This is a genomic window from Pedobacter sp. ASV12 (assembly GCF_016429155.1).
In the GTDB taxonomy this organism is placed as follows: domain Bacteria; phylum Bacteroidota; class Bacteroidia; order Sphingobacteriales; family Sphingobacteriaceae; genus Pedobacter.
In genome coordinates this window covers 1-57,671 of record NZ_JAELUC010000002.1, presented here as the reverse complement: position 1 = coordinate 57,671, position 57,671 = coordinate 1, and the positions used below count along the sequence as shown (strand labels likewise).

Genomic DNA, 57,671 nt, shown 5'->3' with positions numbered 1-57,671 from the left:
TCGGGGGCTATGCCAAAACCACGCCGCAGCTTTTAAAGTTTATGACAGCTTTTGTCAGCCAAACGGGCTTATTGGTAGATCCGGTTTATACCGCCAAGCTGTTCTTTGCCATTAACGATTTAGCTGGTAAGGACTTCTTCAAAAAAGACGATAAAATATTGGCTATCCACACCGGTGGCTTATTGGGCATTTGGGGCATGCAGGAAAAGCTAACCCAAATGCTGGGCTAGCTTAAGGTTAGCATTGGGGTTTATTTAATTTTGTTGAGGTAGTTAAGCGCCTCTTGCAATTGTACATCCTTGCCGGAAGCGATTTCGGCCATCGTTGGCTTAAACCTGCGGTCGGGAACAATGCCTATTCGCTGCGTTTCTTTTCCGTTGGGATAAAAAATGCCATTGCCTGTAAAAACAAACTGATAGCCACCTGGCAAATTCAATTGCTTTTCGTCTCCATCGGCGCCGGCAGTTTGGCTGCCAATCACCACCGTATTTTGGTTAAACTGCCTCAGCATCATGCTAAACCACTCGCCCATGCTTTGTGTATTTGCATTTGTTAAGATTACGATTTTGCCGGTATATAAATCCCCTATAGGCTTTATGTCTTTGCTCATGAAGGTTTCTATGGCTTCTTGGCTTACAAACGCACCCGGATTTTGCAAAGCCGCGCGGTAGTAGCGACCAAAATTAAATGCTGCTTTACCCAAAGCCCTTGGCAGGTAATAATAAAACAGTCCGGGAGCTTGGGGGTATTCGCGCATATCGAAAATGATGGCTTTTTTGCTTTGCAACTGTTTTGAAAAGGCTATTTCGGCCTCCTCATCCTGTGGCAAACTCTCATCATGAAAACGTCCTGCCCTTACCAAAGCTATTTGCCCATCTAATTCTTCATATCCTTTCCAAGCCTGTTCGGCGTTATATTTCGATCTGAAATAAGCATTGATCAGCGCTACCTGTTTTGCATTACCCCGCTCCAACATTTCTAATTGCAAATTCATTAACCTGTTGCCTCTACGTACTTTTACCGTCAATGTTTTGGCAGGCAGATCGGCAAAAGCAAAAGCCCTTCCCCTATAATCGGTTGATAGGTGGCGCTGTTTGACGGCTTCGTTTGAGGCTGGCAACAAGGCACTGCGTATTTTGAGCCATTGCTCGATGTCGGTACCATTGATGGCCAAAATCTGGTCGCCTTTTTTAAGGTCAGAAGCTTGGGCCAGCGAATCGTTTAACATATTCTTCACCACGATTTTCCATTGGCTTACCTCGTAATCAAATGGTGGATAATAAACCAGCTTAAAGAGTTGAGGCAGGGTTTTCAACTGGCTTAAAATACCGGCTGCGTGGGTATCGTTAATGGCATTTTCGAGCGTCAGCACGGCTTTTTCATAAGTCATTCTCGAATCAACAGCCTTAAACACCGGGATCGATTCGGTTAATACCGTTTGCCAATTTTTGCCGATTACATATTTGTAAGGAAACAAATACTCGATAACGGCCCAGGCTTTGGCCAATGCCAGCAAATTCATGGCTTCATTTTTAAAATCATAGTCGGCATAAGCTACTTCGTTGGGCACCAACCCTACGTTTTTGCCATCGGTAGCAATATAATAGTGCTTGCCGCTTGTATTGCGATAATCGATAAGCAGCTGAAGTGCCGTTTGTAGTTTTTTGGGAAAGGCCTTGATCCAGCCATAATCCAGATTTTGGTTCAGGTACAAGGCTTTGTCGGTTGCCACGCCAGGCTTTTCCACCCCTGCTGTATTCTCGTTTAACAAGCTGAGCAGCTTTTCGTTGCAAGATGCTTCGTCTGCTTGGCTTATCGCAGCCACATTTGCCAGGAAAACCTTGTCGGCATCGAAGCTACCGGCAATGCCTTGGGGCGATTTATACTTGATCAATCCCCATACCTGAATAAATTTCTGAATGTTTTTTGCTTGTTGTAAGCTTGTTTGTGCTTTCGCCATGAGGCTTAAGCCGCTTAAAACCGTAAAGAAAATGAGGAGTTGCTTTTTCATCTGTTTATGTTGTTGTTGGTGTCCCAAAGTTGAAAGGTTTGAAACCTCGCCACAAAAACGATTGACAAGAGGCCAAAACTTGTTGATGAGAAGCTTTTTTTAAACTTAGCCCTAAAGTGTGGATGAATGGGCCTTTTGTCAATAAAATATGGCCTTTGATGTAAACCATTTGATAAAACCATCGTTTTTAGCCTATTTTTAGCACATGAAGAAACAAACCTTTATTTATTTGCATATCGGCTATTGGCTATTGGTGTTTGTACAGGTGTTATTGGTAGCCTTAGGTACCGGCGTGTTGGGCACACAAATCGAATGGGGCTTGTTTCTACGAATTGTTTTGCCGGTTAAGCTGATCCAAACGGCCTGTGCGGCGGCTTTTTTCTATGTGAATTACCTGCTGCTTATTCCGCTGTTCCTTAAAAAAGGCAACATTTTTAAATATATTGTTTCCCTTGTAGGCGCCATATTGGTTTTTGCACCGCTGTACTATTACCTTGAACAACATTTTTACCCTTTAATCGGTTGGAAAAGCTACGAACTCGACCTTACTTTTTCTTTTGCGACCATGGTTGTGCTGAGTTCAAACTTCCTCAACATCTTTTTGGCGCTTTTGCTCAGCTATTTGATGGACTGGCGTACTATGCGCGTGGAGAAGGAGATTGCCGAAAAAGAACAGTTCAAAACCGAATTGGCTTTTCTCAAATCGCAGGTCAATCCGCATTACCTGTTCAATACCATTAACGATATTTATGCGCTGGCCCAGCAACAAAGCGAAGAAGCGCCCGAAGCCCTGCTCAAACTGTCAGAACTTTTGCGCTACATGTTGCGCGAAAGCGACGATGCCTATGTACCCTTGGCGCGCGAAATCGCCTATTTGGAAAACGTAATTGAGCTGCAGCGCATCGGGCAAAAAGGAAAAGCCTTTATTGGGTTTAAGGTTGAGGGCGAGGTGAAAGACCAAAAAATTGCACCACTCATATTAATCAACTTTATCGAAAATGCGTTTAAGCATGGTGTTTTTAAGGATGCGGATGAGCCCATCCAAATCGAATTGAGCATTGCCGGCAAACAATTCGGCATGCTGGTCAAAAACAAGATCAGTACCTCGGGCAAAGACAAAACCGGGGGCATTGGCTTAGCCAACGTCAAAAGGCGCCTGGCACTCATTTACCCGCAAAAGCACCAACTGCGCATTGACCAACAAAATAGTACCTTTACGGTAGACCTTAACATAGCACTATGATCCGCTGCCTTATTGTTGATGATAAACCCCTTGCCATTGATGTATTAAAGCATCATTTGGCCAAAGTGCCCTTTTTGGAACTGGCGCATAGCACCACCGATCCGCTCGACGCGCTCAACCAGGTAATGAAGGGTGGCATAGACCTGATTTTCCTCGACATTCAAATGCCCGAGCTGAGCGGCCTCCAGTTGACAAAGATCATTGGCACCAAATGCCAGGTCATCTTTACTACAGCTTATAGCGAATATGCCTTAGAAGGATTTGAAAACAACGCGATAGATTATTTGCTGAAACCCGTTTCTTTCGAACGTTTTTATAAAGCAGCCGAAAAAGCCCAATTTGTACTGCAGGCACTCGCAGCCGGCAACCAAACTCAAGCACTAAGCCCAACTAGCGACAAAGAAACAGACCATATTTTTGTGAAAACCGAATATAAACTGGTGCGGGTAAACACAGCCGATATTGTTTATGTTGAAGGGATGCAAAACTACATCGTTATTTGTACCCCCACCGAAAAGATTACAAGCTTACAAACCATGAAAAAAACGGAGGAACAATTGCCCAGCTCTCAGTTTTTGAGGGTGCATAAGTCGTTTATTGTGGCACTGAACAAAATCAGCAGCATTGAGCGCAACCGCATTTACATTGCCGATCAGGTTATTGCCTTGGGCGATGTTTACAAAGATGCCTTTTACAAAGCCATTTCTTAGCCTTAAGTTGACAGCTTTTGGTTGATAGTCCATGGTCAATACTCAACTTCACACCCCTTCATTCTTTCATGGTTAAAACCCCAATCTCCGCTTTGCTCAACGGTTCATCGGCGCAAATCCGACCAAAAAGTTTTCCACATCTGTTTAGTCCGGTTTTGCTTTTTGTCTAGAATCATACTTTAAACAGTTTAAACCTAGTTTTTGCTCTTTTTCTCAAAAAAGTGCCCAGATTTGATAATTTGGCACATTTCGTTACTTTTGGACAACACCAAAATATAAATTTTATGTATCAACTTAGTGTAGCGCCAGATCAAGTAACCCAAACTTTGCAGCAACATATCCTAGCCGATGGTTTCGACCTGACCTATGACATGGAGAAAAGCAACGGTGCTTATATTTACGATTCTAAATACAAGCGCCAGCTGCTCGATTTCTTTACCTGCTTTGCATCGGTTCCCTTGGGCTATAATCATCCCAAAATGATTAACGACGAAGCCTTTAAACATAACCTTTTATTGGCGGCCTTGGCCAACCCCTCTAACTCTGATGTTTACACCCAGCAATATGCCGAATTTGTAGCCACCTTTGCCAAAGTTGGCATCCCTGCATACCTGCCACATGCCTTTTTTATTGCAGGTGGCGCCTTGGCTGTTGAAAATGCCATTAAAGTAGCCATGGACTGGAAGGTGCAGAAGAATTTTGCCAAAGGCTATACCACCGAAAAGGGATTTAAGGTGCTGCATTTCGAAAAAGCATTTCATGGGCGCTCGGGCTATACCTTGAGCCTTACCAATACCCTGCCCGACAAAACCAAATGGTTTGCCAAGTTCGATTGGCCAAGGATACCAGTACCGCAGGTAAAGTTCCCCCTAACCGGCGAAAATCTTCAAACGGCTATCTCAACCGAAGAAATATCAATTGCCCAGGTTAAGCAGGCCTTTGCCGATCATAAAGACGATATTTGTGCCATTATCATCGAACCAATCCAATCGGAGGGTGGCGACAACCACCTGCGTGAAGAATTTTTAGCACAACTGCGCCAATTGGCCGATGAAAACGAAGCTTTTCTGATTTATGATGAAGTGCAAACCGGCGTTGGCTTAACCGGAAAATTCTGGTGCCATGAGCATTTTAGCGAAAAGGCAAGACCAGACATTGTAGCTTTTGGCAAAAAAATGCAGGTATGCGGCATTTTGGTGGGCAAAAAGGTAGAAGAAATCGAAACCAACGTATTTAAAGTCCCTTCGCGCATCAATTCTACCTGGGGTGGCAATTTGGTCGACATGGTTCGTTCTACACAGATCCTGAACATTGTTCACGACGATCAGCTGTGCAAAAACGCAAGCGAGGTTGGTGCCTACCTCAAAGACAGATTAGAAGCCTTGGCTGCGAAACACGCTCAGATGAGCAACGTACGTGGCCGTGGCCTACTTTGCGCCTTCGATTTTCCGAGCAAGGAAATGCGCAACAGCTTTATCCAGAAAGGGATGGACAACAACGTGATGTTTTTAGGTTGTGGCAACCAAACCATTCGCTTCCGTCCGGCCTTATGCATTGAGCAAAAACACATAGACGAAGGTATGGAAGTAATGGAAAAAATATTGCCTCAGTTATAAACCGCAACTTATACACCCATAAAAAAGCCCCGTCCAAATGGTCGGGGCTTACTTTTTTACCTAAATTTATTTTTAAACTACTTTAAAAATTCTAATTCAAATTGGTTCAAGAACGGATTGCCATCCAGACCATAATCTGGCAGGATCTTGATCTTCATCCAATACAACATATTGGCACCCACAGTGGTCGGTGTCAGAGCGATCGACTTGCCGGTAGCATTTGGATCGGCAATTACCGAAGATGGTACATCTGTACCCATAGCTTTCCAGGTATAGGCGCCATACAGCAACATGTCATAACCACCCGGTGCCTTGTTGGCAATATAGGCATCGGTACCTTCATTGTTTTGCCAATAACCAATCAGGTTGGCATAATTCGGATGTTGGGTTATATCCTTTAAAGCAATATTTGCTTTAATGGTTGCCGCGTCTAATGCGGTGTTGAAATATAATAATTCAGCACCTTGGAAATTCAAGCCTGTTCCACCAGAAAATTGCTTATAACCCAATGTTAACTTCTCTGTGGTGCTTAAGCTTTTAAGAGAACTAATGTTTAAGGTAGCATCCGGATTGCCGTCGGTATAGGTGCTCACAGTTCTTGTGGTGCTGTTTACATATTTTACCGTCATGGTAAGCGTATGCCAATTGCCATCAAAAACGACACCACCAGCGCATTCTGGTCTGCTTGTTCCACCTCCATTCGCAGCCCCTCCAAAAGACGTTTTCCATTTTTTAGAATCGCTTTGAAACCATAGCCATCCGGTTTGTGGCTGAGAACTACTTGTATTGATCAATGTGCTCTTCGACAAAAAACCTACATAATAGGTATCAATGTTAAATTTAGCCTGCATTTGCACGGTGAAGTCTTTAGTAGCACCTGGGTCGTATAGTCCATTGTCGTTATTCACACTCGCGCCAATGGTGGTGCTATTAAACAAAACCGTATTGAAGCCTCTCTTTTTGATTTCCTCCTGTTTAAGCCTTGGATTCGAAGCAATGATAAAGCCAGCCTGCGGATTGGTGCTGCTGCCACCGTGATTGGTGGTCACCATAATGAGCCAATCTTCCTTGGCGTAATTCTTTCTTGCCTTTAATGCGGCTACGATATTGCCCACATATTCGTCGGCTTTTACAATGGCATTTTTATAATTGGCATTGCTGGCCAAAAATCCGCCATTGGCTCCGGCTGCTTCCACATCCCTAAAGTTGACGAAGATGGCACCTACGTTATCTTGTTTGCTCAAGATGTTAACTGTGCTGTCCTTTACGGCTAGATCTGTGCTCACTACAGGAGCAAAATCGGCATTCCTGAGGTAATAGCGAAGATTTGACCAAGGCGTTACCACTGCGGTTTTGGTGGCTTTAAACTGCGTAATGTAATCTAAAACGTTTCTGTACGAAGTTACCGCCGCGTGGTCGTCGCCGGTTGGATCGGCCAACCTTTCAAAACTTTCGGTACCAATTTGATGCTTGGCGTAGCTTACCCCGGTAGCCATGCTGGCCCACGAAGAGGCATCGGTACCCACACCGCTTTTTTGTACTTCGTACGAATATTTGGAAGTTTGCAGCAAGGTGGCCATGTTGGTAGGCGCAATAGTTTTGATTTCGCTACCTGTAACCCCATCAATACTGATCACAAGCACTTTTCGTTGCACGTCGCTAATGGGCTTCAGCTCTTCGAACACAGGTGGTGGATTATCATATTTTTTGCAACCCGCAATAGCCAATACCGAAAGCGAAATACCGGCTAAGAGTGTATAGTTGAAATATTTTTTCATCATTTCGGTTAAGGTTTAATGATATTGAATTCAGACAATGACGTATAGGTATTGGCAGTAGTGTACTGATTTTTGATAACCAGTTTTACATACCTAGCGGTTTGTACGCCTGTTGGGAAATTATAGTTGAATTTGGCATTGTTGTTAGGCAAGGTAAATGTGCCCATGGTGGTATAGTTGGTACCGTCTGTACTGATAAACACTTCCATGTCTTTTGCATAAGAGTTGCTGTTTTGGCGTTGTGTTAGCGTTACTCCTTGTACCTGGATAGGCAATCTGCCCACTTTTAACACGATGTTGATTGGGAAAGCTGTTGCATTGGTTAATGCAGGGCTGTATTGCGAGTGCCAGTAAGTTGCGGTATTGCCATCTAACAGGTTGGCTGGAGAACCTTCTGACGATTGGTTGTTTGAAATACTCGACACGAAAGGGTAAGTTATTGGTGCAATTGCGCCAGTACCACCTGTTCTGTTCAGCGGATTGTAAGTCCAGATCTGCGTAGCCAATACCGGATATTTGGCGGCAACCTTATCTCTTACCGGATCGCTGATCAAAATACCCCAAGCATCGAAGAACGAGGCCAAATCGGTTTGGGTATAATCAGACAGCTTTTCGTACACGAAATTATGCATGGTGATATCGCTGGTATTCAAACGCTCGGCATGTCTGGCCTGCGAATACAGGTAGGTCATGGCACCATAGCCATATTTCTCGAATATTTGTACAAAAGGTGTCATGCGTTTAAATGGATCGTTCATGGCAGCATCCAAATCAAAGTTTTTGGTACCGGTTCCACTGGCGTAGGCAATGGCTTGCGGGAAGCCGCTCGATACGGACGGGTGCAGGATGTTATAATCGGCCCCAATCCTGTTGGCTACCTTAAAGCTGAACAGGTTGTTGGTAGTTTCGCCCAAAGTGCTCCAGCTCCAAACCTTGCCTTGCTGACAGTTGTGGCCAAATTCGTGGTAGCTGCCCCACATGCCGTTGCTGGTCGAAATTTTCTTCAAGCTCGAGAAAGCACTGAACCATTCGGCATCGTTGGTACCCACAAATGGGAAACCCGAGTGGCCGTAACCGGCCGACAACTGAATATCCAATACGCCTCTCCAAGCGCCTTGCGGGCTCCTGTCCCTGATGTCGGCAGCATTGTCTGAAAGGCCCATCCAGCCATTGTAATCTAATTCAAATACATCATTCCATTTGCTCAATACCGCGGTTGGGTTGGTTAAAGGCTCCGAAGAGCTAAAGGTGGCTATCACCTTATCCCTCGGCATCAGGAAAATTACGCGCTTGCTCCTGAACTCGAGCCAAGGAACCTGTGATGCTTTTACTTTGGCTACCCAATCGGCATCGGTGCTTTGGCCCAGGATAAAGTCTGGAGAAACACAGGCACCAGAAATGGTAAACTCAACCGGGTTTGGATAGGCAAAGCTGGCATTGATATAAATGGTACCGCCATACAGGTTACGGATGTAGTTGGTACCCGGATATAACTGCTGACGCGTAAAAATTACAGGGTCTCTAAGCAAAGGGTATTTGCCTCCCAAGTTATCGGTTTGGCCACCAATTTGAATGCCCAGACCTTGTATGCCAGCCGGAACTATGATTTTCACCAACTCGCCAGGAGCGGCATAGTAGCCCGTACTGTATTGAGGCTGAGGCGCTACGCTGATGCGCAGGTTATCTGAAGTTTGGTCGGTAAAGTTAAGATCCAACGTAAACTTGGCATCTTTTACACGCGGTTCAGACTGGTCTACCAAGCCCGGAAATACACGTGCCTTGGCGTACATCGATTTGTCGATAACCGCCATATTGGTGTCTATTTTGCCGTTGGCTACATTACCCGAGTTATCGGTATATCCATCGGGAATATTATAGCCGTATTTTTTACAGGCTGTTGTGGCCAATAATAAAATCAGCACAGACAATTTAGTTACATGATTAAATTTCATCGTATAGCATTTTATTATTTGGTTGGATAATTAACTGTTGGCGCATAAAGCTTGCCCATCAAATTCCATTGCGATGGCACGGCTATATTCATCCAGTTATAAATCAGCACAGGAATATCCACGCCGTTTGGAACAGATTGATAAGCGGCCTGCGAGATTTCTGGAGAGATGTATGGAGAAATGTCGCTAAACGACTTCCAGTTTGGCGCACCTACGTAATTGAGGTTGACACCTTTGCCAGAAGCTTCCCTGATTACGCTGCCTTGGTTATCGTCGCATGGCCAGTAGCCAATCAAGTTGTTATAATATAAATCGGTTGGCTGTTTTACCGTTTTTCTCATGTAGGGAATAAGATCAGATTCTGGTATGGCAATGTTGTAGATAGCTACATCCTTGATCAGCACATTGATCGTTCCGTTTGATTCGGTTGAGTTGATATGACCAAGGGTAAATGGAACGGTTGGGGCCGACATGTTGGCTGTACCCAGGTTCAGTTCGGCGCTCATCTTATCGTCGGTATAAATTTTGGCCTTACGTGTGCCGTTGTTATAGATACGCATAGCCAAGGTATGCCAAACCCCGTCTCTTACTTTTTCTCCGGCAATCTGGGTTCCGGTACCCGACACCTTCATGGTCCAGGTATCTCCTGCCGAGAAAAACACCCAGCCGGTTGTACCGCTACCGCTTTTAAAATCTGGTGTTTTTCCAATAAATGGCGGATAAGCCGTTGAGGCATGGTCCATCCTCACTTTTACCATTACCGTAAATTCGCCACTGGTTCCAAAATCGCCAATGGTATTGTTACTCGCTACCGCCGCTGTATAGGCACCATTGTTGCCCGAAAAGTTTGGTGCGAACCCCGCATAAGGCAAGCTGTTGATGTTGGGCTGGTCTACGCGTGTTGGACTGAATTTAGGGTTGTAAAAGGCCAAGTAAGTGTTTCTCGAAAGATCGTTAAAGATATTAGAGCCCGGCAAGCCGCCAGAAACGCTTGCACCGCCTTTATTTGAGGCTATTACAACCAGCCAATTCTCGCCGGCATAAGTACTTCTTGCCCTTAATGCCGCCAATACTTCGCCAATGTAGCCATCTAAAGTAGCAATGGCCGAGGTGTAGGCCGGGGTACCTTCGGTATAGCCATTTGCCGCACCTGCAGTTTCAACGCTGTGGAATTGGGCTACCAGCAACGATGGATTATTAGTCGTGAGCTCGGCCACAACGGCATCTTTAACCGATTTATCGTCGGCAAAGTTCTGCTTTAAGCTGGCGTCAGCAGCCAGATTATCATTAAATGCGGCCGTCGAGGCAAAAGAAACCGTCCTGACATTGCCCAGGCTTTGTTTCAATCGCGTGAAAATAGTTGGCGTATTCTGTACGTTAAGGCCAGCAAAACTTTCGCTGGTTACGTTGTGCTTGGTATAATCTACACCAGTAGTCATGGTGGTCCATGCCGCGGCGTTGGTAATCGGGTTGAGCTGGTAATCTGCCAAACCATCGTAAGAATAAATGGCTTTGCTGGTTACCTGCGTGAGGTTAGGTGGCGCTATGGATCTTACTACCGAACCGCGCATGCCATCCACAATAATGTAAAGCACTTTTTTAGCATTATTGCCAATTCCAGCTGTATCGTTCTTAAACTTTTGCGGCAGCACGTTATCGAAGTCTTTGTTACAGGCCGCGTTCAGCAAAATGAAACCCAACAAGGATCCCATGCCCAATGTTTTGAAGTTAAAAACCGATTTTATAATTTTTTTCATAACCGAATAAATTAAGAGGTTAATTTGAAATGATCAATCTAAGTACGTTGTGCGGCAAGATGGTATTGAACCTCAATACATCGCCAACCAAGATTACCTGCGATCCGCTGGCAGTTGGTGTTTCGATCATATCGTAAACACGCCCTTGGAAACCACCTGTATTATTATAGCCTACGGCCAACTGCCCGTTTGCTTCCAAGACCATAAAACCCTGACGCAGGTAATCGCCGTATTTGGTAAACGAACCTGCCACCAATATTTTGCCATTGTTTAGCTGGGCCGCGAAAGTAGCTATACCACCGGTAATGGCCTGCGTAGTAAATGTGGCTACATTACTGCCATCGGCATTGAGCAAAGCCAAGCCAGACAAGGGCTTGTTGTTGAAACTGGCAAACGAACCGCTCAGCATGATTTTGCCAGTGGTGGCATTGTACCTGATTGCATACACATCATTATCTGCTCCTATGCCTGCCAAGAAGGTATTGTCTACGCTGCCATCGAGGTTAAGGCGTACGATGTGGTTAGCCTGTACACCGTTAAATGTGCTGAAGCTGCCTACCAAAATCAGCTTGCCGTCGGCCTGCATCATGGCATCCATAATGGCACCATTGGCTCCTGCCGCACTTTGGCGCGTAGTTTTGTTGTAGTGGAAGGTCGAATCCATCGTACCGTCCGAATTTACCCTGACCAACTGCCTCATTTTGGTTACGTCGTAAACTTTCTCGTCGTAGCTAGAGTTTGGAATGTACATCCGCTTAAAGTTCTGGAAATTGCCGATGATGTAAATCTGTTCGCCAAACACAAATGTTTTTCTAACCGTACCGTCAACTCCGGCATTGAAGGCCGAAACGGTATCGCCATTTTTCCAGGTTTCTGCCGGTTTAGGATTTACAATAGGCACCAACGAATTTCCCGCAGCATCTTTGTCAGCAGTTTTAATGGTATCTAATGTACCATTGGCATTTAGCCTTGCAATGTTATTGAGGGTTTGCCTGTTTGGCCTGGTAGAGTTATAGCTGGTAAAGCTTCCGGCAATGATATACTTGCCGTTTTGCGCACCACTTGTAATCCTGTTGATGGAGTAAATGGTTTTGAAACCTCCGCCAGCACCTTTTCCAAAATTGATATCGGTGGTGATGTAAGTTCCGCCGGCATCAATTTGGGCAATACCGCCGTTCGGCACTTTGTCGGTTCCTTTTAATTCGAAGTTATTGAAGGCACCGCCAAGCCAGAACCTACCTGTAGGCAGCTGCTCGATATCGAAAACGGTGCTTGCACCGCTGCTGTTGGATGCACCATTCACGATTTTAAACTGATCGTCTACGGCTACTTTGCCCCCTACTTTAATAATCGGTCCGAAGAAGCTCTGCCCCTGTGCGGTAATCCACATACTGCCCGTACTTGCAGTTAGCGGCACTTTAAACGAAACGGTGGTGTCGGTATAGTTCACTACTTCGGCTTCGATTTCGTTCACGTAAAGCTTAAAATTGTCTTTGAACTTCATTAACCCGTTTACTTTTAAACTAAGTGTTGCCCCTGCAGTAACGATATCTGGATCCGTAGATTTGGAGATAAAGGTAATGCCCAATGGCTGCTTGCCCCCTGCATAAGGATCTGGCGCCAGCTCTGTTTCTTTTTTACAAGAATAAACCGCCAAAACAAGCATCAGCGCGCTTAAAATGGCTAAGGCAGATTTATATTTGATAGAATTTAACATTTTCTGATGAGTTTACGTAAAATTGATTTATGGACCTGGGGGTAATATTCCGGATGAAACAACCTGTTCGATGAACGTATCGGTGTTGAAGCCAAAATTATGCTTGTTCCTGTTCAGTACATGCAGCACGCCATTGGTAGGCTGGATATCTGAGGTAGCCACCGGAATATTCACCAACGCTACCTGCGGATTAGACAAATCGGGAATATAGGCCAGATACAACTGACGGTAACCTGCGTAGGCTACACCGCCCGCATCGTTAAAAATAACGCCAATGTTCATGATCCTGCCTCCATAAGAAGCATAACCTTGACCCGGATAAGCGATATAAGAAAGCGTATCGCGTTGCGGGTAATCCTTCAATAAATACGACCCTTTAAAAACATATTGCGAAAGCGTGTTTTTCCATACGGCAGGCTTGATCTGTTCCAGTTTTGAAACGGTATCTTTGCCATTGGTGCGCAGGTAAATGTTCAGGCGTTTAATCGATTTGAATATCGATCCGCTGGGTGGCGCAAAGAAAGTTATGTTTTCTTTGTCTATCACATCGTTCATTCCAGCCAAGTTGATTACCCTAACGGTGGTATCGAACAAGGCAGGTTTCGACTTGAGGTATTGCAATATGGTGCCGTTGTATTTGGCCTCGTGCACACCGGTGTCAAAATAATATTTCTTACAGCTGGCCATCAGCAATAACGCCGATACAAGCATCAACAATAGTGTTTTATTTCTGTTTTGCATTTTCATCTCTATATCGCTTTTAATTCCAAAAATTATTTCCAACCAAATATGGGTTTGCCGTACGTTCGGTGGCGCTAATGGTTAAAGGCCAAGTCCAGGCACCCGCATTAAAGCTGCTTACGCTGATTGGGTTTTTAGAGAAATCTGGATTGGTCACTCTTTTGGTACGCACCAAATCGAAGAAGAATTGGCCTTCACCTATCAATTCCCTGCATCTTTCTTTAAAAATATCAGCTTTAAGCTCTTCGCCTGTAGAAGTAATAGACGGCGCAGCCGCAGCCGTACGTACTTGGTTTACATAGCCTTTAGCGGCATCTTCGTTGCCCAATTCGGCAGCGGCTTCTGCGGCCAGCAACAAGGCGTCTGGCAACCTGAAAATAACCGCACTGTCGTTGTTGGTCACCGAAATAGACGAACCGGTACCCGTAGTATAGGTATTGATGAATTTTTTGAACTGAAAACTTCCGTTATCTGCGTTATAGTTTTCAAACCAAGTAGTTAACCTGGCATCGGGCGTCCCTCCTGGAAACAGCTTGGTGATGTAATCTTTATCGTACGATAGGAAACTCGCCGTTTTTGATACCGTTCCTTGGTAAGGATAATGCGAAAAGTAGTACGAATAGTTAGCTGTTAACGCAAAGTTCTCTCCATAATTAGTTTCCTGCAATACCGAAAACAAGCTTTCGGAACTACGGCCCTTGAAAATTTTAAGGGTATTTTCTGTAGTCACCGGCAATAGGCTGTAATTGGTGTAGGTAGCCATTTCATCGGCTAGCAAGAGTACGTTTTTATAGTATTTGCTCTTATCGGCAGTATCCCAAGCAGCGGCCCACATGTTCAGGTGCATCAACAAGGCTACTGCACTGGCCCTAGTTGGCCTGAAACCGCTCAGCGATACGTCTGAATATGCCGTTGGCAAATCATTTTTGGCCGCCGACATATCGGCAATACATTTGTTGAGCACTTCAAGCTGCGGACTGCGTGGCAAAGCGGCGCTATGGTAGGCTTCTGTGTAATAAACCGCATCGCCATACAGCTTAGTAATGAACAAATAAGCCAAATTGCGCATAAAAACAGCTTCGGCTTTATAACGCAACTTATCTGTTTGCGAAAGGCTGGTTGATGGAACCTTGTCTACTTCGGTATACAGGATATTGGCAGCTGCCACAATATCGTAAAAGCCTTTCCAATCCATCAGCTGCTTTAAGGCATTATCGTACCTGGTGGTACCAGAAATTACCGGTTTAAGGTTATTGCTGATCAGGTTGTTGAAGCTGTTGGTACCACTGCTCTCCATGCTGATTACCTTTACAAAATTACACCTGATGTCGAGCGCAGGGAAGAACATACGGTCGCTTCCCGAAGCTACCTTATTTCTCAGCCTGGTATAAAGACCATTGGTAAAACCTTCTACGTCTTGCCTGGTTTGCCAGAAATTATTTCCAGACAAAGCATCTATTGGCGTTACGTTAAGGAATTTTTTACATCCTGGCGCCACAACAAACAAAGCGGCCAGCACCAATACATATTTTATATTTTTCATTTTCATAATTTCCAAGATTAAAACTCAATGTTTAAACCAAATGCAAACTGCTTAGAGAGCGGATAACCGCCAGAGCTGTCTCTACCCAATGCCGTTACGTTTTCAGGATTAGGGCCAGAGTATCGGGTAATGAAGCCCAAGTTAGAGGCCGTAAAGTTTAAGCTTACCCTGTTCATGCCGAATTTCTGCGTGAATTTTTGGTTCAGGCTGTAGTATAGCTTCACCGCATTCAGCTTAAAGTACGATCCATCTTCCTGGAACAAGGTTTGCGAATACCTGAATGGATTGATGATACCAGACCTGATGAAATCCAATGGGTTGCCATATTTGGCTACATCGCCATTGGCCAACCAATAGTTATACTCAGAAAGTGGCACCAAAGCACCTAGGGCCGTTGGGTTGTTAAAGTTTAAAAGCTGACTGGCCAAGGCATTGTTCAAAATGTCGCGTTGGAAGGTAAAAGAGGCATTGATTTCCAAACTCCAGTTTTTGTACTGCAAGAATGATGTGATACCACCGGTAACCTGTGGCTGCGAGTTGCCCGCAATTACCTTGTCGTAATCGTTGAGCACGTAGTTGCCATCCAAATCGGTAAAAATAGGATCGCCAGCCTTGAAGTAGTTCAGTCTTCCGTTGGCACCTACACGGTAAGGCAAACCTGTAATCGGGTCAACCGGTACCTGTTTGTTGGTAGCATACACGCCTTTGGTATTGAACAGGTAATTTGAAAGCGAGTTCAAACCTAAACGATAATAGGTATCTTGATCCAAGCTCGAGGCATCTTCATAAATCTTCTCGCGCAATTTGTCTGGCAAAGCCGCCAATACCTCACGGTTAATGGCCAAACTTGCCGATAAGCTCCATTTAAATGGACTGCTGTTGCTTAACGGACGACCTGTTACCTGGAACTCCCAGCCGTAGTTTACGTTGCTGATTTCGTTGGAGGCAATGGTTTGAAACGAGTTGGTTCCAGACAAGGCTTTCTCTTGATAAATATTGTCGTTTTGCTTGTAATAGGTATCAAAAGCTACCGAGAACCTGTTTTGGAAAAGACCAAGGTCGAAGCCCAAGTTATAGGTAGTGGCCTTGGTTGGCTGCAAACTCAAGTTAGGCAACCTGCCAAGCTCGAGGATTACGGTATTTGAATTGTTGTACCTGTCGCCGGCATTATACCTGCCATAGGCATCGTAAATACTTCCAACCGGCTGGATATTAGAACCATAGCTCAAACGGATATCGCCATAGTCAAGCCATTTTAGTTTCTCCATGAACTTTTCTTTGTTAAAGTTCCACTTCAAAGCAATTGCTGGGCTACGTTTAAATCCGGTATTCGGACCATTGGTAGAAACCCCATCGGCACGGTAGTTAAAATCCAATACGTATTTCTGTTTATAGTTGTAAGAGAACTGACCGGCAAAGGCAATAGACCTAAAATCGTTGTAATCTATTGTTCCGCCCAAAGAAGTCAGGTAATCGGTCATGTTGGTTAATGGGCCACGCAACTGGTCGTTTACGCCTCTCTGGTTCAAAATGGCATCGGCCTTGAAAAACGAAGAGTTAAGCTCGGTGAAGGCAAAAACGGTAAAGTTGTGGGCATCTTCGTCTTTTTCCTTGATCGAATATACATACTGCAACTGGTTCCGGTTATACAACTTGGTAGAGCGGTCGTTGTAAGTATAGTATTGCGATTGGTTGCTGTTTAAGGCACCCGGAGAAAAATTGTCTTTGGTACTCGACTGGTTGGTATAGTTTAAGAAGGTAGCCAACTTTAAATTGGGTATCAGCTCATACTCGGCATTGATAGTCGCAAAAGTGTTTAAAATCTTGTTGTCGTTGTCTGTTTTTAAGGCTCCAAGCACCGAATTTACCGACGAATAGAGCGATGGCGCGGGCAAGAGCGACGACGAGTTACCCCCCGAAGCTACCCCACTGTTAATTAAACCGTTGCCACTACCCGTCTGCTGCTTCTGTATGGAGTTGTTCAATTGGCCAACCAGCTTGAACTTTCGGGTGGGGTTATAGGTCATGTTCATGTTCACGTTGTAACGAGAATAGCCGGTATTTTCTTGGATACCTGTTTCGTCGTATGCGCCCAATGCCACCTTGTAGTTAAAGGCTACATCGCCACCAGAAACGCTAAGGTTATGCGTTTGGTTAAACGTTGGGCGATAGAAATAAGACTGCCAATTGGTAGAGTTGTTGTAATAGGCATTTAAGCTGTCGGCCAAAAACGGCGTACCATTAATCAAGCCTATGGCATGGTTAGCTGTTGTATCGTAACGCATAATTTGGTCTATCCTGAGCAAACGCTCGCCTTTACCGCCAATTACAGAGCGGAGCTGCGGCACGGTAGAAAGGAAGGCCGAACCGCTGTAGCGTACAATCGGCACTTTAGAATTACCCCGTTTGGTGGTAATCAAAATTACCCCGTAGGCACCGCGCGAGCCGTAAAGCGCCGTAGCCGCCGCATCCTTCAATACCTCGATGTCTTCAATATCTTCAGGCGGAATTTGAGAGGCCGGAGAAACGCCCGGACCAGCTTGCTGAAATCCGTAAGAATAATTGGTATTGTCATCAACCGGAACCCCGTCGATTACAAACAATGGCGAAGTTGGTGTTAAGAAAGTGCTATTGCCCGAGCCTGATAGGCTGATATTGGAAATACCACGGATAACCACCGAACCCCTGAAACCAGGTGCTCCGGTATTGTTCTGGATATTCAAACCTGCCACCTTGCCCTGCAAAAGCGAAATCACGTCGCCGGCCGGCTGGCCTTGCAAGTCTTTGCCCGAAATCTTAACGCTCGATCCCGTAGAGAGCGTTTTCGATTTGCTGATGTAACCCGCCGAAGTAATGTTTACCTCTTTTAACGTGGTGTTATCTGCACTAAGGGTTACGGTAATATTGGTTCTGTTGGCTACCTTAACCACTGCGGTTTTATAGCCGATGTATTTAAAAGATAATTCGGCATCGGGCGAAACGGTAACCCTAAACTTGCCATCGGCATCGGTCTGTGCTACAACTTTTCCATCGGCAATAATGCTAACGCCTGGTATGGTTTCTTTTGATTTCATGCTGCCATCAAGAACTACGCCGCTTACTGCGATTTTTTGCTGGGCAAAGGCAACTTGCTGAAAACCAAAAATCAATAAAATAGCTATGCTGTAAAAATACTTCATTGGAAATATGTTTTGTGGTGATCTATTTGTTTTCATTAATCATTATCGAATTTTGGTTTGTCGCGCTTAAACCAGAAGATGATCTCCCAGTCGCCCTTTTGATAAATATTGAAATTGAGCGCGATAAAGCATTGCTGCTGCACGTTGCCAAAAGCCTGTCTGTTAAACCTGAACACCGCCCTGGCCTGATCGCCCGACGAAGTTGTGTACTTGGTAGGATAACTGGTACAAGGAATTGGATAAGCTACATCGTATTTTACGCCAGAAGCATCTTTAACCATGTTAAACCCATGCACCACATTGCTCCAGTCGGTAGCGGCAAACTTGTCGGGACTGATTGGGTTGAACAAGGTATCTACAAATTTGAATTTCACGCTGTTACCGTTGCCAACCTTGTTAAACAACACCTGTACGTCGTTAGAGCTCAATGGCTGTCCGCTTCTGGTACCTGTAATGTTCATCCCGGTAGGGTTAACCGACACCGAAGTGGCCTGGCCAGTAATCGGATCGAGGTTGGAAGGTTCGTACGGACGTTCGCGCAATGGCATTAAACGAAACTTCTGGAAATACTTCCTGCCACCCGAGTTCGACATTTCAACATCGAACACATAGCCTGAGTCTGGCTGGGCCTTGATCATGTTCGAATTGGCTGCTCCCCACATCAAAAACTCGCCAGAATGCGGCCTGATTTCAAACAGCTGGTGGTTTTCTGTTGTACGCTTGGCTTCTATTTCGGCCAACGATTTCTCTGTACCGTCGTAAGCCGTTTTCCAAACCGTTACCGGATAAAAATTGGTCAGCTCAGGAGCCGGTTCGCCGGCAAACGTACGCATGTTCACGATTTTGAAATCCAATGGCCTGCTTGAGTTGCCATACTGGAAGTTATTGGTGAACAAGGTATTCCTGCCCAAAACCGGCTGATAAATGTATTGTGTAAACTGGGTATCGTTAGATAGCGATAATCTTGCATCTGGCAGATTTTTTTTACACGATAAAAAAAGTAGGCTGCCTCCCGCTAAGGTTAGCAACACTTGGAATAGGTATCTCGTATTTTTCATCATCTTAAGCTATTGGTCTAATCTGTCTGTGAATTCGCTAAAACCAAAGTTGTGCATCGGCGAAAGGATGTTGATCGTTGCATTGTTGGTTTTGATATTTACTGCATTGGTGGTGGTGGTGGTCCAGAAATCTTCGAAATTAGAACCGTGCGTATCGCTGAAATTCAATACGGCAGGTCCGCCACCCTGATAGCCCGAAGCGCTCAACCTTACATACCTGATTTGCATCGGGTAGTTGATGATGATCGAATTGAGCAGCAAGCCATCTACGCTGCTGGCAAAGGCATCGGTGGTTCTGTTGCCCCTGATGATGTATTTGCAGGTCATGAAGCCTAATTCGTTAATATCGGCTGTGCTCAGGTAAATCGGCGCCCTGCCCTCTGCTTTGCGCTGCATGTTGAGGTATTTGATGGAGGCTTCGAAGTTTTTGTTTACCGGTGCAAACAAGGTGATCTTGCCACTGGCCACAGAATCTCTCAGCATCGGAATGCGGTTCAAAACCAGCAACAACGAATCGAAGGTATTGGGTTGCGATTTAAGGTAATCGAGTGCCGAACCGTTGAAGGTTTGAACTGTATTTTTATAGTTGTAATATTCCGACTCGCTTTTTTTGCAGGCGCTCATGTACAGGCTGCACAGTCCCAAAAGAACAAATGCACAATTTCTATATAATGTATTTCTCATCTGATATCTCTTTTAATCTGTTAACTATTGCCAATAAGGATTTTGGGTAATAAGCGAATTGGCATTGATTACATCCTGCGATACCGGCCAGTAAATGCCACCGGCGGTTTCAAACTGCTTAAAGGTCATGGGCACGCCGTTCTTGGTTGCAAAAACGCCATTGCTATTTTTGATCCTGTTATACCTCACAATGTCGTACCATCTCCAGCCCTCGCCCATCAATTCTCTTCTGCGCTCTTCGAAAATGGCATCGATGAGGTCTTTAGAAGAAGCCGACAAGTAAACGATAGGGCCTCTTAAATTGGCGGCTTTGTTCAAAGCATTGATGGCTGCTTCGCGTTGCCCCAGTACAGCCAGCGCTTCGGCCCGCAGCAAGGTGATTTCTTCCATGCGGCTAAACACCATCGAAGAGCTGAACAAGGTTACGTTGCCCGAGGTATTGCTTGGATAGATTACCTTGATCTTGCTGAAAATAGGCTGCTCCGATTCGAAATTGGTGAAATAGTTTTTCCTATAAAGTCCGCTGATCGGATCAATGCTGAAACGAAGGTCTTTCGGATCGGTAAATATTTTAAGGATGCTGTCTTTAGTCACAAACATTTCGGGCTGTACTTTCGGAATGTAGGGCGCAGCCAAAGTGAGCTGTTCAATATGACCGTTGGAAGTCGACAATCCGTTACCTGCTTCGAATGGGAAACCTACCATCAGCGTTGCCCTCTTGTAGGCAAACGGACTGTAGTTGTTCTGGTTTTCGGTTAAGGCGGCCATATCGATATAGTCGAGCGGGTTGGCACCGTCAACAAAATACTGGGTCGACTGGTTGTCTAATACAAACTTCGAATAGTTGGCAGCATCGATATAGTTGCCTTGCCATGCGGCAATGTGCGCCAAAATAATGTAGGCCGACAAACGGGTAAACACAATACCATTCCAGCTTGGCCAGTTGGCACCATAATATAAACCCGGCATAATCGGATCGGTACCGCCATACCTGAATGGCACCACCTGGGCGGCAGCCAACAGCTCGTTGGTACAAAAAGCCAATACTTTGTCTTTTGAGGTTCTTCCCACCTTTACAAAATCGCCGTCGTGCGACGAGGTAAGCAAAGGCACATCGCCCCAGATCCTTACCATATAGAAGTACGCAAAGGCCCTGATCATTCGGGCTTGGGCAACATCTACGTCGTTGTTCAGTTGCGTATAACGCGGATCGAGTGCACGGATTTCTTTTGACCGCTCAATGAACAAGCTGGCGGCATTTACCGCTGCGTAAAACCTTCTCCAATTGGTAATTCTGTTAATTACCGGATAGGAAGCATTCAACTGGCCGTTTACAATAGCCTTTAAATCGGCACGGTTGGTGATGGCAAAATCGCCTTGCCTCAAATCGCCCATCAGCCAGTGCGTATTGTCAGATACGGTGGCCGAACGGATCAAACCGTAAACCGACAGCAAGTTGGCCTTGGCATCTTCTAAGGTTTTCCAATTGGTTTCTTCGGTGGCCAGCCGGGTCGACTGTACATCGTCAATCTTCTTACAGGAGAAATTGCCCAAACCAATAAGGAATAACATCATTCCGATAGTGATTTGATAAAAACCGTTCCTTTTATTGATCATATTTTTCATCTGTTTATCATTTTGTTTACAGCGCCGATGAAGCCATCGGCACGCCGTCAATATTTTACAAATCCAATTTAAAGCCCAGTACAAACGTTCTTGGAATAGTTAGATTGGCACCATCGTAGTAACCATTGTAGTTAACCAGCTCAGGGTCAACTCCGCTAAACTTGGTGATGGTGAATAAGTTCATTGCCGTAGCATATAAATAGGCTCTTCTAACGCCTTTGCCGGTAGCTTTGTTAAAGAGCACCGTTTTGCCAAAATCGTAACCCAGCGTTACCGACCTTAGTTTGACGTAAGAAGAATTCTCCAAAAACAAATCCTGATCGGTACGGTAAGCGTCTACATCGCTCCAAGGGTTATAAATCGGGTATGATTTTTCATTGCTGAACGTCTGCCACGACGAAACCTCTTTTACCGAGTTGATGTCGTTGCCAGCTTCGCGGTTTACGAAACCATATTTGGTGGCTTCATATTGATTAATCGATTTTTGGCCCAAGGCAAAGATGAAATTGAAATTCAAGTCGAAGTTTTTATAGCTTAAGGTATTGTTCCATCCGCCAACAAATTTGGGCTGTCTGTTTCCGGTCAGTATTTTATCCTTGCTGTCTATTTTGTTATCGCCGTTGTAGTCAACCCACCTCGGATCACCGGCTTTCATCGGGATGCCGTTAAAAGTCATTCCAGCTGGAACTTCGGCATTGGTATTGTAAATGCCGTTGTTGGCGTATAGCCAATAGCTGCCCACAGGCTTGCCTACTACTAATTTATTGTCGTTGTTATAAATCAGTTCTTTTACACCGTTAGGCAATGCTTTTAGTTCGTTTTGGTTATAGTTGATGTTCAGTCCGGTGCTCCAGCTCAGCGACTTAGGCTGATCGATCACCAAACCATTCAGCAAAAGCTCAACGCCTTTGTTGTTAATGTCCATACCCGATTGGTAATTGGCACTGTAACCGGTTTCAAGCGGCACCGGCATTCCGATAACCTGATTTTTGTCGTTGCGGTTATACAAGGTAAGCGCTGCGTTTAACCTGCCTTTGAGGGTAGTTGCATCAATGGTTAAATTGGTCCGCTCTGCATAAGGAAGGCTGATGTTGTAGCCGATAAAGCCACTGTCGTAAGGTCTGTTAATACCTAAGCGGCCACCGTAGCCAGGAATGGTAGGCTCTTCGAACCAGCCGTTTTCCGAACGGTACTGCGGACCGGCAGCGAAGCGGTCGTCTTGGAAAATGCGAAGCGTACGGCCCCAACCTGCACTTAGGTGCAACTTGTCAAAAATGCCATTGTCTTTCAAAAACTGCTCTTTCAGGTTCCAATCGGCGTTAAAGGCTGGGGTTGTTACCCACCTGCTGTTTGGCTGTCCGTTAGAAGAACCGTCCCTTCTTACCAAGGCACTGAGGGTTAAGAGATCTTTATATTTGTATTTTGCCGAAGCATATAAAGAAAACAGGTTGTTTCTTTCTTTGTCGATGTACCTGAATACATAAAAACCATTGGCGGCCAGGGTATTCAAATAATCATCGCTGCCAGCATTACCATCCACAATGTTCAGTTTTACATAGTCGTTCGGTCCGTTGTAGGCCCTGGCATAATTGTATTTATAAGTATCGCCCTGAAAACTTTGTCCGATTTCGAAATCGATGGCATTCTTCGCATTGATTTCGTATTTATAAGTAGCAAAGTTGTTGAGCAGCAAACGTTGGCTGTAGCCAAAATAGTTAGATACATAACTTACTCCATCCATTAAGGTTGATGGGGTAAAATAATCGCGGATGCCTTCGTTATAATCAAAAGCCAAGCTGGTAGAAATCACAATCTTGTTGATTTTTGCGCTCAGGTTCAGGTTGCCGTTCAAAATATTAGAGCGGTTGTCGTCAACATTGCGCGCACTCTCCTGCAAATAACCCGAATAAATAGACGCATTTGGCGAAAGCGGGCTGCTCAAATCGGGAATGTATCGGGTTTCTGCAAAACGATCTCTTAAGCTTTTGTTCCTGTTTCGGTCTAAACGGGCTGTGTTTACGGTGCTAGATACGGTAAGCCATTTAAACGGAGCCATGTTGATGCCAAAAAACAAGTTGTACCTGTCGATATTGGTATCATCGGCATTGCCCGCATTTTTGGTTCCCGAGCCAAAAAACCTGAAGTTGGCACGGTCGCTGCCGCCGGTAATTCCCAAATCGGCCGAAAAGGTGGGCGTACTTTGATAATAAAGGTCGTTCCAGTTAGAAGGACCATAGTAGGCCGTATTGGTCGAATCCCTCAAATAAGAAGCATAGCTGGCATAATTGCTAGCTGTGGCATATTTTTGGTAAAATGGCTTTCTGAAGTTGTTTTCGTAAACACCATTCACCGTATTTACGCTTGGCGCCGCTACGTAGCCAAAATAAGAATTGAGGCTGATGTCTCTAACTCCAGCCCTGGCATTCTTGGTGGTAATATAGATAGCACCGTTTGCGGCATTCGGACCCAATTTGGCCAATTCATAAGGGTCTTTCACCACAACAATCGATTGAATGTTGTCCATGCTTATTTGCGAAAGCAAGTTGGTAGCCGGTCCAACCCTATTGTAATCATATTTTTGGATATCGAATGCAAAAGGATTGTCTTGCACCAATGGCACACCATTTAAATAGACAGCCGGTTGCAGGGCATAAATATCTTTTTTAGAGAACAAAAGACCAGAGGCTCCCTGAACAATCATGCTTTGTTCGGTTCCCGGCTCGCCGTTTGGCTCTTGTACGTATACGCCAGCAAGATTTCCTTTAATTACTTGTTGCAACGACAAGTTCGGAACTGCTGCCGATGAGCGCACATTGATGGTGTCGCGGTTGGTTTTGAACTTCTGTAAAGTCCTGATCATTTGGCCGATGGTATCGGCTGTTGACGAATAGGTAGCTTTTACCTTTTTGGACGTATCTTGTTGGAAAGCAAGAAATGCCTTGGCAACGCGGTCGTCTGAACGATTGGCACGCACAGACTTTGGTCCAAAAACAGCTACTAAAAAGAAACAGCAAATGCACGTAAAAATTTTAGTCATTTTTATTGTTGGTTAATAAGTGGATCGTAATCAAAAAGAACCAGCGGCTCTTTTAAGGTAGTGCGGCTACAGGAGCTGGAAATTATACAAGGGCCTCAACCGAGGTTGTACAATCAAAAGGCGCACAAGGCAGGGAAGTAGATTTCTCTTCATATTGGTTAGTTTAAGTTGTTTGGTGGTTGGTTGGTTGGTTTGTAGTACTGCGCTCAAGCGGAAGTATATAAACTGTTATTTAATATTTAATCGACAGTTATTTTACTTTCGTTTGATAATGCAATTTGTTTATTAAAAACAATTTTATATCTATCGTACACTACGCAAACGTTTGTTAATATTTATTCGGTTTTGGCTAAAATAGCTTCAGCAATATCCAGCCTGCCCCTGTTATTTTACCACATTGGCACTGAACAACTTAGTAAGGAAAACAGAAAAATATGTTCGATTTTTTGACAATGACTAGTCTTTACATTTTTTGCAGACTGTATTTGGTAGCTGTCGCTTTTTAGCAGCGGCGTGGTTTACATTGAGGAAAATAAAACAGTCCTAATTAGTTAAAAGGAAATATAATTAATCATTCAGTTAACGCAAACGTTTGTTAAATGCCTTTTAAATGTGCATTTGAGGCAAATTTTATGCTGAACATCTATTTTTATGCCCCAAAATATTTGCATAATTGGCCACTAACAACAATTAATATTCTTTTAAATAAAACTATTAAAACGTTTTATGTGACTTTAGAGAAATCAGGAGAGGAAAATGAGCAACAAAAAAATCGCTAAGCGAAATTTATGAAGAAAGAAGCCATGTTAAAAAACGTCAATCAGGTTCCATTTGCAATTTGTGGGCCCCAAAAGGCTTTAAATTTCACAATTTGTTATCAAGGAGCCTACCCTAACCATACCATCCTAATTTGCAATGCCTTTAACAGGCTAAACAAATGCAGAAAAACCGGTAATGGCACGGCCTACAATTAAAGTATTGATTTCTTTGGTGCCCTCGTACGAGTAAATGGCTTCGGCATCGGCCACAAACCTGGCCACATCATGCTCCAGCAAAATTCCGTTGCCCCCCATTACTTCGCGCGCCCGACTCACAATATCACGGGTACGCATCGAACAGAAAACCTTAGCCAACGAAGCATGTTCATCGGTCAACATACCCTGATCTTGCAACTGCGACAAACGGAAACATAGTGTTTGCATGGCTGTTAGGTTCGAAAGCATTTCAACCAGGTGATTTTGGATCAATTGAAAGGAGGCAATAGGCCGGCCAAACTGTTTGCGTTTCTGGGTGTAGGCCAAGGCCGCTTCATAAGCGCCACGGGCACAACCTACCGCCTGCCAGGCCACTCCTGCCCTCGTCATTTGCAACACCTTGGCCGTATCTTTAAAAGAATTGGCATTTTGCAAACGGTCTGATTCGTCTACTTCGCAGTTGGTTAAAGTAATCAGGCCGTTCTGCACAATGCGTAAGGCCATTTTATCCATTATTTTTTCTACGGCAAAGCCTGAAGTTCCTTTTCGCAACAAAAAGCCTTTCACCTGGTGGTCGTCCAAATCCTTGGCCCAAATGATGGTTACATCGGCAAATGTGGCGTTGCCTATCCATTTCTTTTGGCCATTCAATATCCATTTATTGCCCTGCCTTTTGGCTGTAGTACCCAAACCTCCGGCAGCACCAGACCCTACTTCGGGCTCGGTAAGTCCGAAGGCGCCTATTTTTTTGAACTGTTGCATATCGGGCAACCATTCCTGTTTCTGCGCCTCAGAGCCCAGCAAATAGATTGAACCCATGCTCAAGCCACTTTGCACGCCAAAAAAAGTAGACATCGACGTATCAATCCGGGCCATTTCCATGGCTAAAATACCTTCCATCAGGTTAGACTTACCAGCGCAACCATAACCTTGGTAAGTGAGTCCGCAAATATTCAAGGCGGCTATTTTCGGAATCAGCTCGAACGGAAACTCGGCCTTAAGCCAATATGGGTTTACCAGGGGTTTTACTTCTTTTTCTAAAAAGGCGCGCACTTCGAGCTGCAAGACCCGGTCCGAATCTTTGAGCGCCTCGTCTCCCAAATGGTAAAAATCGCCTTCGATGGCTGGCAGAGGTTTATTTTTGCTTTTGGTCGACATTAATTTCATCAACCCCTGCCATTGTTCTTCGTCCAGGTTTCCGGCCGTTTCGAGCATTTGAGCCAAATTCACTTTTTTTGATAAAGCATTGAGCTGGTCGAGATCTACGGATTTGAAAAGCTTGTAGGCGTTTTTTAGGGAAGAGAAAAAACTGGACATAACGAAGGGTTTTAAGAAGGATAACAGATTTCACCCCTTTTTGTTGTTCAATTTCTTTTCATTTTGACAAGTGTAACATTCTTGTCACTACTTTTTTGTAAATTGTATTAACTAAACTATATGGAATCATCAACTAAAACTTGAACCTTTATGAAAAAAAGACTACTGTTGCTATGCGCAATCCTCTGCAGTCTGAGCAGTATTGCCATGGCCCAAAACCGAACCATTACCGGTAAAGTAACCAGCGATAACGACAAAAATCCGATTCCTGGGGTAACTGTATCGGTAAAAGGCAACGCCCAAAGCGTTCAGACAGACTTCAATGGAAATTTCAGCATTTCGGTTGATGTCAATGCAAAATTTCTGGTCTTCAAATATCTAGGCTTTACCGACCAAGAAGAGCCTATCGGATCGTCAAACACCATTAATGTTGCCTTAAGGGAAAAGGCATCCGACCTGAGCGAAGTGGTTGTAGTGGGCTATGGCACGCAAAACCGAAGAGATGTAATCGGCTCTATTGCCAAGCTTGGCGTAGCCGACATCAAAGATAAACCTTTAACCACCATCGAGAGTGCACTACAGGGAAATGCGCCTGGTGTCTTCGTGAACTCGAGCAGCGGCAAGCTAGGTCAGGCCCTGCAAATCCGCGTGCGTGGCATTTCGTCTATTTCGGCCAATAACCAGCCTTTGTTTGTCATAGATGGCGTACCCGTGGTAACCGATGCCTTGGGCAGCTATACCGAACCCGACAATCCTTTGGCGGCCATCAACCCAGACGATATCGAATCGATGGAGGTACTGAAAGACGCCTACGCTTCGGCCATTTACGGAGCCAGGGCATCAAATGGGGTAGTAATCATCACCACCAAAAAAGGAAAAGCGGGCGAGACCAAGATAGATTTGAGCTATTTTGCAGGATTTAGCGACCCTACCAAAAAAGGCAAATTCCTCAATGCCGCACAATATAGGCAACTGCTTGAAGAATCACTCAAAAACGTAGGTTACGATGGCTATGCCAATGCTTCCGAATTTTGGGGCGACAACAATGCCGTAAACGATTGGGATACAAATTACGATGCCGATTGGGCCAACGCGGCCTTCAGGCGTGGCCATAATCAGCAGTACAACATCAATGTAAGCGGCGGTGACGCCAAAACCCGCTTTATGGTATCGGGCAATTACAACAACAACGATGGTATTATTATCGGCAACCGCTTTGTACGTACTGGTGGCCGGGCCACCATAGACCACACGGCCTTTAAGATACTCGACTTGGGCGGAAGCATCAACATTTCGAAAACCGACAACAACAGGGTATCGAACGACAACCTTTTTTCTAACCCGTTGCAATTGAATGCCTTGCCCCCTATTCAGCCTATCTACGATCCAGCTACCGGCGAGCTGAACAACAACACCGTATATTATAACGGTTTGATAGACCAGGTAAACGGCAGCAACCTGTCAACCACTTACAGAACATTGGCTACGGCTTATGCCGGTTTAAAAATCACCCCCGATCTGACGTTCAAAAGCGAATACGGCTTTGATTTCAACAATTTGGAAGAAGAGCAGTACCTCGGTGCCAAAACCCAGGACGGCGGCAGTACCGCGGGCTACAGCTATAATTACCTGGCCAAGTCTATCAACTTTAACACCAACAATACACTAAGCTACAACAAGGTATTTAATGAAAACCATAGCCTGAATGCCTTGGTGGGCTTTACTTTCCAAGACACCAAGTTCAGGTACGGAACCGTTACCGGTACCGGCTTCCCTTCAGACCGTTTTGAAAAAATTGCGAGTGCTGCCAAAATATCGGCCGGAAGTTCTTTCGAAACCGCCTATACTTTTGTTTCTTACCTGGCTAGGGCCAACTACAAATACAAAGAAAAATACTTGGTTGGTGCTTCCATCAGAACCGATGGCTCTTCGAGGTTTGGCAGCAACAAAAGATACGGAACTTTTCCTGCCGGTTCTTTGGGCTGGATCATCAATGAAGAAGATTTTATGAAGGGCACCAAATGGATCTCGATGTTGAAACTGAGAGCCAGCTACGGCTTAACGGGTAATGCAGAAATCGGCAACTTTGCTTCGCGTACTTTATACGGAGGCGTAAATTATGCCGGTGTTGCAGGCACATTGCCTAATCAGCTGGGCGACCCTAACCTAACCTGGGAAAATACTTCCGACCTTAACTTTGGCTTAGACTTTGGTTTGTTTGCCGACCGTTTAAGCGGTTCGTTCGAGGTGTATAAGAAAAAAACCACCGACCTTTTGCTAAATGTGCCTATTCCGGCCACCAATGGCTTCACTTCGATTACCCAAAACGTTGGCGACTTGGAAAACAAAGGCTTGGAAATTTCCCTCAACAGCAAAAACTTTGTTGGCGAGTTTAAATGGTCAACCTCTTTTAACATCTCGTTCAACAGAAACAAGATTACCCGATTGGCCGGCCAGCCTATTTTTCCGGGCGGCAGGTATCTGGGCCGAATTTCGGAAGGCGAGCCGTTCGGCTATTTTTATGGCAAGGCTTATGCCGGCGTTGACCCAGCCAATGGCGATGCGCTTTACTATGTAGATGCCAGCCGTACCGCCACCACCAATGATTACAGTGCCGCGCAAAACCAGAAAATCGGCAATCCTAATCCGAAGTTCTTTGGTGGATTTGGCAACAGGTTCTCTTATAAAAACTTCGACCTCGACGTCCAAACCCAGTTTGTATACGGCAACGATTTGTATAATGCAGCAGGCGGTTTCCAATCGGCAAACGGCGATTATTTCGATAACCAAACCATCGATCAAATGGACTATTGGAGAACCCCTGGACAGATTACCTCTATTCCGCAGCCTCGCTTTGGCGAATCAAACGGTACCAGGCCATCTTCACGCTATGTACAATCGGGCTCATACCTGAGGGTAAAAAACATCATTTTGGGCTACAACGTACCTAAGGCTTTAATCAAGAAATATAAAATGCAGAACCTCAGGGTATATGTTTCTGCTTTAAATCCATTTACCATCACGCATTATACAGGCTACGATCCAGAAATCAATACCACTTTTGCAGGCAGCGTACAGCTTGGTCACGATTTCTACACCCCGCCTCAGGCACGCACCATTACTTTTGGTTTGAATGTTGGATTTTAATTGATGAAAAACTTGAATTATGAAAAGCTTTAATAAAAATATATTGATTGCAGGCCTGTTCCTACTTGGCATCACGTCCTGCAAAAAAGAACTAGATATACAGCCTAAGCAGTCTATTTCTTCAGATGTGGCGCTGAGTACTACGGCCGACGTGCAAAATGCACTGATAGGCGCCTATACGGTACTGGCCACTGGCGATTTATACGGAACCAACCTTGTTTTTATTCCCGATCTTTACGCAAACGACGGTTATCTAAACTGGACTGGCTCGTTCAGCACCTATAGGGATATCTCTAACAAATCGATCATTTCAACTAACGCCGATGTGGGCCGTACCTGGAATGCGGCCTATAAAGCCATCAACGTGGCCAACACGGTACTTGGCGCATTAAACGTAGTAACCGATGCCAATACCAAAAATGTAATTGAAGGCAAGGCCCTGTTTATCCGTGGCATTATGCACTTTGAATTGGTAAGGCTATGGGGCTTGCCTTATGATCCGGCCACACCTAATACCAATCTTGGCGTGCCCATTATGACCAAGGCTATCAAAACAACCGACGATGTGATTAAAAACATTCCACGCAGTACTGTGGCCGATGTTTATACTGCCGTTGAAAACGATTTGAAAACCGCCATCACCAAATTAAGCGCGGTAGACGACAAATATGCCGCCATGGCATTTTTGGCGAGGGTTTATTTGCAGGAAGGCAAATTCCAGTTGGCTCGCGACTTGTCAAACGACATCATCACCAACAGCCCATACAGCTTGATTACCGCTTCGCTGGAAACTCCTTTTAGGGTAAAAAACTCTAACGAAGGTATTTTCGAAATCCAGCAAAACGACCAAAGTAATGCAGGTTCGGCAAATGATGGCTTGGCTACTTTCTATTCTAGCTATCTGAACTCAACAGGTGGCAAGGTTGGCCGTGGAGATGCCAGCATCAACACCACCTTTTACAATTCGTACAGCACCACCGACAAACGCAGAACCGACATGATTTACGATGGCAACGGTGCAAAATCGGGCTTGTTTACCAGAAAATGGTATAATTTCTTTGACAACATACCCGTGTGTAGAATTACAGAGCAATACCTGATCCGCGCCGAAACCAATTTTAGGTTGGGCACTTCAGTTGGCGCTACGCCTGCCGACGATATCAACACCTTAAGGACTAGAGCAGGGCTAGGTCCAATTGTACCTACTTTAGACCTTATTTTAACCGAACGCGACAAAGAGCTGGCTTTCGAAGGTTTCAGGCTGCACGATTACAAACGCACCAAACGTGCAATCGGTGCCTTTCCTTACAACAGTCCAAAATTGATTTTCCCAATTCCAGACCGCGAAATGAGCGCTAACAAAGGTTTACAACAAAACCCAGGCTACTAACAGCCTAGCCAACCAAAACCCAAAAGGCCCGACCTGCAATGCAAGTCGGGCCTTTTCGTTAACGAGGTTATTTTATCTTAAATCAAAAAGATTGGCTACGCCCAGCAGTTTTCTGGAGGTAAAACCTTCGGCATAAGTGGCGCCAATGCTTTTGCCAAACTCGCGGGCACGAGAAATTACCGCCTCCAAAAATTCGGGCGATGAGATATAGGTTTGAGGTTCGCTGTTATCAGGGCTATCGAATTGGGTTTTAAACGCCCTGATCGAAGCAATTTTCTGCTCCATCACCTCGGTAATATCAACCAGGATATCGGGCTCGATGTAACGGTCTTGAATATACTGCAGCACCAGGCGGGGGCGCCAAGGCGCCTGCTTTTGCCCATCAAGCGTAGTTTCAATCCGCCTTAAGCCCGATAAAAATATGGCGTCGTTGGCCAAATCTCCTGCCCGGCCATGATCTGGGTGGCGATCGTGCAAGGCATTGGTCAGGATAATTTCAGGCTGGTATTTACGTACCATTTTAATTACTTCCAGCTGATGGGCTTCATCGTTCCTGAAAAAGCCGTCTTTTAGCCTGAGGTTTTCCCGGGCATGCAATCCCAATATTTTAGCCGATTCGGCCGCCTCTTCATCACGTATTTCAGCCGAGCCACGGGTACCTAGCTCGCCACGGGTAAAATCAACGATCCCTACTTTTTTTCCTAAGGCAATATGTTTTAAAATTGTTCCAGAACAGCCTAATTCCGCATCGTCGGGATGCACGGCAAAAACAAGTATGTCTAATTTCATCTATTATTGATTTTGAATGAGAGAATGATTGAATTTTGAATGAGTAATAGATCCAAAACCTTTCACCTTAAAACCGCTACCTTCCGCCCTCTGCCTTCTCTTCCAGCAAACGCTGGATTTTCTTTTTCACCTTCGATGCATTTGGCTTGGTAAAAGAATAAAAATAATCAACCACTTTGCCCTCTTTGTTGATGAGGTATTTGTGGAAGTTCCACTTAGGAGTAGAACTCAGCTGTCCATTTAGCTTTTTATCGCTCAAAAACTTGAACAAAGGATGCGCATGGCTTCCCCTGACCATAATTTTTTCGAAAATAGGAAATTGAACGCCATAGTTGACTTCGCAGAATTCGCCAATTGCATTGCCGTCTAGCGGTTCTTGCTTCCCGAAATCGTTGGATGGAAAGCCTAAAATCTCAAACCCCTTGTCTTTATACGTTTCCCTCAATTCCTGCAGTTCCTTGAGCTGTGGCGTAAAGCCGCAACCCGAAGCGGTGTTAACCACCATCAGTACTTTTCCTTTATAATCAGCTAATGTTTTTTCGGCCCCATTTAATAGCTTTACTTTAAATGGGTATATGGTTTGGTCAGGATTCATGGATTTAATTTTGGTAATAGCCCGAGCTGACAATAATTGACTCAATATCCCGGTCTACCGAAACATCGTAGGTACTTTTTAGATTATGTCCAACCACTCTTGCAATCAACTGATAAGAAAACGCCGCAAAGCCCCCTTTAGTTTGCTTCACAATGTCGAAAGTAGTACGTCCTACTTCGCGGTCTATCAACTTGGTGAGGATTTGGCCTTGGGTAATCGTCAGTTCCTTGATTTCGGTATTGAACATCTGTTTGATTTCGGCATCGCATTCTTTTACCAATCGTTTCTGCTCCTTTTTATCAGCAACCGTTGCTAAATCACGTTCCAGTTGCTCATAGCGACGCTTGGCAAACAAGGCGTAAGGCATTACTTTTAAAACATTGTACTTTAACCGGTTGTAGGCCGCCTGATCGGCCGCCGACTTCCAGATGCGCTGGCCATAAATCACTACTTCCTGCAGGCCAATCCAAGGTATCATGTAGCCGTTGTCGTTGGTGGCCGCTACGCGGATAGTGTCGTTTTTACCCAATTTTGGCCAAATTGGAGGCGTTCCTGTTTCCTGGGCCTTAACGGCAGTGCCAAGAAACATGACAATAATCAGAATAAAAAGACGTGAATATTTCATAAATTTATGCCTATACAAAGTTAAAGCTAATTTTATATATTCGTTTCAACGATAATCGAATATAATCTTTTATAGCTTAAAATACGATAATTTTACCTAGAAAATACAAATGAAGAATACTTTAGTAATTGATTTAGAGGCAGAAAAACAGGAAATCCTCAAGAGGTATCGTGCCCTTTTGCGTGCTTCGAAATCAACTTTACAAAAGGGAGACAAGAAAGAAATACGCAAGGCATTTGAAATGGCGCTCGACAGTCATAAAGACATGCGCCGCAAATCGGGCGAACCTTACATCTACCACCCAATTGCCGTGGCGCAGATTGCCGCCGAGGAAATCGGGTTGGGCACTACTTCCATTGTGTGTGCATTGCTGCACGATGTGGTGGAAGATACCGACATTACCCTCGATGATATCGAACGCGAGTTTGGCAAAAAAACAGCCAAAATCATTGACGGGCTGACCAAAATATCTGGGGTTTTCGACTATAACAGCTCGTTGCAGGCCGAAAATTTCAGGAAAATGCTCCTCACCCTGGCCGACGATGTAAGGGTTATCTTGATCAAGCTGGCCGACCGCCTGCACAACATGCGGACGATGGATTTTATGCCAAGGCAAAAACAGCTCAAAATTGCCTCCGAAACCATTTACCTCTACGCCCCCCTGGCTCATCGCTTGGGTTTGTATGCCATCAAATCGGAGCTGGAAGACCTCTCCATGAAGTACCTCGAGCCAGATACTTATAAATTTATTGCGACCCAACTGAATGAGAAAAAAGCCGAAAGGAACTCGTTCATCAAGGCTTTCGTAGAACCGATCAACGAAATTCTGGCCGAACAAGGCCTGGTTGCCAACGTTTACGGCCGGCCCAAATCAATCCACTCCATTTGGAACAAGATGAAAAAGAAAAACATTCCTTTTGAGGAAGTGTACGATCTTTTTGCCATCAGGATTATTTTGGATAGTCCGCCAGAACGTGAAAAAGCAGATTGTTGGAAAGCCTATTCGATTGTAACCGATCTTTACCGGCCAAATCCAGACCGCCTGCGCGACTGGGTATCGTCGCCAAAAGGCAATGGCTATGAATCGCTGCACACCACGGTAATGGGGCCAAAAGGCCAGTGGGTTGAGGTACAGATCCGTACCCAGCGCATGAATGAAATTGCCGAAAAAGGCTTTGCCGCACACTGGAAATACAAAGAATCGACCAACGACAACGGACTGGACCAATGGATCCAAAAAGTAAGGGAAATGCTGAGCAATCCCGAGGCCAATGCCCTCGATTTCTTAGACGATTTCAAGATGAATTTGTTTTCCGACGAGATCTTCATCTTTACGCCAAAAGGCGCCTTGCTACAATTGCCTCTGGGTGCTACAGCCCTCGATTTTGCCTTCGAAATCCACACCGACGTGGGCGCCAAATGTATCGGCGCCAAGGTAAACCACAAGCTGGTTCCCCTTTCGCATAAACTGCAAAACGGCGACCAGGTAGAAATCATCACCTCGGGCAAGCAGGTCCCAAAAGAAGATTGGCTCAATATCGTAGTAACTGCCAAGGCCAAGTCTAAAATCAAGTCGTCGCTTAAAGAAGAAAAGCGGAAAATTGCCGAAGCGGGCAAGGAAATTTTAGAGCGCAAGCTGAAATCGCTAAAAATCACCTACAATACCGACAACCTGAACAAGCTTACCTATTTTTTCAAGCTACAATCAACCCAAGACCTGTTTATTGGCGTGGCCAATGGCAAAATAGAGCTTAAAGACCTGAAGGAATATTTAAGCAGCGAAAAGGAAATCGAAAATAGGGGCAACGATTTTAAAACCGATGGCCGTCAGGTAGAAGCGTTACTGAACAAGGTAAAAGGGCCGGAATCGGATATTTTACTGATTGGCGAAGACCTGCAAAAGATAGATTATACTTTGGCCGCCTGTTGCAACCCTATTCCCGGCGACGATGTTTTTGGCTTTGTAACCGTTAACGAAGGCATTAAGATACACCGCACCAATTGCCCGAATGCAGCCCAGCTGATGGCCAATTATGGCTACCGCATTGTAAAAGCCAAATGGAACGGCCAAAAAGAACTGACCTTCCTAACCGGCTTGCATATTGTAGGGATTGACGACGTAGGCTTGATCAACAACATTACCAAAGTAATTTCCAACGACTTCAAAGTAAACATGCGCTCGATTACAGTAGATACCAACGACGGCATTTTCGACGGTTCGATTATGGTTTTTGTAAACGACACCGATCATTTAGACAACCTGATCAAAAACCTGTTGGAAGTAAAAGGCGTAACCGGCGTAACGAGGTTTGATGCTTAAGAGCCTGACGGAAGGATGAGGGCATACAGGCGAGGGGTAAAAGTTAAAGACTCAAGAAAATCCTTTGTAAGGAAAGGTTGGATGGTCATTAACAATCCGGCGTTTTGGCGAATGCCAGTGACGAAGCAATCTTTTAAAGCCATCCGTATCCTGCATTTTATTCGAAATCTATTTTGAATAACGGTAAGACCGTGGCTAAGGCAACGGCTTAGAATAGCCCTCAAACGTTACAGCTTTCACAACCATCCAAGCAATAAACAATTAACTACCAGAATATAACTACAGTGTAATCATCTTTAAAATAATCCGCGATTCACTTTAATGTCTGTAATCATTTCTATACCTTTGGGAGGAGTTTAAAACTATGTCTGCACAGAATACCAACGAGTTGGTGAGAAAAATCTTCGAAGCCTACCTCGAAAACAAAAACTTGAGAAAAACCCCCGAGCGTTTTGCCATTTTAGAAGAAATTTATTCTAGAAATGACCATTTCGATGTAGAAACGCTCTATATCCACATGAAAAACCAAAAGTACCGGGTAAGCCGGGCTACGGTTTACAATACCTTAGAGCTTTTGGTATCTTGCGATTTGGTAACCAAGCACCAGTTTGGCAAGAACATGGCGCAGTTTGAAAAGTCGTATGGCTACCACCAACATGACCATGTGATCTGCATCGACTGTGGCAAAGTGGTAGAATTCTGCGATCCACGTATCCACCAAATCCAAACCATGGTAGGCGAATTATTGAAATTCGACATCAAGCACCATTCTTTGAACCTTTACGGGGTTTGTTTCGATTGTAGCGCTGCCGCTGCCATCAAAGCCAACCATACGCAAAAACAACACGCTAACTAATTATCCAATTTTATAATCTTTCTATTCTTTAATTTAAAATAATGACGCAAGTAGACGTACTACTAGGCCTGCAATGGGGCGACGAGGGCAAGGGAAAAATTGTTGATGTTTTAAGTCCGCAATATGATTTGATAGCCCGTTTTCAAGGCGGTCCAAATGCTGGTCACACGTTAGAGTTCGATGGTAAAAAATTTGTACTCAACACCATTCCTTCAGGTATTTTTAACGAAAAAACCATGAACCTGATCGGCAATGGCGTAGTAATCGATCCCATTATCTTAAAAAGAGAGTTAGATAACCTTAAAAAAGCAGGCCACGACCCGGTTGCTGCCGGCAAACTGGTATTGGCACGCAAAGCACACTTGATTTTGCCTACCCACCAGTTATTGGATGCGGCCAACGAGCAAAAAATGGGCGCCGGCAAAATCGGTTCAACCCTAAAAGGAATTGGCCCAACGTATATGGACAAAACCGGCCGTAACGGTTTGCGCGTAGGCGATACCACCTTGCCTGATTTTGCTGCCCGCTATGCCAAATTGGTAGAAAAACATAAAGAAATCCTTTCGCACTACGAGTTCGAATACGATTTAACCGAAAAAGAAGCCGCCTTCTTCGAAGCCATCGAGTTTATCAAAACCATTCCTCACGTAGATAGCGAACACTTTGTAAACGGCTACCTCAAAGCAGGCAAAAAAGTATTGGCCGAAGGTGCGCAAGGCACTTTGCTCGACGTAGACTTTGGTTCGTATCCTTTCGTAACTTCATCAAACACCACTACGGCTGGCGCTTGTACCGGTTTGGGCATTGCACCAAACAAAGTGGGCGATGTTTATGGCATTTTCAAGGCTTACTGCACCCGTGTAGGCGGTGGCCCCTTCCCTACCGAACTGGATAACGAAATAGGCGAAACCCTACGCCAGGTAGGCCACGAGTTTGGCGCAACTACAGGCCGTGCGCGTCGTTGTGGCTGGATCGACCTGCCCGCCTTAAAATATGCCATCATGCTGAACGGCGTTACCGAACTCATCATGATGAAGGCCGACGTTTTAGATGGTTTTGACACGATTTATGCTTGTACGCACTACGAATACAACGGCGAAACGATCGACTATATGCCTTACGACATCATTTCTATCCAACCCAAACCGGTTTTAACGGCTATAGCAGGATGGAAAACCGACTTGACCAAGATTACCTCAACCGATCAGATTCCAAGCCAGCTGAGCGCTTACATCGCCTTCCTGGAAAAAGAACTGGAAGTGCCCATCAAATTCCTTTCGGTTGGACCAGACAGGACACAGACCTTGACGCTGAGATAACGATAACAAAAAATCCCTTGAAAATTTTCAAGGGATTTTTTTTATTCATCTTCAAGCAGGTTTACGCAAGTTCCAGCCATGGTTTTTAAACGCGTGGGCAGGGTTGCCACCGCTTGGCTTTCTTTTATACTTTTATAAAGGTTGGTAATCATATCCAAAGTTTCGTCATCGGGCTCACAGGCTTGGTATTTCTCCAAATGTGGCAATGCCTTGAGTACAGCCGCCCTGTACTGATTGTAGGCCTTCGCATTGGCATCCGCATTTTTAGCAGCACTTGCGGCATTCATTTGAGCTACAAACACCTTGCTTTGGTTAAGGTATATAAAGCCCAGTGCCCTGTGAATAACCGAATAATTAGGTTCGCCTTTAAGCGATTGCGTGTAGTAAACCAGCGCACTATCGGGCTTGCCCACTTCTTCGTACATACGCCCCAAGTGATAAGCCACATTAGCCTGCCGCTTGGCGTTCAATTCTTTAGCCCTGGCCAACAAGCCACGTGTCTGTTCAATCAATACATCGTTGCCCTTAGCAGTTCTCGAAAACATAAATTGTTGATAAGCATCGTCGATATTTTTCTCTTGAGAAAAAGCGGCTCCTCCAGCCAATATCAGCAGTACAAAGAGCATTAAGATTTTATTGGCCATAGTTAAATTGATTCCTTGCACAAAATACAACAATTCTGCTTAATCATGCGGCAACAAATCATCAGTTTTGCAAGAGCGCTCTTCCGGCTATTTTCTTGTACTTCCGCTGAAAAAACTCATCAACCTCGGTATTGAATTTATCAACGCTTCTCAGTACGAGGTATCCGTGGCCCGAATCGGGCACTATCCATAAGTTGGCTTTTGGAATAGACTTGGCAATAAGCAGCGTATGTTCTGCCTTGATCACATCCTGATCGCCGGCCATAACCAACGTCGGGCACTTGATTTGAGCCAGTGAGGCGGGCTTGATTTGTGGTTGCGCCAACAGCAAATTAAAATGCCTCAGCAATACCGTACGTGTTATCGATGGCTTTTGCTTGTCATAGTATTTTTTGATGCCATCAAAATATTTCAATATAAACGGCTCCACGCTGTTCGTATCGGGCCAAAGGTTGGCACCAGTTACGGCCAGTTTTTTTACCTTTTCTGGATGGCGCATGGCCAGCAACAAACCGTTAATGCCTCCGTCGCTCCAGCCCAAAACCAGGGCCGAATCGATCTTTAAATGCGTAAGCAACGCCGCATAATCATCGCTCATCTGCTCATAAGACAGTGAATCAACCATATTCAAGGTATCTAAAGTCTTGCCATGGTCGCGACTGTCGGCCACAATGACTTTGTATTTTTTGGCAAAATAAGGGATCTGCTTGCTAAAGTCGCCAATAGAGCCACTATTGCCATGGATAATGAGCAAAGGTTGGCCTTCGCCATAAGTCTCGTAATACATGTTCATGCCTCGTATCTTGGCATAATGGCCGGCAGCTTTGTTATCGCCATAAGGTATCTTTGGCTGATCGGCTTTCGGGGTGGTTTGCGCATGTAAGGACAGGGCAAACAAGAAAAGGATGAGGGTTGATAAAATTCGTTTCATAAGGTTGTTTTATTTAAGCATATAAATTCAAGCTAGTTAGGAGAAAGACGGTGCCAATTTGAATTTGGTTGCAAGTGCATCTTCGTTATTTTAAAACACCTTAACAAAACCAGTCAACAGCAAGCTAAACATACTTTCCGCCTAGGCCAATCTTATTTTACAATTTTGTTGGCATTTAATACCTTTACGGCGAAAATGAACGAGGACGAAATTATCTTATTTAAGCAAAAGGCCAAACAATGGGCCATGAATTTCGATGTTTGTTGCTACCTGGATTCCAATCAATATACCGATCCTTATGCACAATACGACTGCCTCATCGCCATCGGACAGCAACACCAATTAAAAGCTAACGCCGGAACTGCTTTTGCCCAGCTCCGCTCATTTTACGAGCAGCACCGCGACTGGCTGTTTGGCTTGTTTAGCTATGAACTCAAAAACGAAGTAGAGCATTTAACCAGTTCGCACAGCGATGACCTCCATTTTCCAGACCTCTATTTCTTTGTACCACAATACTTGTTGGCGATACAAAAAAACGCCGTCAAAGTGCTTAAAGGCAATGCTTCCATCATCCACGAGATCGAGCAGATTGAGCTGATTAGGCCCGACAATCCCAAACTGGCTATCGAAAAACGCTTCGATCGCGAAACGTATATCCAAACGGTTGAGGCTTTGCAAGGCCACATCAAGCGGGGCGATATTTACGAGGTTAATTTTTGCCAGGAGTTTTTTGCACAACATGCTTCAATTGATCCCCTGTCGATTTACGAAGCCCTCAATGCCCTTTCGCCTACCCCGTTTTCGGGATTTTTCAAGCTTAACCAACATTATATCCTTTCGGCCACACCAGAGCGTTTTCTATGCAAAAGGGGCAACAAGCTGATTTCGCAACCCATTAAGGGCACTGCCAAAAGAAACGGTGATCCGATAGTCGACGAGCAGATCAAAGCCACATTGAAATCGAGCGTTAAAGAGCAGGCCGAAAACGTGATGATTGTAGACCTGGTGCGCAACGATTTGACCAGAAATGCCGTTAAAGGCAGTGTAAAAGTAGAAGAACTTTTCGGCATCTACAGCTTTCCGCAGGTGCACCAAATGATTTCGACCATTAGCTGCGAGCTTGATCCGAATATCCATTGGGTGGATGCCATTAAAAACACCTTTCCGATGGGCTCGATGACCGGTGCGCCGAAAATCAAGGCCATGGAACTGATTGAGCAGTACGAAAAAAGCAAAAGGGGGGCCTTCTCGGGCTCTTTTGGCTGTATCAGTCCTAATGGCGACTTCGACTTTAATGTCATCATCAGAAGCATCTTGTATAATGAAAATACGCAATACCTTTCTTTTCAGGTTGGCGGCGCCATTACCTATGCGGCCAATGCAGCCGACGAATACGAGGAATGCCTGCTTAAAGCTTCGGCGATTATGAAGGTATTGAGCAATTAGCGTTATGCATATATGGAGTAGTACGTATTGGGGTATTGCGTATTGCGATTGGCGCCCACAAACGGGCTTGTGCATTTGGTAGTTTTTTGATTACATGGAGCTCAGTGCCTGCGTTCAAGATTAAAGTCAGTCCTGCTTTCCGCTGTATCTTTTTGCCTCAGTGGCAAAAAAGGATGCCGCTCCAATCAGGGCTATTTAACCTAGGCCTGTGCAACCAGAAATAGCAACGCCAGCCTTGGTACCCAGATGAAAAGTCCGGAGCCGAGGACTTGTAAGAATAGCAGAATTGATGTTAGTAGCTGGAATTATCTCAGCTTTCAAAAAAAGATAAGTCAAATGCTTAGCGTTTGATCTTAAGATGGATTAAAACCGTACATAAAATCATTTAAGTGTCCGCCAGAATTTTCAAGTCCTACTAAGTCCATTAATTCTTCAAAGTAAGAGCAAACCTGCTCTCTATCCTCTGTATCAAGTTCATTGTAAATGGCTGAAAACCTATCTAACCCAGCCTTTATTGCATCTTGATAATCTTTATCGCTTGCATCACCTTTTTGGGCTAGATTTTTAAAATCATCCGCAACAAGATTGATTTTTTCAGTTAAAGCGGGTATTAGGACTGGGTTTCCTATCCCTGGATAATGCGTTTTTTCGTCTTTTAGAAATTTTTCCTTGTTTTTAAATTCTTCAAATTTTGTCATTGCTACTTGATCTGCTTTCTTGGTATTTTGTCCACATGCCAAAAATAACAATACGCCAAATATCGCAATAATAGAGGGCGAAAATTTACGGTTTATCATGTCGAAAGATATTAATTTTTACAAACAAAAAGGTGTAAAGCCTAAACCTTACACCCTATGCCTTCAACCTTAATACCTTCTACCTTATTAGGCCTTATTTGCCTTTATAATATTTCATGGCCTCTGGCAAGTCTCTTTGGATCTGGGCAATACGGCTTTCGTCGGTTGGGTGGGTACTTAAAAAAACCGGTGGCTTGCTTCCATTCTTGCTGGCCGCGGCCATCCTCTGCCAAAAAGCAATGGCGTTTTGCGGGTTATAACCTGCCATAGCCATGAACGAAAGGCCCATTTTATCGGCTTCCAATTCCTGCTTGCGCGAGTTAGGCAAAATATACAAGCCTTGTGCGCCAATGCCGTACAACTGGTTAACCACGGCTTGCGTAGTTTCCGATTTATTGCCGGTAGCTACGCCAACCGCCGCACCACCTACTTGCGCCGCCATCATTTGCGAAGCCCGCTCGGCCGAGTGCTGTGCTATGGCATGTGCAATCTCATGGCCCATTACAGTGGCCAAACCGGCATCGTCTTTGGTAATGGGCAAAATGCCTGTATAAACGGCTACCTTACCTCCCGGCATGCACCAGGCGTTGATTTCTGAGCTTTGAATAAGGTTGAACTCCCATTTGTAGTTCCTGATCTGGTCGCCAAAGCCATTATCGTTCATGTATTTGGTTACCGCAGCAGCAATATTGGCTCCAATACGTTTAATTCTTTGCGTTTCTGCAGAGTTGGCTGCCACTACCTTGGTGCTCGGATCGCTCAACAACTGGGCATAGCCAATGGCTGCCTGTTGCTGCAGCTGGCTATCGTCTACCAAACTCAACCTGCTTCTGCCGGTTAAAGGAACCGTGGTACATCCGGCAATTGCCAACATCCCTGTTGCCAAGCCCAAAATCGCTAATTTTTTCATCTATTTAATCTGTATTCAGTGTATTTGTCTAACTGTTTAGTTTTGTTCCTAACCATTTCTCCTAACAAACAAAGGAGCCAATAGTTTGTGCAAAGGTACTTTAAGCCTGTTTTTTCTTGAACAGGTAAACTTTCGATTCCTTGCCCTTGAGCAGTCTTTCGAGGTTTTTTTGGTGGGTAACCAAAATCAGGATGCATACACAGATTCCGTAAAGCACTTCCGATTTGATTGAAGAATGAAAAACAAACACAATACCGATCGGGAAAGTAAAGCCCGCACATATCGAACTCAGGGAAACGTATTTGCTCACCAGCAACACCACTACAAAAACCAGCACGCAAAGCATCGCAGCCTGAAAATTTACAGCCAAAACCATTCCAAAAAGCGTAGCTACGCCCTTGCCACCTCTAAAACCTGCAAAAACAGGGAATAGATGGCCCATGACGGCAATTACGCCCAGTGCCAATTGGTAATTGACGAATTGAGTAGAGTTATGTGGCCCCGTAACCGAAAGTCCTATAAAATGGGCCAATTGAGTGGCTGTGTAGCCTTTAAAAATATCGATGAGCATAACGGCGATACCAGCCTTTTTGCCCAAAACCCTAAAAGTATTGGTGGCTCCGGCATTGCCGCTTCCGTATTCGCGCACGTCAACGCCATAAAAGGCCTGCCCCAGCCAAACCGCTGTTGGGATAGATCCTAAAAGATAGGCCGCAATTAGCGCTGAAATGGAATAGATCGAAATCATGACCTACAATTATACTAAAAAATTCAGATTCACGTCGGCAGAATTTGGTCTTAGCACGCTTTTAAACTCAGGTCCAGGCTTTTTACCGAATGGGTTAGGGCGCCCATCGAGATGTAATCGACACCACAGGCGGCATAATCGGCCACATTGGCCTCCACAATGCCACCTGATGCTTCGGTAATGAAACGCCCATCGATCAGCTTTACAGCTTCTTTAAGCAACTTCGGCTCAAAATTATCCAGCATAATGCGGTTTACTTTGCCCGTTGCCAATACCTGCCGCAGCTCGGCGAGGTTTCTTACCTCTATTTCGATGTCTAATTGCTTATGGTTTTGCGCCAGGTAGCTGTTTGTCGCTTCAATGGCATTGGCAATGCCGCCAGCATAGTCAACGTGGTTGTCTTTGATCAGGATCATATCGTACAAACCGATGCGGTGATTGACTCCTCCGCCAATTTTTACGGCCCATTTTTCTAAATAACGCAGCCCAGGAGTGGTTTTGCGCGTATCTAAAATCTGGGTTTTATATGGTTTTAACAAAGTTACAATGCGGTGGGTTTTGGTGGCGATGCCACTCATGCGCTGCATACAGTTGAGCACCAGGCGCTCGGCCAGCAAAATCGCATGCGTACTCCCGGCCACCACAAAAGCAATGTCGCCTACCTTAACCGCATCGCCGTCTTTTAAAAAGACTTCAACCTGCAGGGCAGGATCAATTTGCCGGAAGATTTCGAGCGCAAGCTCCACGCCGGCCAATATGCCGTCTTCTTTAACAATTAACTGGGCTTTTCCCTGTGTACCTGCCGGTATGGTAGAAAGTGAGGTATGATCTCCATCGCCTACATCTTCGGCAATGGCATTTTTGATAAATAGATCAACTAATTGCTTATCCAAAACTTTTTTTATTGCAAAATTAGCAATTTTTGGCTGAAATGCTACTCTTTATCCGGCTCTATCCTTAACTCGGTGATTAAGAAATTATTAGTCGGTTTCTTAAGGCTCATGGTAATGGTTACCCTAAACTTCCCATTTTTGGTACCCAGCGAAAGAATACCCAGGCGGTAATTGGGATAATTGCTCAAGCGGTGGATAATAGAAACACGATTGGGCGGATTCTTCACAAAAAAATCCTTCAATATCTGTTCGGCCTGTGCTTTGTTGTATACATCTTCCTGGTCGATAATGATTAGTTCTACAGACGCCGCAAAGCTCTTGGCAATTTCTTTAGAGTTTCCGGCCTTGAAATTATTGGACAAATCATCAACAATATCGGCCTGAAATGCCTTATTCGTAGGAAAATGCAACAGCAACAGCAAAAACGCAAGCAAAGGTTTCATCATGTGTGATATCAAACTGCAGAATTACAAGCCAAAATTATGCCATTAATTAAATCACAAAGTGCAAAAACTTTCATTTAAAGGCATCATTAGGCTTATATTTGTAAACAATAAACAGATCAGTAAACAACTAATGCCGCAAATATTGTTGTTTAAACATATAATTTCAAATAATGAAAGCAAAAAAAGTAGTACTTCTTATTCTTGATGGCTGGGGCTACGGAAAAAAAGACAAATCAGACGCCGCTTATGTGGCCAACACTCCGTTTTTCGATTCTGCGCTCCAAACCTACCCTAATTCAAAACTAGAAGCCTCTGGCGAAGCCGTTGGCCTGCCGGCCGGCCAAATGGGCAACTCTGAAGTGGGCCACATGAACTTGGGTGCCGGAAGAGTGGTTTACCAAGAGCTGGGGCGCATTAACAAGGCCATTAGCGACAGAACGCTGCACAGCAACGAAGTACTGGTTAACGCCTTCGATTATGCCAAGGCACAAAACAAGGCTGTACACTTTATCGGACTCGTTTCAGACGGTGGCGTACATGCGCACATCAACCACCTCAAGGCTTTGTGTGATGCCGCCAACGAAAAAGGCCTGAAAGATGTTTTTATACACGCTTTCTTAGACGGCAGGGATACCGACCCCAATGCTGGACTTGGCTTTATCTCGAGCCTCGATGCACACCTGAAAACTTCTACCGGCAAAATTGCCAGTCTCATTGGACGCTATTATGCCATGGATAGAGATAACCGCTGGGAAAGGGTGAAGCAAGCCTACGATCTGATGGTAAATGGCCTGGGCGAAAAAACCACCAATGCCGAAGAAGCTATTAAAAAATCGTACGAGAACCACATTACCGACGAATTTGTTAAACCGATTGTGGTAACTCAAGCCGATGGCAGTCCGGTGGCGACCATTAAGCCGGGCGACGTGGTGATCTGCTTCAACTACCGAACCGATCGTGGCCGCGAAATTACCCTGGCCTTGAGCCAAAAGGATTTCCCGGACTTTGGCATGCACAAGCTGCCTTTGTACTACGTAACCATGACCACCTACGACGAAAGCTTTGCCGACGTAAAGGTTATCTTTACCAAAGACGACCTTTCCAATACCTTGGGCGAGGTTTTGGCCGCTAATCATAAAAACCAGATCCGCATTGCCGAAACAGAAAAATACCCGCACGTTACCTTCTTCTTTTCGGGTGGCAGGGAAAAAGAATTCGACAACGAAAAACGCATTTTAATTCCGTCGCCAAAAGTGGCCACCTACGATCTGCAGCCGGAGATGAGTGCTGCCGGTATTACCGAGGCCATTACCAAGGAACTGGCTACCGGCTGGGCAGATTTTGTATGTCTTAACTTTGCCAATCCTGATATGGTTGGCCATACTGGCGTTTTCGATGCTGTAGTTAAAGCCGTAGAAACAGCCGATGCCTGTGCCGCCAAGGTGGTAGAAGTGGGCAAAGCCAATGGTTATTCATTCATCATTCTAGCCGACCATGGCAATTCGGAATTCATGATCAATCCCGACGGCTCGGCCAATACTGCGCATACAACCAACCTGGTACCTTGCATTTTGATAGACGAAGATTACCACAGCATTGCCGACGGCAAATTGGGCGATATAGCTCCCACCATCCTCAAAATGATGGGCATTGCCATTCCCGAAGTCATGACTGGCAATTGTTTGGTATGATGAAGAAGCTGTTTTTGTTTGGTTTGGCGCTTGCGTTGGCTTCCTGCACGTTGAAAGAGCAGGAAAACAAGAATACCAAAGCCTATTTTGACCTGGAAGGCTATTTAAAAAAAGAGGCGTTGCGTTTGCAAAAGGCTAAGCCTTTGATTAACAAAACAGTGGTAGTGGGTGGAAAAAGCGAAACCCATAAAGTAAAAATTGCCGATTGGAAGAAAGAATTAGACCTTTTTATCCAATCCGACATCAACAAGGCGGCGTGGCGTGGTTCCTTTAGTTCTAGCCTAGCCAACGGCATGAGCACTTATACCAGCCAAAATGCTAAAGTACCTGTCAAAAAACTAGAAGTTAGCTTTAAGGGTAACAAGGTTAGTGCCATCAGGATCTTTGTGAGCAACACCAACGACCTTTACAAGTCTAACGACAGCCTCAGCTATTATCCCGATAGCCTTTACCAAATTAAAAAGGTACAGCAAATCAGGCTCCGGGCCGAGAAGAAATACGAGATTACTGGAAAGTTCAACTAAAAAAGGCCCCGAAAATTTCGGGGCCTTTTTTTTCAATATCTTTTGCCGGCTATTATTTCAGGCTGGCAATCTGCGCCTTTACATAATCAACCAAAGCAATAATGTCTTTTCTGAACGGCTGTACGGTCAGTACTTTCTGAAAATCGTTAATGGCATTGTTAAATTGGGCTACGCAAGCTGCTTTTTCAGGCGCCTTTTTAATTTTGTAGGATTTGAATATTGCATAATCCTTATACGCAATGCCCCTATTCTGCAAAATCTGCGGATCGTCTTCGCCATTGATTTCGATGGCCTTTGTAAAATCCTTGATGGCGGTTTGGTAAAAGTTTTCGCGCATGCTGTTGAGCGATTCTTTAGGCGCATTGGCAATATTCAGCCTCGCTTTGCCACGGTAGTAATAGGAAGAATAATCGTTCGGCTTCAATGTGATCAAACGGCTATAGGCATCGGTTGCTTTTTCATAATCTCCGCACTGGAAATAAGAATAGCTCAGCATTTTGAGCACGCTCGGATTGCTGTCATTGTTTTCTACTTTCTCCAGCTGGGCAACTGCGGTCTTAAAATCACTCTTCACAAAAGCCTGTCGGCCCATGTTTTCGTAATTGCCTTGCGCAAAAGCGGTCGAAAACCCTGAAAGTACAAAAAATAAAAAAACCGTTTTTTTAAAGTAAGTCATTAAGCGTTGTGGTTTAGGTTAAAATTACAAATCCCTTTTCAAATAAGAGTGTTTGTTCCATGGGTAAAGCAATAGGGGGCAATTAAACACAAAATTATATCATTTGCAAATATTAAGGTAAACGCTAAATTAGTTGAAATATGATGAAGTCTGCTATTTTTTTTAATGCTGACTTTTTAACAGGCAATCAGGTCGTTTGGCTTTTTGGCACAAGAGTTGAAAATATAGCTTGTAACATAAAATTAATATTTTTTTAACGGCATGCTGTCACTTTGTCGTTTTATATAGTTAAAGGCCTTACTTAATGAGCAAACAAGATCAATTCGATTTTAGTCAAGCACTACCCATCATAAACGAAGACACAGAGTTCTTTCCGTTGATGTCTCAACAAGACGAAGACGACATGAACAATGAAGAAACGCCAGAAATCCTACCGATCCTACCCCTCAGAAACACCGTTTTGTTTCCGGGTGTGGTTATTCCGATTACCGTAGGTCGCGATAAATCCATCAAGTTGATTAAAGAAGCCTACAAAGGCGACAAGATCATCGGGGTGGTTTCGCAACGCGATGTTTCGATAGAAGACCCTACCTTTGAGCAGCTGAACAGCGTGGGCACCGTGGCGCAGATCATCAAAATGTTGCAGATGCCTGATGGCAATACCACGGTAATCATCCAAGGCAAGCAACGCTTCCAATTGGTTGAAGAAGTGCAGTCTGAACCTTACATCAAGGTTATTATCGCAAAATTTGCCGAAACCAAGCACAAAGCTGATAAGGAGTTCAAAACTTTGGTGGCTTCGATCAAGGAAATGTCGTCGCAAATTATCCAGCTGTCGCCCAACATTCCGAGCGAAGCCGGCATTGCCCTCAAAAACATCGAAAGCACTTCTTTCTTGATCAACTTCATCTCTTCGAACATGAATGCAGATGTGGCCGACAAACAGAAAATGCTCGAAATGGGCAATCTGCGCAAACGTGCCGAAATGGTGATGGAACTGCTAACCACCGAACTGCAGATGCTGGAACTGAAAAACCAGATCCAATCTAAGGTGCGCACCGACCTCGACAAGCAACAACGCGATTATTTCTTGAACCAGCAACTGAAAACCATCCAGGAAGAGTTGGGTGGCAACTCTTCAGACCTGGAGTACGAAGCCTTGCAAGCTCGCGGCAAGAAAAAGAAATGGGCCAAAGCCGTTGCCGAGCATTTCGACAAAGAATTGGAAAAACTGGGACGCATGAACCCTGCCGCACCAGATTATTCAATCCAAATGAATTATTTGGAACTTTTGCTCGACCTGCCCTGGAATGACTTTACCAAAGACAACTTCGACTTGAAACGCGCCCAGCGCATTTTGGACAAAGACCATTTTGGCTTAGAAAAAGTGAAGCAGCGCATTGTTGAATATTTGGCTGTGCTTAAGCTGAAAAAAGACATGAAAGCGCCTATCTTGTGCTTGGTGGGCCCCCCGGGAGTTGGTAAAACTTCCCTGGGCAAATCGATAGCCAAGGCGCTTAACCGTAAATATGTGCGTATGGCCTTAGGCGGCGTAAGGGATGAAGCCGAAATCAGGGGCCACCGAAAAACCTATATCGGCGCCATGCCTGGCCGCATTATCCAATCCATTAAAAAAGCTGGTGCCTCGAACCCGGTTTTTGTACTGGACGAGATAGACAAGGTTGGATCTGACTTTAGGGGCGATCCCTCTTCGGCCTTGCTGGAAGTGTTAGATCCCGAGCAAAACAATGCCTTTAACGATCATTACGTGGAAACCGATTACGATCTTTCCAACGTTTTGTTTATCGCCACAGCCAATTCGCTCAGCTCTATACAGCCTGCCCTGCTCGACCGTATGGAAATTATCGAGGTAAACGGCTATACCATTGAAGAAAAAATAGAAATTGCCAAGAAATACCTGTTGCCAAAGCAAAAAGAACTGCACGGCTTGAACAGCAAAGACATAACGCTTAAAAATTCGTTAATAGAAAAAGTAATCGAAGACTACACCCGCGAAAGCGGTGTACGTGGCCTCGAAAAGAAAATAGGTTCGTTAGTGCGTGGCATTGCCACTAAAATTGCCATGGAAGAAAGCTACGATCCGGCCCTACAGTTGGCAGATGTAGAACGCATTTTGGGTGCCCCGATTTACGACAAAGACCTTTACGAAGGCAACGAAGTAGCCGGCGTGGTAACCGGATTGGCCTGGACGCAGGTTGGTGGCGATATCCTTTTTATCGAAGCCAGTTTAAGTCCGGGTAAAGGCAAACTAACCCTAACCGGCAACCTGGGCGATGTAATGAAGGAATCTGCCATTATTGCCATGGCTTACCTCAGGGCACATGCCCAGTTGTTCGGCATCGAAAACGAACTTTTCGACCAGTACGATGTGCATGTACACGTTCCGGCAGGCGCTACGCCTAAAGACGGTCCATCGGCAGGTATTACCATGCTTACGGCCCTTACATCGGCGTTTACCCAACGCAAGGTCAAACCAAATCTGGCCATGACCGGCGAGATTACGCTTCGTGGCAAAGTATTGCCTGTGGGTGGCATCAAAGAAAAGATTTTGGCGGCCAAAAGGGCAAACATCAAAGAAATTATCCTTTGCCAATCAAACCGCAAAGATATTTTAGAGATTAAGGAAGACTACATTAAAGACCTTAAATTTCATTATGTTAGCGAAATGAAAGAGGTTATTGATATTGCATTGACCAAAGACAAGGTAAAAAATGCACAGGATTTAACCATAAAGAAAAACGTTTCCAGCAATCCCAACTAAATGAAATCAAAGTTTTTTTTGGCTTTAACCCTGCTCATCATTTGTGGCCTAAGCAGCTTTGCCCAGTCTTACAGCAATGAGTTCGGTTTTAAAAGCGACAACGACGCCTATCTTTTTTATGGCCAGGACCGCTATTATACCAACGGACTGTTTATTTATTTTCGACATGCTACCGATCAGCAAAAATTAAGTGGTAAGCTCGAAAAACTCACCTACGAGGTGAGCGCAGGACAAAAAATGTACAATCCCATTTCAGGTTACAGGCCCGATCCGGCTACGCAAGACCGTCCTTTTGCGGGCTATTTGTATGCTTGTGGCAATGTAAATCTATTCTACAAGAACGAAAGCGTATTAAAAGCTGGTTTAGAAGTGGGAACCGTTGGGCCTAATGCCCTCGGTGAAGATGCCCAAGAGCTTTTGCATAAAATTGTAGGCTTTTACGAAATTGACGGCTGGCAATACCAGATCAAGAACGAAATGGCCGTTAATCTTTCGGCGCAATATACCCAGCTGTTGCATCGTGCAGCCGATAAGGCCACCGATTTCTCTGTTGAAGGATATGCCAATGTGGGTACAACTTTTAGTGGTGCAGGTGCCGGAGTTTTATTTAGGGCCGGCAGGATAAACCAACTGTTCAACTCGGCTTATACCAATTCGGTAATTGGCAACAAAGGCAAGACCGAAAAGCTGACCAAGCATGAATTGTTCTTCTATGCCAAACCGCAGCTCAACTTTGTAGCCTATGATGCTACCGTACAAGGCAGTATGTTTAACCATGATAGCCCAGTTACTTTTGGCGTAAAACGCTTTGTTTTTGCGCAGCAGCTGGGTTTTAATTACAGCTCGCCACGTTTTACTTTCGATTTTGGCCTGCTGTTTAAATCAAAGGAAATCAAAAGCAGTGCAAAAGCCCATCAGTATGGCACCATTTCGATGTACTATCGCTTTGGCAAATCAGGCGCTTAAACTATAAACGATATTTACTTGGAACAAAAAGGGGCAATTAAAAATTGCCCCTTTTTTGTTGTGAAATTGAAAAGCCTGTTAGTTCTGAACTTTTACTTCGCGTGTTTGGATATACGTTGTGATATAGCTCTTTACTTCGGCTTTCTTGGTGGCATCGGCAACGAGTTCGTACAATGGAATTAATCCACCCTCTGAAGAAACGCCGATAAATCTTGCTTTTTCTTCGGTAGCACTGTTAAGCCAGTCGGTGATGTTAATAACCGATTTATTGTTGATTTTGGTTACTTTCAGCTTAGACTGATCACCACCAAAGCCATCATAGTAAATTTTGGCTCCTGTATTGGCGTTCAAAGCTTTTAAATCCATTGGGTCCAATTCGCCAGTACCCAATCCGAAAATGTTCTTCATGGCATACCTCAAGCCGGTCGCACTTATTTTCTTTCTATCGGTTTTAGGGGCTTCGGCCTGATAAACTACATTGATTTTAGCGCCCAGATCAATTTTGCTGAGCACGTGCGTACCATATTTCTTAACCAGGTCGGCAGCGCTCAAGGTATTGACATCTTGTGCAAAGGCAGGGCTCAGGTAGCCGGTATACGGACTATTGGCCCCATCTGTGATGCTTAATCGTGCGCGGACCGCAATTTGAGAATAATAGCCGTAAACATATTTGCCATCGAAGGTATTGGCACCTGGAAATGCGGCACTGATGGTATTGCCAAAAGCCTTTAAGCCATTGGTTTGGTCTATCTTGTTAGATAGTTGCGCCGCCAAATCCGCAGCATTTTCCCCGCTAAAGTTTACCCAATATGCCGATGTCGATTTGTTTGGATTAAACCTGCCGGGATTGGCTGAAACATAAGCCGCTACGTTAATAACTGCCGGCCTCACCGAATGAACATCATTGTACTGGTCGGTTACATCATAACCAAAACCCAAAAGGTTGTAAGTAGCATCCCCTTGTTGGGTCTGATCGTTTAGCAATTGCCCATCGGTAATGGCAACCGCAATGTCGGGCGAGAATTTTTCTTCTTCAGGCTTAGTGATTTGGTCCGTGTTTTTTTTGCACGAGGCAAGCGTGGCAAGTACTGCCAGGGCTAGGATTGTTTTTTTCATGTGTGTGTTTTATTTGTGTGTACACATCTTTGACAATTTTAATGCCATTCGTATCTAAAAAGCCGGTTTTTGCTTTAGTTTTCGCAACATTTTGAATACAGAAAACAAACTCAGCTTTGACGAAATAAGCAAACCGTTAAAAATCAAGGGATTTCCTATTTCGCTTTTTTTCAGATTTTGCCGCTTTATTTTGCAATCTTTTTTCGATTACTGCTTTGGGCACCTTGGTTGGCTTGCGTTTTTTCTGTACTTGCAGCGATTTAGACAACAGGTTGCCCAGTTTTAAGATCGCACGTTGCTTATTGAGCAATTGGCTCCGGTCTTCTTGCGCTACAATATGCAAATTGCCTTCGGCATCCAGACGCGAAGCCAGGCGTTCTTGCAATAAGGCCTGCTCCTCTTCGGTAAAAAAAGAACTTGCGGCAATGTTAAAAACCAGTTCTACTTTGCTCGACACTTTGTTGACGTGCTGACCGCCCTTGCCACCGCTGCGCGAGGTTTTAATCAGCACTTCCTTAACCAGTTCTTCTTTTGAGGGTACCATAACGCAAAACTAGCAATTCTAGGGTAAACCCATGCTAGTAGCCCAAAGATTAAAGCCCTAAGCAGAAAGCGATCTCGGTAGCCCATCTCCCAATACTCACATCTCAAATCTTTCTTAAATCTAACTTTCCACATCTCCCCTAAAACATTACCTTTGTAGCGCATGAGAAAAAATGTGGTTATAGCAATTGATGGCTACTCATCTTGCGGCAAAAGCACCTTGGCCAAAGCATTGGCCAAGAAATTAGGTTTTATTTACATCGATAGTGGCGCCATGTATCGCGCAGTTACCCTTTTCTTTATCCGTAAGCAAGTCGACGTCAATAATGAAGCCGCTGTAAAAGATGCCCTGCAACACATTGAACTCAATTTCCATTCGCGCGATTACGAATCGCATATTTTGCTCAACGGCGAAGAAGTTTCCGACGAAATCAGGCAGATGCCCGTTTCGGAAAGAGTAAGCGAAGTTTCGGCCAACAAATTGGTGCGCCACGATATGGTTATGCAGCAGCAACGGATGGGCAAATCAAAAAACATCGTGATGGATGGCCGCGACATCGGCACAGCCGTTTTTGAAGATGCGCAGGTGAAATTCTTTATGACCGCCGACCCAAAAATCAGGGCCGAACGTCGGTTTAAAGAACTCCAATCTAAAGGCGATACCACAACTACGCTCGAAGAGGTATTCGAAAACCTGGCCCACCGGGATTACGCCGACACCACCCGCGCAGAAAGTCCGCTAACCCGGGCCGACGACGCCATTATCCTCGACAATACCGAACTTACCCAGGAAGAGCAGCTAGCCTTTGCCTTGGAAAAGGTACAACCGTTTCTGCCTAAATAGCCTCCACTACTGCCAATCAGCAGCTTTTCGTCAGGTTATCAAATATTTTCCTATTTTAGGTCAATTATCTATACTATATCTCATGAGATCGACCTATTTAAAATCAATTACTGTATTTGCCTTGCTGTTAGGCAGTTTAACCGTTCATGCCCAAAAAGGCTGGATCAACCTCTTTAACGGCAAAGACCTTAAAGACTGGAAAGTAAAAATTTCCAAGCACGAACTCAACGACAATTTCGCCAATACCTTTAGGGTCGAAAATGGGCTGATGAAGGTAAGTTATGATGGCTATACCAACTTCGACGATCAGTATGGTCATATTTTCTACAAAAAACCATTCTCTTATTACCTGCTTAAAGTAGAATACCGTTTTGTGGGCGAGCAAGTTAAAGGCGGCGCAGGCTGGGCATTGCGAAACAGCGGCGCCATGCTACATGGCCAGGCCCCCGAAACCATGCTCAAAGACCAGGACTTCCCTATTTCTATCGAAGGGCAGATTTTGGGTGGCGATGGCGTAAACGAACGCCATACCAGCAACGTTTGTACACCGGGCACCACCATTTACTACCAGAACAAACTGTATACGGCACACTGCCTCGATTCGAAATCGAAGACCTACCACGGCGACCAATGGGTAACCGCAGAGTTTTTGGTGCTGGGCGATTCGCTGATCCAGCATATCATTGACAAAGAAGTAGTACTCGAATATACCAGGCCTCAAATTGGTGGCGGCAATGTATCTAATTTCGATCCGAAAGTGAAAGAAGATGGCAAGCGCCTAACATCCGGTTATATCTCCTTGCAAAGCGAAAGTCACCCCATCGAGTTCAGAACCGTTAAGCTGTTCGATTTGGCTCCTTATGCCAAAGACCAGAAAAAGCTGGCGCAAATGATAGAAAAACTAAAAAAAGAGGGGTAGTACCATTCAAATAAACCGGTAAACCAATGAAAAAACTAAGCTTCGCACTCTTATTTTTGGTATTCGCATTTACCGCTCTCGCCCAAAAGCACTACAAGCTCGGCGAAATTCCCGATCCCAAAAAGAATGGACAAGATAAGTTTGTGAGCGATCCCGACGGCTACCTGAGCAATATAGACAGCCTGAACAGACTGATTACCCAACTCGAAAAACAGACCAAGGTAGAAATGGCCGTGGTTGTGGTGGGCGATTTCGACCAAGACCATGAAGATGCCGAGTTTGCCACCGCACTGTTTAACAAATGGGGAATTGGCAAAAAGGGAAGCGACAATGGCTTATTATTATTTGTGGCTATCGACAGGAGAAAGTACCGCTTCATTAGTGGTTATGGCGTAGAAGGCCTCCTACCCGATGTAACGCTCAAGCATATTGGCGAAAACAGCCTGGTGCCTGCCTTTAAGGAAGGCCAATACAGCGACGGCATCCTCCATGCTGTGCAAAAAGTTTATGAGGTACTCACCGACGGCCGCAGCAGAGACGAAATCAATTCGCTGATTGCCCAGCAAAAGCAAAAAGAGAACGGCTGGAAATCCAACCTGCTTTATTGCGGCCTTGTGATTTTACTTTTCTTTGGTGGATTTAAGATCTTGAACAAACAAGCACCTACACTCAGTTCGGAAGATAAAAAGAAGAAAACCATTTACGATTCTATTTTTATAAAAGGCTGCGCAAGCATGGTCTTTATCGCTTTTGCGCTTGTCTTTTTATTTGTTTTTGGCATCGTTTCTGGTTTTTTCGACAATTTTGGATGGAAAGAAGTGCCCTTGGTGCTCTATATCGTTTTTGCCATCGTTTTTTTCTTTAGCTATACCTACCAGTTGGGCAATTTGAGAAAACTGCATAACGACGACAAGAATTTTATGGACGAAGCCAAATCCTTCCAGCGAAGAAACTGGTGGATGTTGCTTTTTTCTCCGCTCATTGTCATCATGTGGCTCAAGCATCTCGGTTTGCGCAGCCGCACAACAGACCGTTTTGCTCCTATCAACGATAGCAAAGGCAGGCCAATGAGCCGCGTGGATCGTGATGTAAACGTAGCCGGCAGCCCATATTTAACAAAAGGCCAGCGCGAGGAAGAGCTGAGCCAGGTTTACGATTACGACATTTGGCTGAGCGACGACAAAAAAGAGCATATCATTAAACAATGGCCTGCCGAAAAATATAGCCATTTTAGCGAATGTCCAGCCTGCCATTTTAGGACTTTTAGTGAACCACAGGAGATTACCACCAAGCCAGCTACATATTCAAGCCAAGGCCAGGCCAAGGAAATCAAGCGCTGCGAAAATTGCAAGCACGAGGAATTCATCAAATGGATTACACTGGCCATGCTGGTCCGCGAAAGCTCATCGTCAAGTGGCAGTAGCAGTTCCTCAAGCAGTTCTTCCTCTAGCAGCAGTGGCAGCTGGGGCGGTGGCAGCAGCGGCGGTGGCGGTGCGGGTGGCAGCTGGTAGTTTTACAGTGATGAGCTGCCAGTTACAAGCTGTGGGATGCCGGCTTTGGATTGCTAATACCATAGCTCTTCATTCGAACGCGGAACCCATAACCCACAACTGACACCCCATGCCCCTACTACAATCGGTTAAAAATCAGCTACATTTATTAAAAAATTCTTTTCTTTTAAAAAAGAATTTTCTACCTTTGCAGTCCCTAAATAGGGAACAAAGGAGATAATTAATTAATGGCTAAAAAACAAGTAGCAGAAAAAGAACTAGAGGCTAAAACAGCCGAATTGCAAGGTGCAGACGCCCGTCTAACCGAAAAAGAGACGATCGAATCAGAAGCTGATTCAGTATCGATCGAACAAATCAAATCATCGTTGGCTACTCCAGATCAAGATTTTGACTGGGATGCAGACGATAAAGTATTTGGTAATTACAATGCCGAAGACCGTAAAAAGTTTGAAGACATGTATACCGATACTTTCAACCAAATCACCCAAGGTGAAATCATTAGCGGTACTGTTGTTTCTATCAACAACAAAGATGTCGTATTAAACGTTGGCTTTAAATCTGACGGTTTGGTATCTACTTCAGAGTTCCGCGACATGCCGGATTTGAAAATCGGCGACTCAGTTGACGTATTCGTTGAAGCTCCGGAAGATGCGAACGGTCAGTTGATCCTTTCTCGCAAGAGAGCTAAAACTCAACGTTCTTGGGAAACCATCAACGCTGCGCTTGACAATGACACCATTATCAATGGTTTCGTAAAAAGCCGTACTAAAGGTGGCTTAATTGTCGACATTATGGGAGTTGAGGCGTTCTTGCCAGGTTCTCAAATCGACATCAAACCTATCCGCGACTACGATATATACGTGGGTAAAACCATGGAATTCAAAGTTGTTAAGATTAACCACGAGTTTAAAAACGTAGTTGTTTCTCACAAAGTGTTAATCGAAGACGATCTAGAAAGCCAAAAAGTTGAAATCGTTTCTAAATTGGAAAAAGGACAAGTACTTGAAGGTACGGTTAAAAACATTACCGATTTCGGTGTGTTCATCGATTTGGGCGGCGTAGACGGCTTATTGCACATCACTGATATTTCTTGGGGCCGCATAGAGCATCCGAAAGAAGTATTGGCATTGGATCAAAAAATCAACGTGGTTGTTTTAGATTTCGATGACGAGAAAAAACGTATCGCTTTAGGCTTGAAACAATTAACTCCACACCCTTGGGAGCTGTCTCTTATACACATCTAAAAGAGGGGGGGGGGGGGGGGGGGGGGGGGGGGGGGGGGGGGGGGGGGGGGGGGGGG

At 44.8% G+C, this 57,671-nt stretch carries 43 protein-coding genes and 1 pseudogene (1 of these 44 running past the window's edge); 18 read left to right on the top strand and 26 right to left on the bottom strand.

Annotation, left to right across the window (positions count from 1 at the left end):
- On the top strand, nucleotides 1-230 hold the 3' portion of the coding sequence (locus tag JHD69_RS01190) for a 1-aminocyclopropane-1-carboxylate deaminase/D-cysteine desulfhydrase (protein WP_199136490.1). 649 nt of this gene lie to the left of the window's left edge; 230 of the gene's 879 nt are visible here — the last part of the coding sequence; the start codon falls outside the window, past its left edge; the stop codon is at nucleotides 228-230.
- 20 nt (nucleotides 231-250) lie between these two features.
- Here JHD69_RS01190 and JHD69_RS01185 read toward each other — a convergent pair whose 3' ends face one another.
- Nucleotides 251-2,011 (bottom strand): S41 family peptidase, encoded by a 1,761-nt coding sequence (locus JHD69_RS01185; protein WP_199136488.1) that lies wholly within the window; start codon nucleotides 2,009-2,011, stop codon nucleotides 251-253.
- A 205-nt stretch (nucleotides 2,012-2,216) separates the two neighbouring features.
- Here JHD69_RS01185 and JHD69_RS01180 point away from each other — a divergent pair, with 205 nt between their 5' ends.
- From JHD69_RS01180 to lat, 3 genes are all read left to right on the top strand, one after another.
- Nucleotides 2,217-3,254, top strand: coding sequence for a sensor histidine kinase (locus tag JHD69_RS01180; RefSeq protein ID WP_199136478.1), 1,038 nt, complete (start codon nucleotides 2,217-2,219; stop codon nucleotides 3,252-3,254).
- On the top strand, nucleotides 3,251-3,964 hold the full coding sequence (locus JHD69_RS01175) for a LytR/AlgR family response regulator transcription factor (RefSeq protein ID WP_199136476.1): 714 nt from the start codon (nucleotides 3,251-3,253) through the stop codon (nucleotides 3,962-3,964). The genes JHD69_RS01180 and JHD69_RS01175 overlap by 4 nt, the downstream gene beginning before the upstream one ends.
- A gap of 284 nt (nucleotides 3,965-4,248) precedes the next feature.
- Nucleotides 4,249-5,580 (top strand): L-lysine 6-transaminase, encoded by a 1,332-nt coding sequence (gene lat / locus JHD69_RS01170; protein ID WP_199136465.1) that lies wholly within the window; start codon nucleotides 4,249-4,251, stop codon nucleotides 5,578-5,580.
- A 77-nt stretch (nucleotides 5,581-5,657) separates the two neighbouring features.
- Here lat and JHD69_RS01165 read toward each other — a convergent pair whose 3' ends face one another.
- The 12 genes from JHD69_RS01165 to JHD69_RS01110 all read right to left on the bottom strand — a co-directional run bounded on the left by JHD69_RS01165 (nucleotide 5,658) and on the right by JHD69_RS01110 (nucleotide 26,943).
- On the bottom strand, nucleotides 5,658-7,361 hold the full coding sequence (locus tag JHD69_RS01165) for an alkaline phosphatase family protein (protein WP_199136463.1): 1,704 nt from the start codon (nucleotides 7,359-7,361) through the stop codon (nucleotides 5,658-5,660).
- Between the two features lie 5 nt (nucleotides 7,362-7,366).
- Nucleotides 7,367-9,310: a M60 family metallopeptidase gene (locus JHD69_RS01160; protein WP_199136454.1), complete on the bottom strand. Its 1,944-nt coding sequence runs from the start codon at nucleotides 9,308-9,310 to the stop codon at nucleotides 7,367-7,369.
- Nucleotides 9,311-9,324: 14 nt separating this feature from the next.
- Nucleotides 9,325-11,067, bottom strand: a complete 1,743-nt coding sequence (locus JHD69_RS01155; RefSeq protein WP_199136452.1) for an alkaline phosphatase family protein — start codon at nucleotides 11,065-11,067, stop codon at nucleotides 9,325-9,327.
- A 19-nt stretch (nucleotides 11,068-11,086) separates the two neighbouring features.
- Nucleotides 11,087-12,784, bottom strand: a complete 1,698-nt coding sequence (locus tag JHD69_RS01150; protein WP_199136450.1) for a DUF5008 domain-containing protein — start codon at nucleotides 12,782-12,784, stop codon at nucleotides 11,087-11,089.
- A 27-nt stretch (nucleotides 12,785-12,811) separates the two neighbouring features.
- Nucleotides 12,812-13,567 carry a fasciclin domain-containing protein gene (locus tag JHD69_RS01145; RefSeq protein ID WP_199136448.1) on the bottom strand — a complete coding sequence of 252 codons (756 nt, stop codon included), beginning with the start codon at nucleotides 13,565-13,567 and terminating at the stop codon, nucleotides 12,812-12,814.
- Complete coding sequence (locus tag JHD69_RS01140; RefSeq protein ID WP_199136446.1) at nucleotides 13,545-15,068, bottom strand: RagB/SusD family nutrient uptake outer membrane protein; 1,524 nt, start codon at nucleotides 15,066-15,068, stop codon at nucleotides 13,545-13,547. Before JHD69_RS01140 ends, JHD69_RS01145 begins: the two co-directional genes overlap by 23 nt.
- A gap of 17 nt (nucleotides 15,069-15,085) precedes the next feature.
- Complete coding sequence (locus JHD69_RS01135) at nucleotides 15,086-18,247, bottom strand: SusC/RagA family TonB-linked outer membrane protein (protein ID WP_199136444.1); 3,162 nt, start codon at nucleotides 18,245-18,247, stop codon at nucleotides 15,086-15,088.
- Nucleotides 18,248-18,282: 35 nt separating this feature from the next.
- A complete protein-coding gene (locus JHD69_RS01130; RefSeq protein WP_199136443.1) occupies nucleotides 18,283-19,305 on the bottom strand; it encodes a DUF5007 domain-containing protein in 1,023 nt (340 codons plus the stop codon).
- Between the two features lie 9 nt (nucleotides 19,306-19,314).
- Nucleotides 19,315-19,989, bottom strand: a complete 675-nt coding sequence (locus tag JHD69_RS01125; RefSeq protein ID WP_199136441.1) for a hypothetical protein — start codon at nucleotides 19,987-19,989, stop codon at nucleotides 19,315-19,317.
- Nucleotides 19,990-20,013: 24 nt separating this feature from the next.
- Nucleotides 20,014-21,564, bottom strand: coding sequence for a RagB/SusD family nutrient uptake outer membrane protein (locus JHD69_RS01120; RefSeq protein ID WP_233165614.1), 1,551 nt, complete (start codon nucleotides 21,562-21,564; stop codon nucleotides 20,014-20,016).
- 106 nt (nucleotides 21,565-21,670) lie between these two features.
- Nucleotides 21,671-24,652, bottom strand: a complete 2,982-nt coding sequence (locus tag JHD69_RS01115) for a SusC/RagA family TonB-linked outer membrane protein (RefSeq protein ID WP_199136437.1) — start codon at nucleotides 24,650-24,652, stop codon at nucleotides 21,671-21,673.
- Between the two features lie 929 nt (nucleotides 24,653-25,581).
- A complete protein-coding gene (locus JHD69_RS01110) occupies nucleotides 25,582-26,943 on the bottom strand; it encodes an acyl-CoA dehydrogenase family protein (protein WP_199136435.1) in 1,362 nt (453 codons plus the stop codon).
- Between the two features lie 150 nt (nucleotides 26,944-27,093).
- Here JHD69_RS01110 and JHD69_RS01105 point away from each other — a divergent pair, with 150 nt between their 5' ends.
- Complete coding sequence (locus JHD69_RS01105; RefSeq protein WP_199136432.1) at nucleotides 27,094-30,090, top strand: SusC/RagA family TonB-linked outer membrane protein; 2,997 nt, start codon at nucleotides 27,094-27,096, stop codon at nucleotides 30,088-30,090.
- A 19-nt stretch (nucleotides 30,091-30,109) separates the two neighbouring features.
- A complete protein-coding gene (locus JHD69_RS01100; protein WP_199136430.1) occupies nucleotides 30,110-31,480 on the top strand; it encodes a RagB/SusD family nutrient uptake outer membrane protein in 1,371 nt (456 codons plus the stop codon).
- 72 nt (nucleotides 31,481-31,552) lie between these two features.
- Here JHD69_RS01100 and bshB1 read toward each other — a convergent pair whose 3' ends face one another.
- From bshB1 to JHD69_RS01085, 3 genes are all read right to left on the bottom strand, one after another.
- Nucleotides 31,553-32,269 (bottom strand): bacillithiol biosynthesis deacetylase BshB1, encoded by a 717-nt coding sequence (gene bshB1, locus JHD69_RS01095; protein ID WP_199136428.1) that lies wholly within the window; start codon nucleotides 32,267-32,269, stop codon nucleotides 31,553-31,555.
- Between the two features lie 76 nt (nucleotides 32,270-32,345).
- A complete protein-coding gene (locus tag JHD69_RS01090; RefSeq protein ID WP_199136426.1) occupies nucleotides 32,346-32,864 on the bottom strand; it encodes a glutathione peroxidase in 519 nt (172 codons plus the stop codon).
- A gap of 4 nt (nucleotides 32,865-32,868) precedes the next feature.
- The gene (locus JHD69_RS01085) at nucleotides 32,869-33,489 is read right to left on the bottom strand and encodes a DUF4294 domain-containing protein (RefSeq protein WP_199136424.1); all 621 of its coding nucleotides are present in this window, start codon (nucleotides 33,487-33,489) and stop codon (nucleotides 32,869-32,871) included.
- A gap of 109 nt (nucleotides 33,490-33,598) precedes the next feature.
- Between JHD69_RS01085 and JHD69_RS01080 the strand changes: the two genes are divergently transcribed.
- From JHD69_RS01080 to JHD69_RS01070, 3 genes are all read left to right on the top strand, one after another.
- On the top strand, nucleotides 33,599-35,809 hold the full coding sequence (locus JHD69_RS01080) for a RelA/SpoT family protein (RefSeq protein WP_199136422.1): 2,211 nt from the start codon (nucleotides 33,599-33,601) through the stop codon (nucleotides 35,807-35,809).
- A gap of 364 nt (nucleotides 35,810-36,173) precedes the next feature.
- Nucleotides 36,174-36,665: a Fur family transcriptional regulator gene (locus JHD69_RS01075; RefSeq protein WP_199136420.1), complete on the top strand. Its 492-nt coding sequence runs from the start codon at nucleotides 36,174-36,176 to the stop codon at nucleotides 36,663-36,665.
- A 41-nt stretch (nucleotides 36,666-36,706) separates the two neighbouring features.
- The gene (locus tag JHD69_RS01070; RefSeq protein WP_199136418.1) at nucleotides 36,707-37,984 is read left to right on the top strand and encodes an adenylosuccinate synthase; all 1,278 of its coding nucleotides are present in this window, start codon (nucleotides 36,707-36,709) and stop codon (nucleotides 37,982-37,984) included.
- Nucleotides 37,985-38,025: 41 nt separating this feature from the next.
- Here the strand turns inward: JHD69_RS01070 and JHD69_RS01065 are convergent, their stop codons facing one another.
- A complete protein-coding gene (locus tag JHD69_RS01065) occupies nucleotides 38,026-38,610 on the bottom strand; it encodes a hypothetical protein (RefSeq protein WP_233165613.1) in 585 nt (194 codons plus the stop codon).
- 79 nt (nucleotides 38,611-38,689) lie between these two features.
- A complete protein-coding gene (locus tag JHD69_RS01060) occupies nucleotides 38,690-39,559 on the bottom strand; it encodes an alpha/beta fold hydrolase (RefSeq protein ID WP_199136414.1) in 870 nt (289 codons plus the stop codon).
- A 195-nt stretch (nucleotides 39,560-39,754) separates the two neighbouring features.
- Here JHD69_RS01060 and JHD69_RS01055 point away from each other — a divergent pair, with 195 nt between their 5' ends.
- Nucleotides 39,755-41,005, top strand: a complete 1,251-nt coding sequence (locus tag JHD69_RS01055; RefSeq protein WP_199136412.1) for an anthranilate synthase component I family protein — start codon at nucleotides 39,755-39,757, stop codon at nucleotides 41,003-41,005.
- Between the two features lie 353 nt (nucleotides 41,006-41,358).
- On the opposite strand, the gene JHD69_RS01050 is transcribed toward JHD69_RS01055, so the two are convergent.
- The 5 genes from JHD69_RS01050 to JHD69_RS01030 all read right to left on the bottom strand — a co-directional run bounded on the left by JHD69_RS01050 (nucleotide 41,359) and on the right by JHD69_RS01030 (nucleotide 44,799).
- Nucleotides 41,359-41,802, bottom strand: coding sequence for a DUF4844 domain-containing protein (locus tag JHD69_RS01050; RefSeq protein WP_199136410.1), 444 nt, complete (start codon nucleotides 41,800-41,802; stop codon nucleotides 41,359-41,361).
- A gap of 94 nt (nucleotides 41,803-41,896) precedes the next feature.
- Nucleotides 41,897-42,712: a M48 family metallopeptidase gene (locus JHD69_RS01045; RefSeq protein ID WP_199136408.1), complete on the bottom strand. Its 816-nt coding sequence runs from the start codon at nucleotides 42,710-42,712 to the stop codon at nucleotides 41,897-41,899.
- Nucleotides 42,713-42,812: 100 nt separating this feature from the next.
- The gene (gene plsY / locus JHD69_RS01040; protein ID WP_199136406.1) at nucleotides 42,813-43,460 is read right to left on the bottom strand and encodes a glycerol-3-phosphate 1-O-acyltransferase PlsY; all 648 of its coding nucleotides are present in this window, start codon (nucleotides 43,458-43,460) and stop codon (nucleotides 42,813-42,815) included.
- A gap of 50 nt (nucleotides 43,461-43,510) precedes the next feature.
- Nucleotides 43,511-44,353: a carboxylating nicotinate-nucleotide diphosphorylase gene (nadC, locus tag JHD69_RS01035; protein ID WP_199136404.1), complete on the bottom strand. Its 843-nt coding sequence runs from the start codon at nucleotides 44,351-44,353 to the stop codon at nucleotides 43,511-43,513.
- 41 nt (nucleotides 44,354-44,394) lie between these two features.
- Nucleotides 44,395-44,799 carry a DUF4783 domain-containing protein gene (locus JHD69_RS01030; protein ID WP_233165612.1) on the bottom strand — a complete coding sequence of 135 codons (405 nt, stop codon included), beginning with the start codon at nucleotides 44,797-44,799 and terminating at the stop codon, nucleotides 44,395-44,397.
- A gap of 170 nt (nucleotides 44,800-44,969) precedes the next feature.
- Here JHD69_RS01030 and gpmI point away from each other — a divergent pair, with 170 nt between their 5' ends.
- Together gpmI and JHD69_RS01020 are read left to right on the top strand one after the other, a co-directional pair.
- The gene (gene gpmI, locus JHD69_RS01025; protein ID WP_199136402.1) at nucleotides 44,970-46,490 is read left to right on the top strand and encodes a 2,3-bisphosphoglycerate-independent phosphoglycerate mutase; all 1,521 of its coding nucleotides are present in this window, start codon (nucleotides 44,970-44,972) and stop codon (nucleotides 46,488-46,490) included.
- Nucleotides 46,490-47,014 carry a hypothetical protein gene (locus JHD69_RS01020; protein ID WP_233165611.1) on the top strand — a complete coding sequence of 175 codons (525 nt, stop codon included), beginning with the start codon at nucleotides 46,490-46,492 and terminating at the stop codon, nucleotides 47,012-47,014. Before gpmI ends, JHD69_RS01020 begins: the two co-directional genes overlap by 1 nt.
- Before the next feature lie 52 nt (nucleotides 47,015-47,066).
- Here JHD69_RS01020 and JHD69_RS01015 read toward each other — a convergent pair whose 3' ends face one another.
- Nucleotides 47,067-47,690 carry a tetratricopeptide repeat protein gene (locus JHD69_RS01015; RefSeq protein ID WP_199136398.1) on the bottom strand — a complete coding sequence of 208 codons (624 nt, stop codon included), beginning with the start codon at nucleotides 47,688-47,690 and terminating at the stop codon, nucleotides 47,067-47,069.
- 304 nt (nucleotides 47,691-47,994) lie between these two features.
- Here JHD69_RS01015 and lon point away from each other — a divergent pair, with 304 nt between their 5' ends.
- Together lon and JHD69_RS01005 are read left to right on the top strand one after the other, a co-directional pair.
- Nucleotides 47,995-50,472: an endopeptidase La gene (gene lon, locus JHD69_RS01010; RefSeq protein WP_199136396.1), complete on the top strand. Its 2,478-nt coding sequence runs from the start codon at nucleotides 47,995-47,997 to the stop codon at nucleotides 50,470-50,472.
- Nucleotides 50,473-51,438: a lipid A deacylase LpxR family protein gene (locus JHD69_RS01005; protein WP_199136394.1), complete on the top strand. Its 966-nt coding sequence runs from the start codon at nucleotides 50,473-50,475 to the stop codon at nucleotides 51,436-51,438.
- A 78-nt stretch (nucleotides 51,439-51,516) separates the two neighbouring features.
- Here JHD69_RS01005 and JHD69_RS01000 read toward each other — a convergent pair whose 3' ends face one another.
- Together JHD69_RS01000 and arfB are read right to left on the bottom strand one after the other, a co-directional pair.
- Nucleotides 51,517-52,554 carry an MAC/perforin domain-containing protein gene (locus JHD69_RS01000; RefSeq protein WP_199136392.1) on the bottom strand — a complete coding sequence of 346 codons (1,038 nt, stop codon included), beginning with the start codon at nucleotides 52,552-52,554 and terminating at the stop codon, nucleotides 51,517-51,519.
- Nucleotides 52,555-52,690: 136 nt separating this feature from the next.
- Entirely contained in the window at nucleotides 52,691-53,098 is a 408-nt protein-coding gene (gene arfB, locus JHD69_RS00995) for an alternative ribosome rescue aminoacyl-tRNA hydrolase ArfB (RefSeq protein WP_199136390.1), read from the bottom strand.
- A 162-nt stretch (nucleotides 53,099-53,260) separates the two neighbouring features.
- Between arfB and cmk the strand changes: the two genes are divergently transcribed.
- From cmk to JHD69_RS00975, 4 genes and pseudogenes are all read left to right on the top strand, one after another.
- Nucleotides 53,261-53,941, top strand: a complete 681-nt coding sequence (gene cmk, locus JHD69_RS00990) for a (d)CMP kinase (RefSeq protein WP_199136388.1) — start codon at nucleotides 53,261-53,263, stop codon at nucleotides 53,939-53,941.
- An 82-nt stretch (nucleotides 53,942-54,023) separates the two neighbouring features.
- Complete coding sequence (locus JHD69_RS00985) at nucleotides 54,024-54,860, top strand: 3-keto-disaccharide hydrolase (protein WP_199136386.1); 837 nt, start codon at nucleotides 54,024-54,026, stop codon at nucleotides 54,858-54,860.
- A 26-nt stretch (nucleotides 54,861-54,886) separates the two neighbouring features.
- Nucleotides 54,887-56,371 carry a TPM domain-containing protein gene (locus JHD69_RS00980; protein ID WP_199136384.1) on the top strand — a complete coding sequence of 495 codons (1,485 nt, stop codon included), beginning with the start codon at nucleotides 54,887-54,889 and terminating at the stop codon, nucleotides 56,369-56,371.
- Between the two features lie 227 nt (nucleotides 56,372-56,598).
- Nucleotides 56,599-57,594 (top strand): annotated as a pseudogene (locus JHD69_RS00975) (30S ribosomal protein S1); the annotation flags it as partial.
- Between the last annotated feature and the right edge of the window lie 77 nt (nucleotides 57,595-57,671).

What these genes read in the sequence shown, in the direction of transcription:
- JHD69_RS01185 (WP_199136488.1), bottom strand. Translation starts at nt 2,011, where the DNA reads ATGAAAAAGCAACTCCTCATTTTCTTTACGGTTTTAAGCGGCTTAAGC.
- JHD69_RS01180 (WP_199136478.1), top strand. Translation starts at nt 2,217, where the DNA reads ATGAAGAAACAAACCTTTATTTATTTGCATATCGGCTATTGGCTATTG.
- JHD69_RS01175 (WP_199136476.1), top strand. Translation starts at nt 3,251, where the DNA reads ATGATCCGCTGCCTTATTGTTGATGATAAACCCCTTGCCATTGATGTA.
- lat (WP_199136465.1), top strand. Translation starts at nt 4,249, where the DNA reads ATGTATCAACTTAGTGTAGCGCCAGATCAAGTAACCCAAACTTTGCAG.
- JHD69_RS01165 (WP_199136463.1), bottom strand. Translation starts at nt 7,361, where the DNA reads ATGATGAAAAAATATTTCAACTATACACTCTTAGCCGGTATTTCGCTT.
- JHD69_RS01160 (WP_199136454.1), bottom strand. Translation starts at nt 9,310, where the DNA reads ATGAAATTTAATCATGTAACTAAATTGTCTGTGCTGATTTTATTATTG.
- JHD69_RS01155 (WP_199136452.1), bottom strand. Translation starts at nt 11,067, where the DNA reads ATGAAAAAAATTATAAAATCGGTTTTTAACTTCAAAACATTGGGCATG.
- JHD69_RS01150 (WP_199136450.1), bottom strand. Translation starts at nt 12,784, where the DNA reads ATGTTAAATTCTATCAAATATAAATCTGCCTTAGCCATTTTAAGCGCG.
- JHD69_RS01140 (WP_199136446.1), bottom strand. Translation starts at nt 15,068, where the DNA reads ATGAAAAATATAAAATATGTATTGGTGCTGGCCGCTTTGTTTGTTGTG.
- JHD69_RS01135 (WP_199136444.1), bottom strand. Translation starts at nt 18,247, where the DNA reads ATGAAGTATTTTTACAGCATAGCTATTTTATTGATTTTTGGTTTTCAG.
- JHD69_RS01130 (WP_199136443.1), bottom strand. Translation starts at nt 19,305, where the DNA reads ATGAAAAATACGAGATACCTATTCCAAGTGTTGCTAACCTTAGCGGGA.
- JHD69_RS01125 (WP_199136441.1), bottom strand. Translation starts at nt 19,989, where the DNA reads ATGAGAAATACATTATATAGAAATTGTGCATTTGTTCTTTTGGGACTG.
- JHD69_RS01120 (WP_233165614.1), bottom strand. Translation starts at nt 21,564, where the DNA reads ATGATGTTATTCCTTATTGGTTTGGGCAATTTCTCCTGTAAGAAGATT.
- JHD69_RS01115 (WP_199136437.1), bottom strand. Translation starts at nt 24,652, where the DNA reads ATGACTAAAATTTTTACGTGCATTTGCTGTTTCTTTTTAGTAGCTGTT.
- JHD69_RS01110 (WP_199136435.1), bottom strand. Translation starts at nt 26,943, where the DNA reads ATGTCCAGTTTTTTCTCTTCCCTAAAAAACGCCTACAAGCTTTTCAAA.
- JHD69_RS01105 (WP_199136432.1), top strand. Translation starts at nt 27,094, where the DNA reads ATGAAAAAAAGACTACTGTTGCTATGCGCAATCCTCTGCAGTCTGAGC.
- JHD69_RS01100 (WP_199136430.1), top strand. Translation starts at nt 30,110, where the DNA reads ATGAAAAGCTTTAATAAAAATATATTGATTGCAGGCCTGTTCCTACTT.
- bshB1 (WP_199136428.1), bottom strand. Translation starts at nt 32,269, where the DNA reads ATGAAATTAGACATACTTGTTTTTGCCGTGCATCCCGACGATGCGGAA.
- JHD69_RS01090 (WP_199136426.1), bottom strand. Translation starts at nt 32,864, where the DNA reads ATGAATCCTGACCAAACCATATACCCATTTAAAGTAAAGCTATTAAAT.
- JHD69_RS01085 (WP_199136424.1), bottom strand. Translation starts at nt 33,489, where the DNA reads ATGAAATATTCACGTCTTTTTATTCTGATTATTGTCATGTTTCTTGGC.
- JHD69_RS01080 (WP_199136422.1), top strand. Translation starts at nt 33,599, where the DNA reads ATGAAGAATACTTTAGTAATTGATTTAGAGGCAGAAAAACAGGAAATC.
- JHD69_RS01075 (WP_199136420.1), top strand. Translation starts at nt 36,174, where the DNA reads ATGTCTGCACAGAATACCAACGAGTTGGTGAGAAAAATCTTCGAAGCC.
- JHD69_RS01070 (WP_199136418.1), top strand. Translation starts at nt 36,707, where the DNA reads ATGACGCAAGTAGACGTACTACTAGGCCTGCAATGGGGCGACGAGGGC.
- JHD69_RS01065 (WP_233165613.1), bottom strand. Translation starts at nt 38,610, where the DNA reads ATGCTCTTTGTACTGCTGATATTGGCTGGAGGAGCCGCTTTTTCTCAA.
- JHD69_RS01060 (WP_199136414.1), bottom strand. Translation starts at nt 39,559, where the DNA reads ATGAAACGAATTTTATCAACCCTCATCCTTTTCTTGTTTGCCCTGTCC.
- JHD69_RS01055 (WP_199136412.1), top strand. Translation starts at nt 39,755, where the DNA reads ATGAACGAGGACGAAATTATCTTATTTAAGCAAAAGGCCAAACAATGG.
- JHD69_RS01050 (WP_199136410.1), bottom strand. Translation starts at nt 41,802, where the DNA reads ATGATAAACCGTAAATTTTCGCCCTCTATTATTGCGATATTTGGCGTA.
- JHD69_RS01045 (WP_199136408.1), bottom strand. Translation starts at nt 42,712, where the DNA reads ATGAAAAAATTAGCGATTTTGGGCTTGGCAACAGGGATGTTGGCAATT.
- plsY (WP_199136406.1), bottom strand. Translation starts at nt 43,460, where the DNA reads ATGATTTCGATCTATTCCATTTCAGCGCTAATTGCGGCCTATCTTTTA.
- JHD69_RS01030 (WP_233165612.1), bottom strand. Translation starts at nt 44,799, where the DNA reads ATGATGAAACCTTTGCTTGCGTTTTTGCTGTTGCTGTTGCATTTTCCT.
- gpmI (WP_199136402.1), top strand. Translation starts at nt 44,970, where the DNA reads ATGAAAGCAAAAAAAGTAGTACTTCTTATTCTTGATGGCTGGGGCTAC.
- JHD69_RS01020 (WP_233165611.1), top strand. Translation starts at nt 46,490, where the DNA reads ATGAAGAAGCTGTTTTTGTTTGGTTTGGCGCTTGCGTTGGCTTCCTGC.
- JHD69_RS01015 (WP_199136398.1), bottom strand. Translation starts at nt 47,690, where the DNA reads ATGACTTACTTTAAAAAAACGGTTTTTTTATTTTTTGTACTTTCAGGG.
- lon (WP_199136396.1), top strand. Translation starts at nt 47,995, where the DNA reads ATGAGCAAACAAGATCAATTCGATTTTAGTCAAGCACTACCCATCATA.
- JHD69_RS01005 (WP_199136394.1), top strand. Translation starts at nt 50,473, where the DNA reads ATGAAATCAAAGTTTTTTTTGGCTTTAACCCTGCTCATCATTTGTGGC.
- JHD69_RS01000 (WP_199136392.1), bottom strand. Translation starts at nt 52,554, where the DNA reads ATGAAAAAAACAATCCTAGCCCTGGCAGTACTTGCCACGCTTGCCTCG.
- arfB (WP_199136390.1), bottom strand. Translation starts at nt 53,098, where the DNA reads ATGGTACCCTCAAAAGAAGAACTGGTTAAGGAAGTGCTGATTAAAACC.
- cmk (WP_199136388.1), top strand. Translation starts at nt 53,261, where the DNA reads ATGAGAAAAAATGTGGTTATAGCAATTGATGGCTACTCATCTTGCGGC.
- JHD69_RS00985 (WP_199136386.1), top strand. Translation starts at nt 54,024, where the DNA reads ATGAGATCGACCTATTTAAAATCAATTACTGTATTTGCCTTGCTGTTA.
- JHD69_RS00980 (WP_199136384.1), top strand. Translation starts at nt 54,887, where the DNA reads ATGAAAAAACTAAGCTTCGCACTCTTATTTTTGGTATTCGCATTTACC.